This window comes from Mycolicibacterium agri (genome assembly GCF_002553505.1).
GTDB classification, from domain to species: domain Bacteria; phylum Actinomycetota; class Actinomycetes; order Mycobacteriales; family Mycobacteriaceae; genus Mycobacterium; species Mycobacterium agri.
This window is the reverse complement of record NZ_PDCP01000016.1, coordinates 55222-110918: the sequence shown is the minus strand read 5'-3', so window position 1 is coordinate 110918 and position 55697 is coordinate 55222. Positions and strand designations below refer to the sequence as shown.

57 protein-coding genes, 2 tRNA genes, 1 other RNA gene and 1 pseudogene (2 of these 61 only partly in view) are annotated in these 55697 nt (G+C 66.8%); 29 read left to right on the top strand and 32 right to left on the bottom strand.

The window, feature by feature from the left end:
• The 5 genes in view from CQY20_RS11540 to CQY20_RS11520 are tightly spaced (at most 5 nt apart) and all read left to right on the top strand, a layout consistent with a single transcriptional unit that may run on beyond the window.
• On the top strand, positions 1–634 hold the 3' portion of the coding sequence (locus CQY20_RS11540) for an ABC transporter substrate-binding protein (protein WP_097940203.1). It extends 317 nt beyond the left edge of the window; only the last 634 of its 951 coding nucleotides appear in the window; its start codon lies beyond the left edge, outside the window; it ends in the stop codon at positions 632–634.
• Between the two features lie 5 nt (positions 635–639).
• The gene (locus tag CQY20_RS11535; protein WP_097940226.1) at positions 640–1770 is read left to right on the top strand and encodes an ABC transporter ATP-binding protein; all 1131 of its coding nucleotides are present in this window, start codon (positions 640–642) and stop codon (positions 1768–1770) included.
• Positions 1771–1772: 2 nt separating this feature from the next.
• Positions 1773–2462, top strand: coding sequence for an ABC transporter permease (locus CQY20_RS11530; protein ID WP_097940202.1), 690 nt, complete (start codon positions 1773–1775; stop codon positions 2460–2462).
• On the top strand, positions 2459–3250 hold the full coding sequence (locus CQY20_RS11525) for an ABC transporter permease (protein ID WP_097940201.1): 792 nt from the start codon (positions 2459–2461) through the stop codon (positions 3248–3250). The genes CQY20_RS11530 and CQY20_RS11525 overlap by 4 nt, the downstream gene beginning before the upstream one ends.
• A complete protein-coding gene (locus tag CQY20_RS11520) occupies positions 3247–3828 on the top strand; it encodes a putative glycolipid-binding domain-containing protein (protein WP_234816203.1) in 582 nt (193 codons plus the stop codon). Before CQY20_RS11525 ends, CQY20_RS11520 begins: the two co-directional genes overlap by 4 nt.
• Here CQY20_RS11520 and CQY20_RS11515 read toward each other — a convergent pair.
• A complete protein-coding gene (locus CQY20_RS11515; protein WP_097940199.1) occupies positions 3791–4750 on the bottom strand; it encodes a prephenate dehydrogenase in 960 nt (319 codons plus the stop codon). The two genes, CQY20_RS11520 and CQY20_RS11515, sit on opposite strands and share 38 nt — an antisense overlap.
• 93 nt (positions 4751–4843) lie before the next feature.
• Here CQY20_RS11515 and CQY20_RS11510 point away from each other — a divergent pair, with 93 nt between their 5' ends.
• The 4 genes from CQY20_RS11510 to CQY20_RS11495 all read left to right on the top strand — a co-directional run bounded on the left by CQY20_RS11510 (position 4844) and on the right by CQY20_RS11495 (position 6393).
• Positions 4844–5359, top strand: coding sequence for a tRNA adenosine deaminase-associated protein (locus CQY20_RS11510; protein WP_097940225.1), 516 nt, complete (start codon positions 4844–4846; stop codon positions 5357–5359).
• On the top strand, positions 5356–5811 hold the full coding sequence (locus CQY20_RS11505; protein WP_097940198.1) for a nucleoside deaminase: 456 nt from the start codon (positions 5356–5358) through the stop codon (positions 5809–5811). Before CQY20_RS11510 ends, CQY20_RS11505 begins: the two co-directional genes overlap by 4 nt.
• Positions 5812–5840: 29 nt before the next feature.
• Positions 5841–5931, top strand: a tRNA-Ser gene (locus CQY20_RS11500).
• Between the two features lie 240 nt (positions 5932–6171).
• Positions 6172–6393, top strand: a complete 222-nt coding sequence (locus CQY20_RS11495) for a hypothetical protein (protein ID WP_097940197.1) — start codon at positions 6172–6174, stop codon at positions 6391–6393.
• 5 nt (positions 6394–6398) lie between these two features.
• On the opposite strand, the gene CQY20_RS11490 is transcribed toward CQY20_RS11495, so the two are convergent.
• A complete protein-coding gene (locus CQY20_RS11490; protein WP_097940196.1) occupies positions 6399–6593 on the bottom strand; it encodes an excalibur calcium-binding domain-containing protein in 195 nt (64 codons plus the stop codon).
• A 334-nt stretch (positions 6594–6927) separates the two neighbouring features.
• Between CQY20_RS11490 and CQY20_RS11485 the strand changes: the two genes are divergently transcribed.
• Positions 6928–10023, top strand: coding sequence for an ATP-binding protein (locus CQY20_RS11485; protein WP_234816202.1), 3096 nt, complete (start codon positions 6928–6930; stop codon positions 10021–10023).
• An 82-nt stretch (positions 10024–10105) separates the two neighbouring features.
• Here the strand turns inward: CQY20_RS11485 and CQY20_RS11480 are convergent, their stop codons facing one another.
• From CQY20_RS11480 to CQY20_RS11470, 3 genes are all read right to left on the bottom strand, one after another.
• The gene (locus CQY20_RS11480) at positions 10106–11557 is read right to left on the bottom strand and encodes a glycoside hydrolase family 183 protein (RefSeq protein WP_097940195.1); all 1452 of its coding nucleotides are present in this window, start codon (positions 11555–11557) and stop codon (positions 10106–10108) included.
• A 135-nt stretch (positions 11558–11692) separates the two neighbouring features.
• Positions 11693–12316, bottom strand: a complete 624-nt coding sequence (locus CQY20_RS11475) for a cutinase family protein (protein WP_097940194.1) — start codon at positions 12314–12316, stop codon at positions 11693–11695.
• 129 nt (positions 12317–12445) lie between these two features.
• Positions 12446–12907: a lipoprotein LpqH gene (locus CQY20_RS11470; RefSeq protein ID WP_097940193.1), complete on the bottom strand. Its 462-nt coding sequence runs from the start codon at positions 12905–12907 to the stop codon at positions 12446–12448.
• A 132-nt stretch (positions 12908–13039) separates the two neighbouring features.
• Here CQY20_RS11470 and tgt point away from each other — a divergent pair, with 132 nt between their 5' ends.
• Positions 13040–14263 carry a tRNA guanosine(34) transglycosylase Tgt gene (tgt, locus tag CQY20_RS11465; RefSeq protein WP_097940192.1) on the top strand — a complete coding sequence of 408 codons (1224 nt, stop codon included), beginning with the start codon at positions 13040–13042 and terminating at the stop codon, positions 14261–14263.
• A gap of 33 nt (positions 14264–14296) precedes the next feature.
• Positions 14297–14956 carry an O-methyltransferase gene (locus CQY20_RS11460; RefSeq protein ID WP_097940191.1) on the top strand — a complete coding sequence of 220 codons (660 nt, stop codon included), beginning with the start codon at positions 14297–14299 and terminating at the stop codon, positions 14954–14956.
• A 357-nt stretch (positions 14957–15313) separates the two neighbouring features.
• On the opposite strand, the gene CQY20_RS11455 is transcribed toward CQY20_RS11460, so the two are convergent.
• Both CQY20_RS11455 and CQY20_RS11450 read right to left on the bottom strand, forming a co-directional pair.
• On the bottom strand, positions 15314–16087 hold the full coding sequence (locus CQY20_RS11455; protein ID WP_097940190.1) for an amino acid ABC transporter ATP-binding protein: 774 nt from the start codon (positions 16085–16087) through the stop codon (positions 15314–15316).
• On the bottom strand, positions 16084–17520 hold the full coding sequence (locus tag CQY20_RS11450) for an ABC transporter permease subunit (protein WP_097940223.1): 1437 nt from the start codon (positions 17518–17520) through the stop codon (positions 16084–16086). The genes CQY20_RS11455 and CQY20_RS11450 overlap by 4 nt, the downstream gene beginning before the upstream one ends.
• 109 nt (positions 17521–17629) lie before the next feature.
• Between CQY20_RS11450 and CQY20_RS11445 the strand changes: the two are divergent.
• Positions 17630–17851 (top strand): annotated as a pseudogene (locus CQY20_RS11445) (acetyl-CoA hydrolase/transferase family protein); the annotation flags it as partial.
• Positions 17852–17941: 90 nt separating this feature from the next.
• On the opposite strand, the gene CQY20_RS11440 reads toward CQY20_RS11445, so the two are convergent.
• The 12 genes from CQY20_RS11440 to CQY20_RS11385 all read right to left on the bottom strand — a co-directional run bounded on the left by CQY20_RS11440 (position 17942) and on the right by CQY20_RS11385 (position 27839).
• Complete coding sequence (locus CQY20_RS11440; protein WP_234816206.1) at positions 17942–18796, bottom strand: hypothetical protein; 855 nt, start codon at positions 18794–18796, stop codon at positions 17942–17944.
• A 380-nt stretch (positions 18797–19176) separates the two neighbouring features.
• The gene (gluQRS, locus tag CQY20_RS11435; RefSeq protein ID WP_097940188.1) at positions 19177–20058 is read right to left on the bottom strand and encodes a tRNA glutamyl-Q(34) synthetase GluQRS; all 882 of its coding nucleotides are present in this window, start codon (positions 20056–20058) and stop codon (positions 19177–19179) included.
• 6 nt (positions 20059–20064) lie between these two features.
• A complete protein-coding gene (locus CQY20_RS11430; protein ID WP_097940187.1) occupies positions 20065–20847 on the bottom strand; it encodes a GntR family transcriptional regulator in 783 nt (260 codons plus the stop codon).
• Positions 20848–20886: 39 nt separating this feature from the next.
• Complete coding sequence (fabG, locus tag CQY20_RS11425; RefSeq protein ID WP_097940222.1) at positions 20887–21666, bottom strand: 3-oxoacyl-ACP reductase FabG; 780 nt, start codon at positions 21664–21666, stop codon at positions 20887–20889.
• A 15-nt stretch (positions 21667–21681) separates the two neighbouring features.
• Positions 21682–22683 carry a phosphotransferase enzyme family protein gene (locus CQY20_RS11420; RefSeq protein ID WP_097940186.1) on the bottom strand — a complete coding sequence of 334 codons (1002 nt, stop codon included), beginning with the start codon at positions 22681–22683 and terminating at the stop codon, positions 21682–21684.
• Entirely contained in the window at positions 22683–23333 is a 651-nt protein-coding gene (locus CQY20_RS11415) for a microcompartment protein (RefSeq protein ID WP_097940185.1), read from the bottom strand. The genes CQY20_RS11420 and CQY20_RS11415 overlap by 1 nt, the downstream gene beginning before the upstream one ends.
• Positions 23334–23346: 13 nt before the next feature.
• On the bottom strand, positions 23347–23628 hold the full coding sequence (locus CQY20_RS11410; RefSeq protein WP_097940184.1) for a BMC domain-containing protein: 282 nt from the start codon (positions 23626–23628) through the stop codon (positions 23347–23349).
• A 50-nt stretch (positions 23629–23678) separates the two neighbouring features.
• Positions 23679–23930, bottom strand: coding sequence for a EutN/CcmL family microcompartment protein (locus CQY20_RS11405; protein WP_097940183.1), 252 nt, complete (start codon positions 23928–23930; stop codon positions 23679–23681).
• Positions 23927–24406: a hypothetical protein gene (locus CQY20_RS11400; RefSeq protein WP_097940182.1), complete on the bottom strand. Its 480-nt coding sequence runs from the start codon at positions 24404–24406 to the stop codon at positions 23927–23929. Before CQY20_RS11400 ends, CQY20_RS11405 begins: the two co-directional genes overlap by 4 nt.
• Complete coding sequence (locus CQY20_RS11395; RefSeq protein ID WP_097940181.1) at positions 24403–25008, bottom strand: BMC domain-containing protein; 606 nt, start codon at positions 25006–25008, stop codon at positions 24403–24405. Before CQY20_RS11395 ends, CQY20_RS11400 begins: the two co-directional genes overlap by 4 nt.
• A 3-nt stretch (positions 25009–25011) precedes the next feature.
• The gene (locus tag CQY20_RS11390; RefSeq protein WP_097940180.1) at positions 25012–26562 is read right to left on the bottom strand and encodes an aldehyde dehydrogenase family protein; all 1551 of its coding nucleotides are present in this window, start codon (positions 26560–26562) and stop codon (positions 25012–25014) included.
• Positions 26559–27839 (bottom strand): class-III pyridoxal-phosphate-dependent aminotransferase, encoded by a 1281-nt coding sequence (locus CQY20_RS11385; RefSeq protein ID WP_097940179.1) that lies wholly within the window; start codon positions 27837–27839, stop codon positions 26559–26561. Before CQY20_RS11385 ends, CQY20_RS11390 begins: the two co-directional genes overlap by 4 nt.
• 204 nt (positions 27840–28043) lie before the next feature.
• On the opposite strand from CQY20_RS11385, the gene CQY20_RS11380 reads away from it, so the two are divergent.
• The 4 genes from CQY20_RS11380 (at position 28044) to CQY20_RS11365 (ending at position 33907) form a co-directional block, all read left to right on the top strand.
• A complete protein-coding gene (locus CQY20_RS11380; RefSeq protein WP_097940178.1) occupies positions 28044–29582 on the top strand; it encodes an APC family permease in 1539 nt (512 codons plus the stop codon).
• 67 nt (positions 29583–29649) lie between these two features.
• Positions 29650–31869 carry a propanediol/glycerol family dehydratase large subunit gene (locus CQY20_RS11375; protein ID WP_097940177.1) on the top strand — a complete coding sequence of 740 codons (2220 nt, stop codon included), beginning with the start codon at positions 29650–29652 and terminating at the stop codon, positions 31867–31869.
• Positions 31866–32201: a diol dehydratase small subunit gene (locus CQY20_RS11370; RefSeq protein ID WP_097940176.1), complete on the top strand. Its 336-nt coding sequence runs from the start codon at positions 31866–31868 to the stop codon at positions 32199–32201. The genes CQY20_RS11375 and CQY20_RS11370 overlap by 4 nt, the downstream gene beginning before the upstream one ends.
• The gene (locus tag CQY20_RS11365; protein ID WP_097940221.1) at positions 32198–33907 is read left to right on the top strand and encodes a diol dehydratase reactivase ATPase-like domain-containing protein; all 1710 of its coding nucleotides are present in this window, start codon (positions 32198–32200) and stop codon (positions 33905–33907) included. Before CQY20_RS11370 ends, CQY20_RS11365 begins: the two co-directional genes overlap by 4 nt.
• A gap of 18 nt (positions 33908–33925) precedes the next feature.
• Here the strand turns inward: CQY20_RS11365 and CQY20_RS11360 are convergent, their stop codons facing one another.
• Genes CQY20_RS11360 through CQY20_RS11350 form a run of 3 tightly spaced genes read right to left on the bottom strand, consistent with a single transcriptional unit; the run spans position 33926 to position 36086 of the window.
• Positions 33926–34291 (bottom strand): hypothetical protein, encoded by a 366-nt coding sequence (locus tag CQY20_RS11360; protein WP_097940175.1) that lies wholly within the window; start codon positions 34289–34291, stop codon positions 33926–33928.
• 17 nt (positions 34292–34308) lie between these two features.
• Positions 34309–34950 (bottom strand): MBL fold metallo-hydrolase, encoded by a 642-nt coding sequence (locus CQY20_RS11355; protein ID WP_097940174.1) that lies wholly within the window; start codon positions 34948–34950, stop codon positions 34309–34311.
• 47 nt (positions 34951–34997) lie between these two features.
• Complete coding sequence (locus tag CQY20_RS11350) at positions 34998–36086, bottom strand: ATP-dependent DNA ligase (protein ID WP_097940173.1); 1089 nt, start codon at positions 36084–36086, stop codon at positions 34998–35000.
• A 56-nt stretch (positions 36087–36142) separates the two neighbouring features.
• Here CQY20_RS11350 and CQY20_RS11345 point away from each other — a divergent pair, with 56 nt between their 5' ends.
• Positions 36143–37195: an ATP-dependent DNA ligase gene (locus CQY20_RS11345; RefSeq protein ID WP_163701133.1), complete on the top strand. Its 1053-nt coding sequence runs from the start codon at positions 36143–36145 to the stop codon at positions 37193–37195.
• Position 37196: 1 nt separating this feature from the next.
• Positions 37197–38261: a non-homologous end-joining DNA ligase gene (gene ligD, locus CQY20_RS11340; RefSeq protein ID WP_097940172.1), complete on the top strand. Its 1065-nt coding sequence runs from the start codon at positions 37197–37199 to the stop codon at positions 38259–38261.
• Here the strand turns inward: ligD and CQY20_RS11335 are convergent.
• Entirely contained in the window at positions 38256–39272 is a 1017-nt protein-coding gene (locus CQY20_RS11335; protein WP_097940171.1) for a hypothetical protein, read from the bottom strand. The two genes, ligD and CQY20_RS11335, sit on opposite strands and share 6 nt — an antisense overlap.
• 167 nt (positions 39273–39439) lie before the next feature.
• On the opposite strand from CQY20_RS11335, the gene CQY20_RS11330 reads away from it, so the two are divergent.
• Both CQY20_RS11330 and CQY20_RS11325 read left to right on the top strand, forming a co-directional pair.
• Positions 39440–39871, top strand: a complete 432-nt coding sequence (locus tag CQY20_RS11330) for a hypothetical protein (RefSeq protein ID WP_097940170.1) — start codon at positions 39440–39442, stop codon at positions 39869–39871.
• Between the two features lie 278 nt (positions 39872–40149).
• A complete protein-coding gene (locus CQY20_RS11325) occupies positions 40150–40431 on the top strand; it encodes a hypothetical protein (RefSeq protein ID WP_097940169.1) in 282 nt (93 codons plus the stop codon).
• Positions 40432–40449: 18 nt separating this feature from the next.
• Here the strand turns inward: CQY20_RS11325 and CQY20_RS11320 are convergent, their stop codons facing one another.
• Positions 40450–41535: an NAD(P)H-dependent amine dehydrogenase family protein gene (locus CQY20_RS11320; protein ID WP_234816201.1), complete on the bottom strand. Its 1086-nt coding sequence runs from the start codon at positions 41533–41535 to the stop codon at positions 40450–40452.
• Between the two features lie 78 nt (positions 41536–41613).
• Here CQY20_RS11320 and CQY20_RS11315 point away from each other — a divergent pair, with 78 nt between their 5' ends.
• Positions 41614–42489, top strand: coding sequence for a DivIVA domain-containing protein (locus tag CQY20_RS11315; protein ID WP_097940167.1), 876 nt, complete (start codon positions 41614–41616; stop codon positions 42487–42489).
• A gap of 3 nt (positions 42490–42492) precedes the next feature.
• On the opposite strand, the gene CQY20_RS11310 is transcribed toward CQY20_RS11315, so the two are convergent.
• From CQY20_RS11310 to CQY20_RS11300, 3 genes are all read right to left on the bottom strand, one after another.
• The gene (locus tag CQY20_RS11310; RefSeq protein WP_097940166.1) at positions 42493–43512 is read right to left on the bottom strand and encodes a S1C family serine protease; all 1020 of its coding nucleotides are present in this window, start codon (positions 43510–43512) and stop codon (positions 42493–42495) included.
• Between the two features lie 71 nt (positions 43513–43583).
• Positions 43584–44459: a lipid uptake coordinator LucA gene (gene lucA / locus CQY20_RS11305; protein ID WP_097940165.1), complete on the bottom strand. Its 876-nt coding sequence runs from the start codon at positions 44457–44459 to the stop codon at positions 43584–43586.
• A gap of 80 nt (positions 44460–44539) precedes the next feature.
• Positions 44540–44625, bottom strand: a tRNA-Ser gene (locus CQY20_RS11300).
• A gap of 67 nt (positions 44626–44692) precedes the next feature.
• Here CQY20_RS11300 and ffs point away from each other — a divergent pair.
• Both ffs and CQY20_RS11290 read left to right on the top strand, forming a co-directional pair.
• An RNA gene (ffs, locus tag CQY20_RS11295) (signal recognition particle sRNA small type) lies at positions 44693–44789 on the top strand.
• Positions 44790–44841: 52 nt separating this feature from the next.
• Positions 44842–46116, top strand: a complete 1275-nt coding sequence (locus tag CQY20_RS11290; RefSeq protein WP_097940219.1) for an aspartate aminotransferase type Ic — start codon at positions 44842–44844, stop codon at positions 46114–46116.
• An 81-nt stretch (positions 46117–46197) separates the two neighbouring features.
• Here CQY20_RS11290 and CQY20_RS11285 read toward each other — a convergent pair whose 3' ends face one another.
• Complete coding sequence (locus CQY20_RS11285) at positions 46198–47067, bottom strand: hypothetical protein (RefSeq protein WP_097940164.1); 870 nt, start codon at positions 47065–47067, stop codon at positions 46198–46200.
• A 256-nt stretch (positions 47068–47323) separates the two neighbouring features.
• Here CQY20_RS11285 and CQY20_RS11280 point away from each other — a divergent pair, with 256 nt between their 5' ends.
• Entirely contained in the window at positions 47324–49192 is a 1869-nt protein-coding gene (locus tag CQY20_RS11280; protein ID WP_097940218.1) for a DNA polymerase III subunits gamma/tau, read from the top strand.
• An 11-nt stretch (positions 49193–49203) separates the two neighbouring features.
• Here CQY20_RS11280 and CQY20_RS11275 read toward each other — a convergent pair whose 3' ends face one another.
• The gene (locus tag CQY20_RS11275) at positions 49204–50520 is read right to left on the bottom strand and encodes a class I SAM-dependent methyltransferase (RefSeq protein ID WP_097940163.1); all 1317 of its coding nucleotides are present in this window, start codon (positions 50518–50520) and stop codon (positions 49204–49206) included.
• A complete protein-coding gene (locus CQY20_RS11270; protein WP_097940162.1) occupies positions 50517–51905 on the bottom strand; it encodes an FAD-binding oxidoreductase in 1389 nt (462 codons plus the stop codon). The genes CQY20_RS11275 and CQY20_RS11270 overlap by 4 nt, the downstream gene beginning before the upstream one ends.
• Before the next feature lie 73 nt (positions 51906–51978).
• Here CQY20_RS11270 and CQY20_RS11265 point away from each other — a divergent pair, with 73 nt between their 5' ends.
• Positions 51979–52422, top strand: coding sequence for an SRPBCC family protein (locus CQY20_RS11265; RefSeq protein ID WP_097940161.1), 444 nt, complete (start codon positions 51979–51981; stop codon positions 52420–52422).
• On the opposite strand, the gene CQY20_RS11260 is transcribed toward CQY20_RS11265, so the two are convergent.
• Entirely contained in the window at positions 52423–53169 is a 747-nt protein-coding gene (locus CQY20_RS11260; RefSeq protein WP_097940217.1) for an Rv3717 family N-acetylmuramoyl-L-alanine amidase, read from the bottom strand.
• Between the two features lie 115 nt (positions 53170–53284).
• Between CQY20_RS11260 and CQY20_RS11255 the strand changes: the two genes are divergently transcribed.
• From CQY20_RS11255 to CQY20_RS11245, 3 genes are all read left to right on the top strand, one after another.
• Positions 53285–53617: a YbaB/EbfC family nucleoid-associated protein gene (locus tag CQY20_RS11255; RefSeq protein WP_097940160.1), complete on the top strand. Its 333-nt coding sequence runs from the start codon at positions 53285–53287 to the stop codon at positions 53615–53617.
• On the top strand, positions 53618–54229 hold the full coding sequence (recR, locus tag CQY20_RS11250) for a recombination mediator RecR (RefSeq protein WP_097940159.1): 612 nt from the start codon (positions 53618–53620) through the stop codon (positions 54227–54229).
• Positions 54230–54340: 111 nt separating this feature from the next.
• Complete coding sequence (locus CQY20_RS11245) at positions 54341–55264, top strand: putative endonuclease domain-containing protein (protein WP_163701136.1); 924 nt, start codon at positions 54341–54343, stop codon at positions 55262–55264.
• Here the strand turns inward: CQY20_RS11245 and CQY20_RS11240 are convergent.
• A protein-coding gene (locus tag CQY20_RS11240; RefSeq protein WP_097940158.1) for a type 1 glutamine amidotransferase crosses the window boundary here: on the bottom strand, positions 55261–55697 show its 3' portion. It continues 280 nt past the right edge of the window; the window shows 437 of its 717 coding nt (coding positions 281–717); its start codon lies beyond the right edge, outside the window; its stop codon occupies positions 55261–55263. The genes CQY20_RS11245 and CQY20_RS11240 overlap by 4 nt on opposite strands.

The window sequence follows — 55697 nt, the reverse complement described above, 5'->3', positions numbered from 1 at the left end:
CTTCGACAAGAACGCGGACGTGACGACGCCGGATGACGTTCTGCTGGCGCTGTTTCGGACGCTGCCCGGTGATCTGTCCATCCTGAACCCGTCGCCCGCCGAGGACAAGGACACCGTCGCGGTCAGCGAAGAGACGGCGAAGAAGTGGAATCTGAAGACCATCGCTGATCTGGCCGCGCACTCACCCGAGGTGAAATTCGGTGGGCCGTCGGAATTCTTGAACCGCACCGAGGGCTTGCCCGGGCTGAAGGCGAAATACGGCCTCGACATTCCACCCAACAACTTCGTCGCGATCAGCGACGGCGGCGGGCCTGCCACCGTCAAGGCGTTGGTGGACGGCACCGTCACGGCGGCCGACATCTTCAGCACGTCACCGGCGATCAAGGAGAACAACCTGGTGGTGCTGGAAGACCCGAAGAACAACTTCCTCGCCGCGAATGTGATCCCACTGGTCAGTTCGCAGAAGAAGTCCGATGAACTCAAGCAGGTGCTCGACGCGGTGTCGGCGAAGTTGACCACCGACGCCCTTATCGAGCTCAACACCGCGACCTCCGGCAACGCCGGTGTCAACGCCGACGAGGCAGCCCGAAAGTGGGTCGCCGACAACGGCTTCGACAAACCGATCCAGGGATGAGCGGCATGATTCATTTCGACAGCGTGACCAAGCGCTACCCCGACGGCACCGTCGCCGTCGACGATCTCACCCTCGATGTGCCCGAAGGCGCGCTGACTGTGTTCGTCGGACCGTCGGGATGCGGCAAGACGACGTCGATGCGGATGATCAACCGGATGATCGACCCGTCGTCGGGCACGTTGACCGTGGACGGCGACGACGTCACCAAGGTGGACCCGGTCAAGCTGCGGCTTGGCATCGGCTACGTCATCCAGAGCGCCGGCCTGATGCCGCACCAGCGGGTGGTCGACAACGTCGCGACAGTGCCTGTGCTGAAAGGTGAATCGCGGCGAGCGGCGCGCAAGGCGGCGCTCGGGGTGCTGGAGCGCGTCGGTCTCGACCCGCAACTGGCGAACCGTTACCCGGCGCAGCTGTCGGGCGGCCAGCAGCAGCGCGTCGGGGTGGCGCGGGCGTTGGCCGCCGACCCGCCGATCCTGTTGATGGACGAGCCGTTCAGCGCGGTGGACCCGGTGGTACGTGAGGAGCTGCAGACCGAAATCCTGCGGCTGCAAAGCGAACTGCACAAGACGATCGTGTTCGTCACCCACGACATCGACGAGGCCGTCAAGATCGGCGAGCGGGTGGCCGTGTTCGGCAGTGGCGGGATCCTGCAGCAGTACGACGAACCCGCACGGCTGCTGTCCAACCCGGCCAACGACTTCGTGGCGGGCTTCATCGGCGCCGACCGCGGCTACCGCGGTTTGCAATTCCGCCACGCGACAGGCCTTCCGCTGCACGAGATTCGGGCGGTCGCCGAATCCGGGATCGACGGGCTGGTACTCGGGCCGGACGACTGGGTGCTGGTCAACCGTCCCGACGGCACCCCCTTCGCCTGGATCAACGCCGACGGTGTCGACCTGCACCGCAAGGGCAGTTCGCTGTACGACAGCACCTACGGCGGAGGGTCGCTGTTCCGGCCGGAACACTCGCTGCGCCAGGCGCTCGACGCGGCGCTGTCGTCGCCGTCGGGGCTCGGGGCCGCCGTCGACGAAGACGGTGTGCTGATCGGCGGCGTGACGGCCGACGATGTGCTGGCTGCGCTGAATTCGCAACGGCGCGAAGCATTGCCGAAGCTCGGCTCCGATGGGAAGGGTTGAGTGTGCGCTATCTGCTCAACAATCTCGACGACGCGTGGGCGCTGACCGTCATCCACTTGAGGCTCTCGCTCATCCCGATCATCCTCGGCCTGCTGATCGCGGTGCCACTGGGCGCGCTGGTGCAGCGCACCACGACGGTGCGGCGGCTGACCACCGTCACGGCCAGCATCATCTTCACGATCCCGTCGCTGGCGTTGTTCGTGGTGCTGCCGTTGATCATTCCGACCCGCATCCTCGATGAGGCCAACGTGATCGTCGCGCTCACGCTGTACACCACGGCACTGCTGGTGCGGGCCGTCCCCGAAGCGCTGGACGCCGTGCCCGCCGCGGTTCGCGACGCGGCCACCGCCGTCGGCTACCGACCACTCACGAGGATGCTCAAAGTCGAACTGCCCCTGTCGATCCCGGTTCTCGTAGCCAGCCTGCGCGTCGTCGCCGTCACCAACATCTCGATGGTCGCGGTCGGATCGGTGATCGGGATCGGCGGCCTCGGCACCTGGTTCACAGAGGGCTACCAGTCCAACAAGAGCGACCAGATCATCGGCGGCATCATCGCGATCTTTGTGCTGGCCATCGTGATCGACACGTTGATCATGCTCATCGGCCGCATCATCACGCCGTGGACCCGCGCGGGCCGGGCCGGCGGCGGTGTGCGGACGAAGGCCGCCGTGGCAGTGGGGGAGGCGGCGTGAACTTCCTGCACGAGGCGCTGTCGTTCATCTTCACCGCGGCCAACTGGGCAGGCCCTGCGGGACTGGCCGCCCGCATCGGTGAGCATCTGCAGTACACCGTGATCGCGGTGTTCTTCTCGGCGCTGATCGCCATACCGATCGGCATGGTCATCGGGCATACGGGCCGCGGCACCTTCCTGGTCGTCACGGGCGTGAACGCGTTGCGCGCGCTGCCGACGCTGGGTGTGCTGCTGCTCGGCGTGCTGCTGTGGGGCCTTGGCCTCGTCGGGCCCACCGTCGCGCTGATGCTGCTCGGCATTCCGCCGTTGCTGGCGGGCACGTATTCGGGCATCGCCAACGTCGACCCCGCGGTCGTGGACGCGGCCCGGTCGATGGGCATGACGGAGCGCCGGGTGCTGCTGCGGGTGGAGGTGCCCAACGCGATGCCGTTGATCCTCGGCGGACTGCGCACCGCGACACTGCAGATCGTGGCGACAGCGACCGTCGCGGCCTATGCCAGCCTGGGTGGGCTCGGCCGCTACCTGATCGACGGGATCAAGGTGCGCGAGTTCTATCTCGCGTTGGTCGGCGCGCTGATGGTCACCGCACTTGCATTGATCCTCGACGGCATTCTGGCGTTTGCGGTGTGGGCCTCGGTACCCGGCACCGGGCGGTTGCGCCGGATGCCGCAGCCGCTGCTGGACGACGAGGTCGCCATGCAATCTCACATTCGGGGTCGGGAGCGGACGAAAAGCACACCCGAACCGGGCTACGAACGCGGCCGTCTGTCGCCTACGGTAGACGGGTGAGTGCAGATAACGCTCCCTGGCCCGCCGTCCTGACCTGGCGGGCACATGATGTTCCGCGGATGGAATCCGTGCGGGTGCAGTTGTCGAACAATCGGATCAAGGCCCACGGGCGGATCGTGGCCGCGGCAACGTCGACCCATCCGCCGTTCTCGGCGTCCTACGATCTGGTCACCGACGAATCCGGTGCGACGCGCCGGCTGTCGATGACGGTCACGCTGGCCGAGCGCGAACGGCAACTTTCCATCGCGCGCGATGACGAGAACCTGTGGTTGGTCCAGGAGCACTCGGGCCAGTCCAGCCGCGCCCCGTACGACGGCGCCCTGGACGTCGACGTGATTTTCAGCCCGTTCTTCAACGCGTTGCCGATCCGACGCACCGGTCTGTACCAGCGCAGCGACTCGCTGTCGGTGCCGGTGGTTTACGTGTCGCTGCCCGATCTGACGGTCAAGCCCGTGACGATCAGCTACAGCAGCGCAGCCGATGGCATCAAGCTGCATTCGCCCGTCGCCGACACCACCGTCACCGTCGACGAGTACGGATTTATTCTGGATTACCCAGGACTCGCAGAGCGGATCTGATCACGCCGCCGGCGCGCCCCGCGGCCGCGAGTTCGTCGCGCCAACCGTCCTGACCGACGACGACGGTGAGGATTTCGGTGCGGCGGAAGCTGTCGAAGCGGGTGCGTGCGGCGTGCCCCTGCTCGACGAGGTGGGCCACCGATTTGTCGGTGGCGAGTGATTCGCGGGCCTTCTGCAGCATCTCGATCGCTTGGTCGAGCGTCGGCACCAGCTGGTCGGCGTTGGCCTCGCACATCGCGCGGACCAGTTCGGGTGCGGTGGCGGCGACGCGGGTGCCGTCGCGAAATGACCCGGCGCCCAGTGCAAATGCCAACGGCACGTCGGCGGCGGTGGCCGCCAGCGCCTCGGCGAGCAGATGCGGCAGGTGCGAGATCGCGGCCGCGGCCGCATCGTGCTCGTCGGATCGGGCCGGGACGATGACGCCGCCGCAGTCCAACGCGAGATCCATGACCATGCCCCAGATTTGCGGGTCGACGTGGTCGTCGACGCTGAGCACCCAGGGGGCGCCGACGAACAGGCGCGCGTCTCCGGCCGCCCAGCCGGACTGTGCGGTGCCCGCCATCGGATGACCGCCGACGAAATTGGCCAGCAGCCCGACCGACTTCACCTCGTCGAGCACGGCGGCCTTGACGCTCGTGACGTCGGTCAGGGCGCAGTCCGGGGCGATGTCGCGGACCTGCTCCAACACCAACGGCAGCGCGGGCGCCGGCACGGCGAGCACGATCAGCGCGTGCGCCTGCGCGGCGCGCTTGAGGGCCTTGTCGATGTGCTCGGTGGCGTCGAAGCCGTCGCCGCGAGCGGCCAGAACGCCGTCGGCCGAGCGGTTGTATCCGAACACCTCGCGGCCCGCCTCGGTCGCCGCGCGCATGATCGAGCCGCCGATCAGGCCAAGACCGAGTACGCAGACGGGAGGTTTCGTCACGGCTTCAAGAGTGGCACACGGACATGGCCACGTGCGGTCGGGCTGATCTCGATTGCTGGTCAAATGCCCTGGTCGGCACTAGCGTAAGTGATCATGGGACCACAACGGGCACCTGCGCAGGACGCCGACGCACCCGAGGGCTTCGGGGTCGCCGTTGTCCGTGAGGAAGGCAAGTGGCGTTGCTACCCCATGCGTCCTGCCGCACTGACGAGTCTGACGGCGGCAGAGACCGAGTTGCGCGAGCTGCGCAGTGCGGGAGCCGTTTTCGGTTTGCTCGACGTCGACGACGAGTTCTTCGTGATCGTGCGGCCCGCCCCGGCGGGGACGCGGCTGTTGCTGTCCGACGCCACCGCGGCACTGGATTACGACATCGCCGCGGAGGTGCTCGAAAAGCTCGACGCCGACATCGAACCCGACGACCTGGAGGACGCCGAACCGTTCGAGGAGGGCGATCTCGGGCTGCTGTCCGACGTCGGGCTGCCCGAGGCGGTGCTCGGGGTGATCATCTCCGAGTACGACCTCTACGCCGATGAACAGATCGGCCGCATCGCCCGCGAGATGGGCTTCGCGGACGAACTGTCCAAGGTGCTGGACCGCCTCAATCGGTGACCGACGAAGACCTCATCCGTGCCGCCCTGGAAGCCGCGGGCAGTGCGGGTCCTGATGACGTGCCGGTGGGTGCGGTGATCTACGCTCCCGACGGCACCGAGTTGGCACGCGCGGCGAACGCCCGCGAGGCCCTCGGCGACCCGACGGCGCACGCCGAAATCCTGGTCATGCGGGCGGCGGCGCGGATGCTCGGCGACGGCTGGCGGCTGGAGGGCACGACGCTGGCGGTGACCGTCGAGCCCTGCACGATGTGCGCGGGCGCGCTGGTGATGGCCCGGGTGGCACGGTTGGTGTTCGGAGCGTGGGAACCCAAGACCGGCGCGGTCGGCTCGCTGTGGGATGTGGTCCGTGATCGTCGGCTGACGCACCGGCCTGAGGTCGTCGGCGGGGTGCTGGCCGCCCAGTGCGCGGCCCCGCTGGAGGAGTTCTTCGCCCGACAGCGATTGGAATGAGGCAGCGGGTGTTCGGTAGGCTACGGCACGGTGGCGTGTCCGAGCGGCCTAAGGAGCACGCCTCGAAAGCGTGTGTGGGGTAACCCCCCACCGAGGGTTCAAATCCCTCCGCCACCGCCATTCTTTTCTCCGGCCGGACTTTCGTAGCCGGACGGTTCTTCTTTTGTTGCTTCCTGGTGCGTTTGTGCGCCGTGGTCAAAAAGCGGACTACCAACCGCCAGTTTTGGGACACATATCCCGAGAGTGGGGAAAATCCCAAACCGCTCCAAAAAGGCGATGTCTCAAGGGGTTAGACCGCCGAGGTGGATGGGTAGGCGACAAGGGTCAAGTGCGTGCCGGAAAACGAATGGAGGAACGGTTATGGCTGTAACGGTCGATCTCGCCAAGGCTCTGGACAAGGCGTACGAGGACAAATCGCTGAAGGAAATTCTCGACGCGTCTCCGGCCGCCCTCGCCGGTGTCACGGACGCCGACGCCGAGGCGCTGGAGAAGGCGTTCAACATCAAGACCGTGCGGCAGCTCGGCTCGAACAAGTTCTTCCAGGTTGCTTCGGCTCTGACGAAGCTGGACGAAGCGAGCTAATACACCTAGTTCTCGCAACCGATTCCGTCGCCGTCGCGGTCGAGGTGGGGACCATAGCCAGGGTCGCCCTCCATCACCGGTGCGGCTCCGGCCGCGCGGGCGGCGGCGCAGTTCTTGTAGTACACGTCGGCGTTAGCCGCGGATGCAGTTCCCAGGGCGGTTGCCGCGATAGCTGCTGCGACGACGAGCGCACGAATCATTTTCCACCTCAGTTGTGAATACCGTTGATAGACCTGCGAAGGCAGCAAAATATAACGCACACGTTATAAAACATCCAAATCTGCCGGTAAATGGGGTTATATATGCCGATTAGTGACTCTAAGAAACTGTTTTTCCGCAAACCATATTGCAGTGGGTTCATGAAATAGGCGAGCGCCCAGGCGCCGTACTTCGTCGGTTGGGGGACACCTGGGCCGCCTTTTGCTGCGTGGCCACCCATATTGCGCCCGAAACTCCGTCTCGCGACGCAGGTGGACGCTGTCTTCGGTGTCGATATGCCAGACATCGTTGGTCCCCGGTGCGACGATCATTGACGTGGGCGTCAGTCGGGGCGGCGGCGGTGAACTGACCGCGAAGTTGATCTGCGGCTCGTGCGGCGCCCAAGCCCGTCCTTCGGGCAAGTTCTGTAGCGAGTGCGGCGCGGCGCTGCGGCAGGCCACCCGCTCGGCCGAATACAAGCAAGTCACCGTGCTGTTCGCCGACGTGGTGCAGTCGATGGACATCACGGCGACTCTCGATCTGGAGCGGGCCCGCGAAATCATCACCGAGGTGCTGGAGCGCTCAGCCGCGGTGGTGCGCCGCTACGGCGGCACCGTCGAGTACACGGGCGACGGCGTGATGGGCTTATTCGGCGCACCGATTGCGTTGGAGGACCACGCTTTTCGCGCCTGTTTGGCTGCGTTGGCAATCCAGGAGGAGATCGGCCGCGTGGCCGTCGACGTGGCCCGCCGCGACCATGTGGACCTGCGAATGCGGGTAGGCCTCAACTCGGGTCAGGTGATCGCGGGGTCGATGGGGTCGGAATCGGGTTCGTCGCGGTATGCCGCCACCGGTGAGCACGTCGGCATGGCGCAGCGGATGGAGTCGGTCGCGCCGCCCGGCGCCGTGATGCTCTCGGAGTCCACCGCGCGCCTTGTCGAACACGCCGTGAGCCTCGGCGATGCGCAGTGGGTGCGCATCAAGAACTCCGACACACCGGTGTGCGCCTACCAGTTGGCGGCGATCGGGCCGCGGCAGGGGATCGTCGGGCGTGCCGAGGCGGCCTTCGTCGGCAGGCGCTGGGAGATGGCGGCGCTGGAGGCCATGGTCGACCGTGCCGTCGGTGGCCGCGGCGGCGTCGTCGCCGTCGTCGGCCCGGCGGGTATAGGCAAGTCCCGGGTGGCCCGCGAGACCGCGGCCGTTGCGGCCAAGCGCGGAGTCGAGGTGTTCTGGGTCTTCTGCGAGTCGCACACGCGCGATGTCCCCTTCGGGGTGGTGGAGCGGCTGCTGCGCGCGGGCAGCGGTGTCACCGACCTCGACGGGCAGGCCGCTTGCGACCAATTGCGCGCCGCCGTGCCGGCCGACGCCGACCCGCAGGACCTGCTGCTGCTTGACGACCTGCTCGGTATCGCCGACCCCGCGGTGGCGTTGCCGCAGATCGATCCCGAAGCGCGGCGCCGCCGGTTGACCGCACTGGTCAACACCACAGCGCTCAGTCGCACCGAGCCGACGCTGTTCATCATCGAGGATGCACACTGGATCGATGTCGTCAGCGAATCCATGCTGGCCGACTTCCTGGCCGTGATCGCGCGCACCCCGTCGATGGTGCTGATCACCGCCCGCCCCGAATACCACGGAGTGCTGCTGCGGGCGCACGGTGCGCAGACGATAGCCCTTGACGCGCTGGGTGATTCGGATACCGCGGCACTCATCGCGTCGCTACTGGGTTCCGATCCGTCCGTCGCCGGGCTGGCCGAGGTCATCGCTGACAATGCGGCCGGTAACCCCTTCTTCGCCGAGGAGATGGTGCGCGAATTAGCCCAGCGCGGAGTGCTTTCCGGCGATCGCGGCCGATACGTGTGCAGCACCGATGTCGCCGAGGTCAAAGTGCCCGCCACGATACAGGCGTCGATCTCTGCCCGCATCGACCGGCTGAGTTCGACGGCCAGGCAGACGTTGCACGCGGCATCGGTGATCGGCGCCCGCTTCAGCTCGGAACTGTTGGCCGCCTTGGGTATTGACGCCGTGGTCGACGAGCTCATCGACGCCGAGATGATCGACCAGGTGTCATTCACCCCGAGCGCCCAGTATGCCCTTCACCATCCGCTGATCCGCGCGGTGGCCTACGAGTCACAGCTGAAATCCGACCGCGCCGACTGGCACCGACGTTTGGCTGCCTCGATCGAAGAACGCGAGCCGGAATCGGTGGAAGAGAACGCGGCGCTGATCGCCGAACATCTGCAGGCTGCCGGCGAGGTGCATGCCGCATACGGCTGGCACATGCGCGCCGCCGCATGGTCGGTCAACCGCGACGTCGGCGCCGCCAGGGTCAGCTGGGAGCAGGCCCGGCGAATCGCCGACGCCCTGCCCGCCGACGACGCCGCACAATTGTCGATGCGCATCGCCCCACGAACGATGCTGTGCGCCACCGATTACCACGGTCAAGCGCTGCAAGCCAGCAGGCGGTTCGAGGAGCTGGGGCAGCTGTGCTCGCTTGCAGGAGACAAAGTCTCGCTGGCCATCGGGATGACGGGGCTGGGTACCGAACTTCTCTACACCGGGCGTTCCCGGGAAGGTGCGCAGTTGGCCTCCGAACAGATGGCTTTACTCGAATCGATAGGTGATGCCGACCTCACCGTCGGGTTGGCGTTCGTGGCGTTCGTCAACTGGTTCGATGCCGGTCGATTCGATGAGATACTGCACTGGTCGCAGGTCGTCATCGACCTCGCTGCAGGTGATGAAAGCAAAGGCGCCAACTTCGGTTTCGGCTCACCGCTGGCGTTCGCGCTGACATGGCGTGGCACCGCCCGGTGGTGGCTGGGCCGTCCCGGATGGCGACAGGATTACGACGACGCCATCGTCATGGCGCGCAACAGCGACCCGGCCACCCTCGCGGTGTGCGTCACCTGGACCTACGGACACGCGATGCCCTATGGGGTGCTGCGGGTAGACGACGCCTCGGTGCGTGTGAGCGAAGCGGCGCTGCGGGCGGCGGAATCCAGCCACGACATCGCGCTCTACTTGGCCAAATACACACTGGCGTACGCGCTGCTGAACCGCGACTCGGCGGCCGACCGTCGTCGCGGTCTCGAGCTGATGACGCGGTTTCGTGACTTCACGCGCGAGCGGGGTCCGTTCCTGGTACCGGTCGCCGAGCTGTGGATCGCGCGGGACCGGGCGCGCCGCGGTGAGCGTGACGCCGCCATTGCGGCGATGCGGGAAGCGGTGGAGGAACTGCATCACGCGGGTCGGTTCTTCTACGCCATCGTGGGCACCGCCGTATTCGTCGAGACGCTGCTGGAGCGCGACGCCGAGGGCGACCACGCTGAAGCCCAACGGCAAGTCGACCGTTTGACGAACCTGCGCGCCGGTTACGAGTCCGCGATGCTGGACACCATCCTGCTGCGGCTGCGTGCGCTGCTGGCGCGTTGACCTTCCGCGAAACGGCATTCCCGCAGGCCCTCACTCGCACTTTCGCTGCGTAGATTCCGTTTCGCGAAGGGGGCCAGGGGTCCTACGGCAGCACGGTCTTCATCAACATCACGTTGTAGTCCGACCACAGCGAGAGGTTGTAGTAGATCTCCTTGCCGGTCGACCACGGATGCAGATACGGCGCATAGATACCGCCGGGGAAATCATTGGACGACACCAGCATCTGCTCGGGTCCCCACGGGCCCTGCGGCGCAGGCGCTGTGCGGGCCACGACGTCGTCGTTGCCGTTGCAATACAGCGCCAGGAACTGCTTGAGGTAGGTGTTGTACTGCACCGACATCTCGCCGACGGGCGCGGGAATGACCGGTACCGCGACACCGGGGTCGCGCGGCACCCACTTGCCGCCGTCCCAGTACTCGTAGCGGGACAGTTCCGGCACCATGTTCTGTGGCACGCGCGACAAGAACGCGGGCCCGCCGCGTCCCGACGGTGTGCCGTACGAATACAGGTAGCCGTCACCGGGTTTCAGGAAAGCGCCTACCTGAAACTTCTCCCCACCGGGCACGAACGGCACCCGCGGAACAGCGTCCGGAGACGCGGGACGAATGCTCTGCGGGTACACCCCCCAGTGCTCGCCGTTATCCGGTGACACCGCGATGGCGGAGAAGTTCGTCGTCCACGTGCCTGGGCTGTCCCAGCTCCTGATGGACATGAAGCTCAGGTATTGCGTTGTGCCGACCGCGATTCCCGAAGTTGGGATGATCCCGGTCTCCGACCGCGCGAACTTGATGCTGTTGATGATCTGCTTCGAAAGCGCGGGCGCCCACAGCGGCGAACCCGAATAGCGATTGTTCACAACGCCGTTCGGGATGGCGATCGTCTTCCCCAGCGAACGGTCCGAGGTCCGAAAGAGCGTGTTGTATCGCCACTGTCGACCGCGCACGCTGCAGTAGCCGATGGTGTCACCGAAGGCCATCAGCACCTGGTTGTTCACCGGATCGCCGTTGTCCCACATGATTCCGAGGTCCGTGCCGGTGATCGCGAAGCGCTTGATGGTGTCGTTCGGGCTGTGCGGGCCGGTCACCCACCCGACCAGCGACGTCCCCGGCGGTGGACCGGGTGGCGGCGCGGGAGCGGGCGCCGGCCCGGGAGCGGGTGCAGGTGGCGCCGGCTGTGCGATCGGTGCCGCATCGGGAACCGGCGGTGGAGCAGGCGGCGGAGCCACGCCCGCCTGCTGCTGTACCCGGCCTTGTTGCGGCAGGAACGAGTTGAGGATCGACCGCGACAGCCGACCCAGGTTCGGCAGCGGTGCTTCGTCCTTGGCCTTGCGGGGCCGGTGGCCGATCGGCGGGCCGCTCACGCCGGGCAGCGCGGGCGTCGCGGTCGCGTTCGGTGCGCTCGGCGGTTGTGCCTCGGCGGCGGCGCCGGTGCAGGGTTCGGCGGTGGCAGGCGGTGCGACGACGACGGAGATGACAAGCCCGAGTGCGGTCGCCGATGCCACTGGTATCGACGCGATTCGAGCAAACGGCGACATGTCACACCTTTCGAGGGACCGGACGCCGGATCGACGTTCCGCACTTAGCCGGATGTGACGATAGTGATCAATGGGGCCTTTGTGATCACTGATGTACGGAAAGGTACCGTTCCGTGACCGTGTCGCAACCGTTCCTCAGAGGCGGTCGACCACGAATTTCGCTGCCCGATCGGTCATTCCGTTGCGGTTGTACAACGCGTGATTGGCGCCGTCGCCCTCGTTTGCGCACACCGGGTCGTCGGCGATGCAGAGGTCGATGGTCTTGGCGCGGTAGAGCGGCCCGATCTCGACCGGCGGGGTGTCGATCTGCTCCATGAACCGCGGCGACGGCTTGCCGAACAGTGCCACCGCGGCCACGTGGTCGGCGACCTCGGCAGGCAGCGGATCAGGCACGTCATCTGCCGCCGCGCCGGCGGGGACCGCTTCGGATGTGACGAAACCCGCCACGGCCGCGCCCTGGGAGAAGCCGCCGAGCACGATCCTGGTTTCGGGGCAGTTGGCCGCCGTGGCCCTGATCCGGTTGGCGGTGTCGGTGATGCCGACGACGGCCGTCGGGAAGTCGGTGCTGGCCGGGTAATTGACGGCGTAGACGTCGACGGATCGTCCGGCGGCCTGCTTGCGTACTGCGTCGACGAAGGACTGGCCGATTCCCCCGACGCCCGGTGGCTCGAACGTCCCGCGCGCGAAGACCACTTCCACGTCGGGGCATGGCTGCGCCGACGCCTTCGGCAGCGGCGTGGCCACCGCTGTCGCCGTCATAGCGACAGCGGCGAGCAAACGAAATATCAGGGCCGCGCTCACCCTTTCCACTCTTACACGAGAGCGACACAACAACGGCGGCGCCCCAGCAAGGGACGCCGCCGCCGTGTCAAGTTCGCAGGGGCATTCTCAGGGGCAGGACACCTCGATCTCGAAGGGTTTGGTCACCGGCTGCATCGGGTTGGCCATGTCGACGCCCACCGCGGTGCCGGAGATCTTGTAGGTGCTGCCGTCCTTCTCGGCCTTGGCCTCGCCCTGGCCGGCGTTCTCCTGGAAGCCCAGGGTGACGCCGTTGACGTTGCCTAGGCCAACCGAATGCACCACAGGCTCGTCGCCGGTGCCGACGACCGCGCCGATGCCCGTGGTGGCGTCGCCGATCGCGATGTTGACGTTCTCGCCCATCGTGTTGCAGACGACCGTGCCCTGGACGGCCTGGTCCTCGCCGTCGATCGTGACCGTGCTCTTGCCTTCCGCGGCAGCTGCCGTCGATGTCTCACCGCTGGTTTCGGATTTCTTATCCGATGAACAGCCGGAAAGACCGGCGATGACAATCGCCGCGCCCCCTAGGGCGACCACGAACACACGCTTCACCACTGTTCTCCTTTTGTCGTTGCGGACCGCTTCGTCGGCGGACCCTCCCCCAGAGTATGGAGTGTGCCCTAGCAAAGGTCCTGCAAATCGACCAAATTTGCCTGAGCGCGCACTGCTGATTGAATACAGGGCGTGGTCGAGCCGTCTTTCAGCATCGAAGCGCAGCTTCCTGGACGGGCCGGACGCGCCGGTGTCATCCGAACCCCCCACGGCGACATCCATACTCCGGCGTTCATCGCCGTCGGCACGCAGGCCACGGTGAAGGCCGTCCTTCCGGAAACCATGAAAGAGCTTGGCGCACAGGCCATCCTCGCGAACGCCTACCATCTGTACCTGCAGCCTGGGCCCGAGGTCATCGCCGAGGCCGGCGGGCTGGGCGCCTTCATGAATTGGCCGGGCCCCACTTTCACCGATAGCGGCGGGTTTCAGGTGTTGTCGCTGGGGGCCGGCTTCCGCAAGGTGCTGGCGATGGACACCGAACGCGTACAGGCCGACGACGTCATCGCCAAGGGCAAGGAGCGACTGGCGCGCGTCGACGACGACGGCGTGACGTTCACGTCGCATCTGGACGGGTCGACGCACCGCTTCACACCTGAGGTGTCCATCCAGATCCAGCACCAGATCGGCGCGGACATCATCTTTGCCTTCGACGAGTTGACCACGCTGGTGAATACCCGCGGCTATCAAGAGGATTCGGTGCAGCGCACGCATCGGTGGGCGGAGCGGTGCCTGGCTGAGCACCGCAGGCTCGCCGCGCAGCATCCGGATCGACCGCCGCAGGCGCTGTTTGGTGTCGTGCAGGGCGCGCAGTACGAAGACCTGCGCCGGGAGGCCGCGCGGGGTCTGACCGCCATCGTCGACGACGAGGGCCGCGGGTTCGACGGCTACGGCATCGGCGGCGCAATCGAGAAGCAGAATCTGGCCGCCATCGTCGGCTGGGTCAGCGATGAACTGCCCGACGACAAACCGCGGCACATGCTCGGCATCAGCGAACCCGACGACCTCTTCGACGCGGTCGCCGCAGGCGCCGACACCTTCGACTGCGTATCCCCGTCCCGCGTCGCGCGCAATGCGGCGGTGTACTCGACGAAAGGGCGCTACAACATCACCAACGCCCGGTACCGCCTCGATTTCACGCCCATCGACGACGAATGCGACTGTTACACATGCGGCCACTACACCCGCGCCTACATTGGCCACCTGTTCAAGGCGAAGGAGATTCTGGCCGCCACGCTGTGCACCATTCACAACGAGCGGTTCGTCATCAGGCTCGTCGACCAGATCCGCGAGGCCATCAAGAACGACGAGTTCGACGAACTGCGCGCGCACGTGTTGGGTCGCTACTACGGGACGTGACCGCTGTCGCCGCGGCAGCGGTACCGTCGTGGTATGACGTGCACCCTGCTTGATCCGCGTGTCGCGGCCACCCTCGACCGGATGTTCACCGAGGCCGACAGGCAACTGCCCCTTCTTGGCGAGATGATGAGCCGCGACGCAGTACCCGCGGAGGCCGATGCCCAGGCCCGCGCCGATGCCTTGAGCGAGTTCTACCTACCCGTCACACCGGAGGCCGGCCGTCTGCTCTACTCGTTGGTGCGATCGTCGCGCCCCGACACCGTCGTGGAATTCGGTATGTCGCTTGGCATTTCGGCGATACATCTGGCTTCGGCGGTCCGCGACAACGGCGTCGGCCGGGTGATCACCACCGAGTTGAACGCCGACAAGGTCGCAGCCGCCACCCGCAACTTCGCCGATGCCGGACTCGACGACGTGATCACCGTGCTGCATGGCGACGCGCTGCAGACCCTCGCGGAGGTGGACGGGCCGATAGGGTTCGTGTTGCTCGACGGCTGGAAGGACCTCTACCGCAAGGTGCTGGAGCTTCTCGAGCCGCGGCTCGCGCCCGGCGCGTTGGTCGTCGCCGACAACACGAGCATGCCTGGGCTGCAGGATTATCTGGACTACGTGCGTGACCCGTCGAATGGCTATGTCAGCGTGAGCTTTCCGGCCAGGGAATCCGACACGATGGAGATCTCCTGCCGGACCTGACTATCCCTCTTTGCCGCGAGCGTGCGTGTCTGCAGGCGACACGCCGAGAAACTACCGACGTTTGCGCACGCTCGCGGCTGGGAGAGTTATGGCCCCGCAAGGCAATCGACGGCTTCTGTCCATGTTCGACGGCCCTGCCCCCATCCGACGATCCTGCCCGCATCGCCGGACGCTGAGTCAACGGCCCTGCCCGCATTCGCCGAACCCTGAGTCGACGGCGCGGTCGAACTCACCGCCCCCTGAGTCGACGGCGCGGCCGCACTCGCTGACCCATCGCGAGCGTGCGTAAACTCCTGATTTCTATCGGCGTGTTGCCTGCAGACACGCACGCTCGCCAAGAAGAAAGTGGGGAATGAGCTACAGCGGGTTGAGGATTCGCTGCAGGAATTGCCGCGTACGCTCCTCCTTCGGATCGCCGATCACCTCGTCCGGCGGACCCTTCTCCAGAATGACGCCGTGATCGGTGAACAGCACCTGATCGGAAACCTGCCTGGCGAACTGGATTTCGTGCGTGACGATGACCATCGTCCACCCCTCGACGGCCAGGTCGCGGATAACCGACAGGACCTCGCCGACGAGTTCGGGGTCCAGCGCTGAGGTGGGCTCATCGAACAACACCACCTTCGGCTTGAGCGCGAGCGCCCGCGCGATGCCGACCCGCTGCTGCTGGCCGCCGGAGAGTTGATACGGGTACTGGTCGCGTTTGTCGGCGAGACCGACCTTGCTCAGCAACTCCACTGCCTCGGCCTCGACCTCGTCCTTCGGCCGCTTCTGCACGACCAGCGGCCCCTCGGTGACGTTCTCCAGCGCCGTCTTGTGCGGGAACAGATTGTGCGCCTGAAACACCATGCCGCTCTGGGCGCGGTAGCGCCGCAGCTGGTCTTTGCCGACGGGTTTGGAGAAGTCGATCCGCTCGTCGCCGATCTGGATGACGCCGGAGTCGGGCACGTCGAGCGCGTTGAGCGCGCGCAGCAGCGTCGTCTTGCCCGAGCCCGACGGCCCGATCACCGTCGTCGCGGATCCCTGCGCCACCTCGAAGGAGATGCCGCGCAGAACTTCGTTGTCGCCGAACGACTTATGGACATCCTCGACCGTGATGCGGTTCTCAGCCCGCGAGGCCTGTTCTGTCATCGCGCCACGTACCTTTCCAGTCGGTGTTCGATCCGCGCCTGCCCGAACGACAGCGCAAGGCAGATCACCCAGTAATAGACCGCCGCAGTGCCGTACAGCGCGAAGAACTCGAAGGTGGGCGCCGCGATCCGCTGCGCCTCCCGCAGCAGTTCGGTCACCAGGATCGTCGACGCCAGCGAGGTGTCCTTCACCAGAGAGATCAGCGTGTTCGACAACGGCGGCACGGCAACGCGCGCCGCCTGCGGCAACACGATGCGCTGCAGTGTCTTCGTGTAATTCATGCCGATCGTCTCGGCCGCCTCCCATTGACCCTTCGGGATGCTCAGGATTGCCGAGCGGATCACCTCGGCGGCATAACCGCCCACGTTGAGCGAGAACGCAATCACGGCCGCCGGGAACGGGTCGATCCTCACCCCCAGCTCCGGCATCGCATAGAACACGATGAAAAGCTGTACCAGCAGCGGAGTTCCGCGTATCACCGAGACGTAGAAGCGGGCGATGTTGCTGATCACCGGGTTCGACGCCAGCCTGGCGAGCGCCACGATCAGCGCGATCACCAGGCCGATCGCGAAGCTGATGATCGTCAACGGGATGGTCATCGTGATGGCCGCCTTGGCCAGCGGCCACAGACTGTCCAACACCAACTGCAAGGTCGACCGCGGCTGCTGCGGGGTCTCGGCCGCCTCCGGCGCGCCGGAGGCGTTGGCCTTCAGATACTTCTGCGAGATCGCCGCCAGCGTCCCGTCGGCCCGCAGTTCGTCGAGCGCCTTGTTGAGGTCGGGCAGCAGACCGCTGTTCTTGCGCGCCGCGAAGCCCTGCTCGCTCTTCTGGCCGACGGTTCCTGCGATCTTCACCGACTTGTCGTTGGTTTCGGCGAGATAGGCGTAGACCGCGATGCTGTCGTTGACGACCACGTCGACGCGGCCCTGGTTCAGCAGCTTGATCGCCTGGGTGAACCCCTCGACCGCCTCCACCCGTGCGCCGGCCTGACGAGCCACCTCCGACCAGTTGCTCGTCGCATTCTCGGCGGCGACCTTGCCCTTCAGATCCGCCAGTGACGTGATGGAGTTGTCGTCGGCGCGGGTGACGATCACGCCTTCCCCGACGGAGTACGGCTCGGACAGGTCGTATTTGGCTTTGCGCTCGTCGGTGATGGTCACCTGGTTGGCGACCACGTCGAAGCGGTTTGCCTCCAGCGCCGCGAATATCGAATCCCAGGGCGTTTCAACGAATTCCACGCGCACGCCGAGCTTGTCGGCGACCGCCTTGGCGACATCGATGTCGTAGCCGACAAGTTCGCCCGTCGTGGCGTCGTGGTAGCTGAACGGGGCATACACGCCTTCGGTGCCGACCCGCAGCACACCGCTTGACTTCACCGGGTTTTCGTCGCCACCGCCGCCGCAACCGGTGAGCGCCAGGGCAAGCAGCGCCATGACGGCCAGCACGGCTTTTCGAAGATAGGTCACTTTCGGACGCTAGCAAGGTAGCCGTCGAGTGCCCAAGGGTTCTGCTCACCGGCGCGGGTATATACGATCGCCCGCCATGCCAGAGCAAATGACCGCCGGGCAGGCCGTCGCGTTGCTCAACCCGAAAGACACCCTCGGAATACCGCTCGCCTCCGGCGTTCCTGCGCGCACGCCCGGCAAACGCGACGACTGGACGGACCTGCGCGTACGGCGCGCTGCTCGCGGTCGGCACGAGCTGTTCTCCCGGCCGGGCGTGCACTATCCGTCCGCCTTCTTCGGCCCGCTCGAGCGGGCCGTTGGTGTTCGGCTGAACCGACGAACTACTGCCGCCGAACGCGACGCCGACGGCCGCTCGCCCGTCGCCTAACCGGATGCCCAGCCAGATCGACTACGGCGAGTCCACATCCGTTTCCGGCGCATCCTGGCCGTCGCTGTCGTCGTCGGTCCCGCCATCGTCGTCGGTTCCGTCATCGTCGGCGGGCGGGGCATCGGCCGGCGGCGCCTCCTCGGCAGGTGGGGCAGGAGGCGCGACGCTGACGCCGCCGCCGGAGGGGCCGTTCGGATCGGGGCCTGCGCCGTGGTTCGGGTTGGTGCAGATGGTGCCCTCGCAGGGGACATAGGTGTTACTGCCGTCGGGGCTTCGCATCGCGTTGGGCCCGACGTAGGTGCCTGCCGGGCACGCCGGGTCCTGGTTGCGCGCACAGTACTCGTGAGTGAGGTTGTTTCCGGTCGACCCGTCTGCGCCCATCGGTCCGCCGTTGATCGGCTGGCCGTCAGGCCCCCACGTTCCGGGCGGGTCGCCTGCGCCGTGGTTGGGATTGGTGCAGATCGTGCCCTCGCACACGACATAGGTGTTGCTGCCGTCAGGATTTCGGATGGCGTCGGGTCCGACGTAGCTACCTGCCGGGCACGCCGGATCCTGGTTGCGGGCGCAATACTCCTGGGTGAGGTTGTTTCCGGTCGACCCGTCGGCCCCGACCGGTCCGCCGTTGACCGGCTTACCCGAGGCGTCCCAGTGCCCGCCGCCGCGCTGCACGGACACGAACGGCCCCACGTAGCTGCCCTTCGGGCAGGCCGGATCCGAATTGTGTGCGCAATACTGCTGATTCGCCGTCTTGACGATCGACGCCGACGTCGACGGCGGCGAGGACGGCGACGAAGCCGTTGTTTCGCTATCAGATCCGCAGCCCGCGACCAACAGCATCGCGGCGAAACCTGCCAGCACAATGAGTATTCGGCGCATCATCAACACAAATCCCCCGTCCCTACGTGCGCGCAGTTGCGCAGCCATTTCGTAGCGCCCGGCACAACGCAACGCAGCCGCCGCGTTGGCTAACCTGCGGAGATCGCTGCCGCTATCAAGCTTTCGAAATTTTCACGAACAGTTCGCATCTCGGCAAACATCACCGGTAGCAAGCTCCGCGTCAATGTACGAAAGCGCAAAGCACAGTCAGGCGAACGACTTTCGTTGCGTGCACCGTCGGCTGCCACTTTCACTATTGTCAGAGGGCCTAGAGAATGTCAACAGCAAACGGCCGTGTGTTGCTGCGTAATTCAGGCGGCCGGCTGGCGCACGACGGCCAATCCGATCGAAATTTGCGCTACCGCAGAGAAATTCCGCTGTCACGAATCGGGGCGATACACCCAGGGATGGCGCGGCAGTCTGTCCGCGTCGAATTCGTCGAGCATTCCCTCCAGCGTGGTGGCGCGGAAGCCGAGCGATTCGGCGATCTGCTCGAGGGCGCGCGGCATGCCGATCTCGGCCAGCGTCACCGCACCGTCACGCTTGGCCAGCCGGGCACCGTCCTCGTTGAGCACCAACGCGACATGCGCGTAAACCGGCTCGGGGTGTCCCAGCAGCCGGGCCAGGTAGGCCTGCCGGGGCGAAGACGCCAGCAGGTCGTCGCCGCGGACCACTTGGTCGATGCCCTGGGCCGCGTCGTCCACGACGACCGCGAGGTTGTAGGCGGCCACCCCGTCGCCGCGCCGCACGACGAAGTCGTCGACGATGCCGGTGTATTCGCCGTGCAGCACGTCGTGCACGGTGTAGGTGATGACGTCGGTGCGCAGCCGTAGCGCCGGCGGCCTGCCGGTCTCCTCGCCACGCGCGGCGCGCGCGGCGTCGGTGAGGTCGCGGCAGGTGCCCGGATAAGCCCCCTGCGGGGCGTGCGGAGCGCGCGGTGCCTGTTGAATATCCCTTCTGCTGCAATAGCATTCGTAGAGTAACCCGCGGTCGGCAAGTTCGGCGACCACGTCGTGGTAGCGCTGCGGATGGGCGGTCTGCCACTGCGCGGGCTCATCCCAGGTCAGCCCGATCGCGGCGAGGTCGTCGAGCTGGCGGGCGGCGATGTCGGCGTGTGTGCGGTCGTCGAGATCGTCGACGCGCATCAAGAACCGCCTGCCGGTGGAGCGGGCGAACAGCCACGCCAGCACGGCCGTTCGCAGGTTTCCGATATGCAGGTCGGCCGACGGACTCGGCGCGAACCTGCCTGCGCCGGTTGCCATCAACGGTCAGCTCGCCTTGGTCTCGACTTCTTGCTTCTGCAGCGAGACCGAAGCGGTGTCGGCCGACTGGATGCCCACGCCGTGGCCTTCCACGCTGACCGCGAGGCGGGTGCGGTCGCCGCGGAACAGGTCGCGGGAGAACTCGCACGGCTGCCCGTGCTGGTCGTAGGTGATCCGAGTGATCAGCAGCAGGGCGGCCTTGGGTTTGATCCCGAGCAGCGACGCCTCGGCCGGGGTGGCGTTCACCGCCTCGATGCGCTCTTCGGCGCGAGCAGGCACGAGACCGTACTGCTTCTCCAGCATTTCGTAGAGCGATCCGCCGAGTTGTTGTTCGAGCAGTCCGGGAAACGCCTCGGCGGGAAACTGCGCAAGCTCCAACGAGATGGGCGACCCGTCGGCCAGCCGGACGCGCTGTACCTCGACGACGTAGTCGTTCGCCCCGATCTGAAGCGCCTTCTGCGTGACGCGCTCAGGCGCGGTGATCCTTGTCGAGATCACCCGCGTCCCCGCGACGTAACCCTGGTTGGCCAGGAACGCGGGCACGCCGACGACCGCGTCGGACACGCTGCGCTGCACTTGAGCGTGGCTGATGAAAATGCCGCCCGCCCGGCCGATCACACGATGGACGAGGCCGGCTTCCTCCAGCGCCGCCAGCACCTGGCGCAGGCTGGATCGGCTGGTGCCGTACCGCTCGGCGAGATCACGCTCGCTGCCGAGCTTGGCGCCAGGAACGCCCGCGTTGATATCCGCGACGATCCGACGCCGTAGTTCCTCAGCTGGCGTGGCCACCGGACCTCCCCGTTGAATTGGTACGGCCAATTCTAGGGGTCAGGCCTCGGCCAACGCCTCGATCGACTCGGGCAGAATTTGTCCGCCGTCGACGATGAGGGTCTGACCAGTGATGTAGCCGGCCTCGTCGGTTGCGAAGAAGAGGGCAGCGTTGCCGATGTCGGCGACGCTGCCCAGCCGGCCCGCGGGGATCGCCGCGGCCATTTGGTCCATGTATTCCTGGCCCATTTCGACCAGGCCCTCGGTGACGATGTTGCCGGGCAGCACGGCGTTGATGGTGATCTGCTTGGGCGCCAACTCCATCGCCGCGGTCCGGATAAAGCCCAGCTGGGCGGCCTTACTCGCGCCGTAGTGCGACCAACCAGGATAGCCGGTGACGGGGCCGGTGATCGACGACGTGACGATCACGCGGCCGTGGCCGCTGTCGGTCAGCGCCTGCAGCGCGGCCTGAATGATGAAGACCGTCCCCTTGAAGTTCACCCCGAGCACCTGCTCGATGTCCTCGGGCGTCAGATCGCCAAGCTTGCCGGAGGGGAAGATGCCGGCGTTGGCGCAGACGATGTCGAGTCCGCCGTGGCGTTCGATGGCCGCCTCGACGGCACTACGGCAGTCCTCGGGCTTGGTCACGTCGGCGGTGACGCTGCTGACCTTGCCCGGCTTGTCGGCAAGCGCCTTGACGGTGGCGTCGAGGTCGGCCTCATTGCGCGCAACCACGACGACGTTGATGCCTGCACCGGCGAACGTCTCGGCGATTCCACGACCGATGCCCTTGCTGCCCCCGGTCACGATCGCGGTGCGACCCTCAAGCGAATTGAACATGCGCATGCCCTTCGGTCAGGCCAGACGGTGGCCGTTTGAACTGAGATAGCGCTCTGCGAGCGCACAGCTGCCCTCGGCGTACGTGATCGCCTTGGAACGGGATTCCTTGGAATGGCTGTGGGTGCCCATCCAGGCCAGCAGCATCAGCCGGCGCAGCAGCACGAACGACGCGAGCATGTCCTCGTCGGCATCGGTCATCGTGCCGCGCGTGCGGTAGCCTGCGATCCACGAGTCCTGCCATTCGGGTAGCGCGGGATCATCTTCGATGAACGACACCGCGGTGCCGAAATCGTAGAAGAACCAACCGAATCCGCAGTCGTCGAAGTCGATGACCGTGATCGTGGGGCCGTCGACGAGCAGGTTGGCCAGTCGCAAGTCGGCGTGGATCAGCCCGAACCGCTCGGGTCCCGATCCGTACTCCGCCAGCCGGTCGTGCAGCAGCTGCTGCGCGCGGCTGAGAATCTTGTGCTCCTCGGGACCCACGCCGTCGGCGTCCTCCCACCGCCCCCAGCGGGCGCTGGCGCCGAGGCTGTGCTCCCAGTCCCACGCGAAGCGGCTGAACGTCTTGGGGCGGTCCCAGCCGTGCGAGTGTTCGTGAAGCGCCGCGGTGATCTGGCCGAGTGTGTGAAAGTCCTGGACGGTCACCGTCTCCTCGTTCGGCTCTGCGCCCGGCACCATCTCGAAATGGACGACATACCTTGCTGTCCCGTCGTCGTCGACCGTCACCACGCGCTGACCGTCGGTGGCAGGCAACACCGTCGGCACGTTCAGGTCGCTGTCGCGACGCAGCGCGTCCAACCAGTCCAACTCGGACTCGATCTGGTGCGGCTCGTGATAGTTCTGCCGGTGAACCCGCAATATGGTCTTCGACCCGGTGGCGGGATCCTCGACCGCGTAGGTCGCGTTCTCGGACAGGTTGAGCAGCTGCAGCGTCGAACCTTCCGGAAGTCCATAGGCGGCCAGCGCTCGCCGGGCTACGTCGATGTCGTCGGAGATTATGCTGTTGGAGTCCGCCATCAGTGGTCGCGTCCCTCGATTCCGGCCAGCACGGCCGTGATTCGGTCTCGTGCGGCAGTCACGTCGGAAACGCTGCCGCCGATGTAGAGGCGGCCTGCCGCGCCGATCATCTGCACGTCGACGATGGTAATTCCGGGAGCCGCGCGTTCGGCCTCGTTCGCGGCGACCGCCGCGAACAGGGCGGGTGTCATCTCGTAGACCAACAGCGCCTGACCCGGAAGGATCATCGAGGCCTGCCGGTTGCGGTTGAGGATGACCGCGTGCTGATCGGTGATCCCGTCGATGATGTCGTGGTAGAGCACCCGCGGCCGGAGCTGGTCCTCGGCGCGGCTGCCGGTCCCGGCCAATATCGCCTCACCGGCGCGTTGGACGTCGGCCAGCTCTGCCGAGTGCACCTCGAGCACCCCGAACTGCCGCTCGACGTAGAGGATTCCCGGCGCCACCGCCGGCACCTCGCGTAACGCCAGGTCGATGACCCGTTCGATGGCCAGTGCCGGCGAGACCTCGACGATCAGCGCGTGCTCGCCCGCGTACGGCGGATAGCCGCGTGCCCGCGTCGGTGTTGCCAGATAGGCGGCGAACTGCTGCTGCAGGTCCTCCACCAAGAGGTAGACGCGGATGTCGGTGCGCGTCTCGGTTTTCGCTGCCATTCTGCGATGCCGGCTACTGCGCGGAAACGGCGAAGTGCGCACCCAGCTCGCTGTGCGGGCGCGGGATCACGTGCACGCTGATCAGCTCGCCGACCTGCGATGCGGTCTCTGCGCCTGCCTCCGTGGCAGCCTTCACCGCACCGACCTCGCCCGTGACGACCACGGCGACCAGCCCGTCGCCCACCTGCTGGCGGTCGGTGATGGTGACGTTGGCCGCCTTGACCATCGCGTCGGCAGCCGCGAGCGCTGCGACGTATCCCTTGGTTTCGATCATTCCAATCGCGTTGCTGGCCATGAGGTGTTCCTGCTTTCTCTCGTATTGACTTCTTCGCTCGCGGGTCGGGACTACCCGCTTGAATCGGCGTCGATGGACCCGATGATCAGGGCATCCACCGGCGGCGGTGTGCCGGTGAACCAGTTGGCCGCGACCGAGCCCTGCGCGATCAGCACGCGCTCACCCACGCCGCTGCCGAGGACGTCGAAGGCGATCATCTTCGAGCCCGTCCCGTCGGTTTCGACCTCGAGGAAGGCGCCGGGCGGTAACCCGTCGACGCGGCGGGTGGACCAGACTTGTCCGGTTACAGTCGCCGAAATCATCTGCGCTCCTTGTTGATTGTGATGCCGAGGGCGCGAGCCTTCTCTCGCGCGAGGGGGGTGAGCACCGCTCGACGTCCCAGCGTCAACGATCCGCCGGATGCGGCGATGTCGACGATGTGGCGTTCGGTGACGGCGCCGCTTTCGATGCGGTGCGCGGCCGGTTGTGACGTGGTCTGGGCACCCGCGAGCCGGAACTTGAGCCGACCGTTGCGGAGGTCGGCGCGGGTCTTCGGATTCTCGAACAGTCGCAGCAGCTGACGCACGAATGCGTCGAGGTCGTTGTCGGTGGCGATGCGGACCGTCTCCACCCGCGACTTTTCGTCTGCCTGCAACGGTCCCGTCGGCGTGAAACCGTTGAGGCTGCTGGCTTTTGGGGGTGGCGGCGTGGGAGGGGCCGCAGCGGGCGCCAACTCCGCGACCGCGTCGCGGACCACCTCGCGCACAAGCGCACGCAGTTCTGCTCCGTTGATCGTCACGTCGTGCCCCGCGCCAGAGCTTCGGCAGCGGCGGCGGCGGCCTGCCGCACATCCGCCTCGGTTCCGGACAGATACACGCGGCCGGTCGCACCGATCATCCGGTAGTCGACGACCTTGATGTCGGCGGCCTTCTCGGCCTCGTTGGTGGCAAGGATCGCATACGACGCAGGCTGCATCTCCAGCACGAACAGCGTCTCGCCCGCCAACACCATCGACCCGATCTTGTTGCGGTTGATCAGGAACGCGTGCTGCTGGTCGATGCTGGAGATGATGCGGTCGGCGAGGATCTTCGGGCGCATCGCCGAGTCGGCATCGGCACCGAGGTCCTGCAGACACGCGTCGGCGGCTGCCTTGACCGCGCCTGTCTCGCCGTGAAACTCGAGGTAGCCGAATTGCCGCTCCACGACCAGAATTCCGGCCTTCACCTCGGCGTGTTTGAGCGCGACGTCGGTGATGCCCTCGATGTCGAGGCCCGGCGCCACCTCGATGATCTGTGCGGCCACCCCGTCCCGCGGAAGCGCGCCGCGAATCCACGTGCCGAGGTAGCTCATCGTCTGCGGTTGCAGCCGATCGATGAAGATGAAGGAACGCAGTTCAGCCACGGCTCACCTCTTGATGAGTTGTGCGAGTTCTTCGGCGACGAGGCGACGCAGCTCGGCGCGCAGCGCATCGATGCTCGGCTCGGATGTGCGGGACGGAGTCGGGGCGCGTCCGTTGTGGCGCGGCAGCGGCGGGGTGTCCCACTCGTTGGACGGGCGCGGATACTCCGGCACCGGGCCCGTCGGTGACCGCCACGGCGAGACGCCTGCGAAATTCGGCATCCGCACGTCGGCGTCGCTGTTGTAGGCCACCCGGATCCAGTTCAACAAGTTGTGCGGCTGCAGGTTTTCGCCGAGCGAGCTCCTGCCGACGAAGCCGGTGCCCAGCGTCATCGACGGGGCCAGGTTCGTCTCCAGCCCGGCGCTGCCCGTGCTGTTGCCGACGTTGACCGAGACCCGCAACACCGGCACGGCGGCAGCGAAATCAGCGATGACAGAGGGGTTTTCACTGTGGATCGCCGCGGAGTGCCCCGCGCCGCCGATCCGGACGACGGCTTGCGCGGCGCGGATACCGCGTGCGGTGTCGGCGACCGTTGTCATGCCGAGCACGGGCGACAGTTTTTCGTGCGCCAGCGACTCCTCCGAGACGACCAGTCCGAACGGGGCGATCAGCACGCGCGTCTTCGGCGTGACCCGCAAGCCCGCTTGGCTCGCGATCCACGCCGCATCCCGGCCGACCACGTCGGTGTTGAGGCGCCCGAACGGAAACATGTACTCGCGCAACAGCGCAGCCTCGTCGCGGTCGAGGACATAGGCGCCGTTTCGGGTGAGTGCGGCGCGCAACTTCTCAGCGACGGACTCCTCGACGATCAGCACCGACTCGTTGGTGCACAGCACCGAGTTGTCGAACGCCTTGCTGTCGACGATGCGCTGCGCCGCGGCGTTGATGTCGGCGGTGGCGTCGACGAAGACGGGTACGTTGCCCGGCCCCACCCCGAGCGCCGGGTTCCCCGACGAGTACGCCGCCCGCACCACACCGGTCCCGCCGGTCGCCACGATGACGTCGGTGCGTTCGTCGGCCATCATCGCCTCCACCAGGGGGATGGAGGGCTCGTCGATCACCTGGATGATGCCGTCCGGCGCACCCGCGTTCACGGCGGCCTCGGCGAGCACCCGCGCCGCGTCGGCCGAACACCGCTTGGCGCGCGGATGCGGCGCCACCACCACCGCGTTGCGGGTCATCAACGACAACATCACCTTGAAGTACACGGTGGCAACCGGATTGGTGGTCGGCGTGATGGCCAGAACGACGCCCGCGGGCCGCGGGATCTCGACGATCTTGCGTGCAGCGTCGATTCGCGGAGAGACGAAATCCTCGTCGCGGTAGTACTCGACGATGCCCCGTGAGCACGCGCGGTTCTTGATGATCTTGTGCTCGACGACGCCCATCTCCGTCTCGGCGACGGCGGCTTCGGCGAACCGCTGCGCCGCCGCATAACCGGCGTCGGCCGCCGCGGTGACGATCGCCGCGACGGCGGCCTTGTCGTAGTCGGAGTACGCGCGGGCGGCCCACCTGGCGCGTTCGAGCAGGGTGCGCGCCTGCGCGGCGCTGGTCATGATGGCCTCCGTTCCCGTGCGGCCTTTTCGGCGCTGCGCACGGCGACGTCGAGTCTGTCCAGCACGTCTTCGCAGATCTCGTGGCTCAATAGAATTCCGGGTTTGAATTGCAGCACACGGGGATCCAGGGTCGAGAAGATTGCCCAGACCCCGTTTTCGTACAGTTCGCGCATCACGAACTTGGCGCCTTCTGGGTGGTCGAACTCCAGGCCGATGACGACGCCGTTCTGCCGGATCCCGACGAACCAGTCGGGGTTGTCGCTCTGGATGCGGCGCAGACCGTGTGCGAACAAGTCGGAGATGTAGTGCACCGTCGAGCGGACCTCGGGACGGCTTGAGATCTCCAGCGTCTTGATTCCGGCCACGCAACCGAGTTCGGCGCCGCCGAACGTCGAGATGTGTGCGAAGCCGTCCTCGTCGAGCCACTGGCCGGCGCGGTCGCTGAGCATCGCGGCGGTGATGGGATACATGCCGCCGGACAGTCCTTTGCCCGTCACGATGATGTCCGGTTCGATGCCGTGTTTGGTGATCGCCCACATCTCGCCGGTGCGCATCAGCCCGGTCTGCACTTCGTCGGCGATATAGAGCGAGCCGTACTTCTCCGTGAGCGCCTTGGTCGCCTCGAGATATCCCGGTGGCGGCAAGGGGAACCCGTACGTCGCCGGGATCGTCTCCATCAGCACCGCGGCCACATCGCTCGCCGACAGCACCCGCTCCATGGCGTCGATGTCGCCGAACGGCACCTGAACGAATTCGTCGGGCCGGTCGGAGAGGAAGATCTTGGCGAATCGGTCGTCGCCCGAGGCCACCGCGAGGCCGGTATGGCCGTGGTAGGCCTTCACGATCGAGACGATCTTGCGGCTTTTGGTGGCGTGGCGTGCACTCTTGATCGCGATGTCGATCGCCTCGCCGCCGCCGGTTCCGTAGGCCACCTTGGTGATCGAGGCGGGCGCCGACTCGACGAGCCGCTGCGCCAGTGCAGTGCGCGCCACCGACGGGAAGTGGTGGTTTCCGATGTCGAAGTACTCGGTGGCCTCGTTGACCGCTTGCACGACTTCGGGATTGCGGTGGCCGAGGCTGTACGTGCCGCCATTGAGATGCATGTCGATCAGGCGTCTGCCGGACATGTCCCACAGGTAGTAGTCCTGGCGGCGGTCGATGACAAGGTCGACACCTTCGTCGATCCAGAACTGGGTCTTGCCCGGGTTCCAGAACGTCTTCGACTGCTCCAGCACCTCGGCCTTGGAGTCAAACGAGAACGTGCCGTAGTCGTACATGCGGCTCCTCCGCGGAGTTGAGGGCAGTCCTCACCATAAAAAGGGTGGACCATTTGTGTCAATGGCCCTCAATGGTCCACATATGTAGCGACGAGTTCGCTGGAATCTCTTGCGGGGAGTCATTTGGTAGTGCCAAACTCCTAGGGGCCACGCAGTGGTGTACGCCACACTCGATTTCCTTCGACCGCTCGGAGGCACCCGGCAATGACCGAAAAAGTCATCAAACGCGACGATAACAAGCCCAAGAACGACGTCGATCGACTGAAACCGAACGCCGTCGGCATCGTCGGCGTGATGTTCATGGCGGTGGCTACCGCCGCCCCCATCACCGCAATGGTCGGCAATGTTCCGATCGCGGTCGGCTTCGGAAATGGTTCATTTGCGCCGGCCGGCTACGCCGTCGCGACCATCGTCCTGACGCTGTTCGCCATCGGCTACGCCACGATGGCCAAGCACCTCACCGCGACCGGCGCGTTCTACGGGTACATCGCCCACGGCCTCGGCCGCATCATGGGAATGGCCAGTGGCGCGATCATCACGATGGCTTACGTGGTCTTCGAGGCCTCGCTGCTCGGCATCTTCGCGTTCTTCTCCCAAACCCTGCTTGAGACGTTCTTCGGCTTCCACGTGCACTGGGTCGTGCCCGCACTGGCCATGTTGATCGTGAACTCGGTGCTGGCGTACTACGACGTCAACATCGCCGCCAAGGTTCTCGGCGTTTTCCTGATCACCGAGGTCGTGATGTTGTCGCTCGGCGCGTTCGCCGTCCTGATCCACGGCGGCGGGCCCAACGGCTTCGAGGTCAGCAAGACGCTGAACTTGGCGGGCGCGTTCTCACCGGCGGCCGGAATCGTCGGCGCCAGCGCCGGACTCGGCCTGTTCTTCGCGTTCTGGTCGTGGGTCGGGTTCGAGTCGACCGCCATGTACGGCGAGGAGTCGCGCAACCCGAAGAAGATCATTCCCATTGCGACCATCGCGAGCGTCCTCGGCATCGGCCTGTTCTACGTGTTCATCTCCTGGATGGCGATCGCGGGCACCGGCACCGAGAACGCCATCCAACTCGCGCAAGACGCCGACACCGCAGGCGACATCTTCTTCGGCCCGGTTCGCCAGTACTACGGCGAATGGGCGGTGTCGATGTTCAACATCCTGCTGTGCACGGGCTCCTTCGCCTGCGGCATGGCTTTCCACAACTGTGCATCGCGCTACATCTATGCCCTTGGCCGCGAGGGTCTTTCGAGGACACTGCAGCGCACCATCGGCCGGACCCACCCGACGCACGGCTCGCCGCACATCGCCTCGATGGTGCAGAGCGGCATCGCGCTGGTGCTGGTGCTGTCTTTCCTCGCCGCGGGAATGGATCCGTACCTGCACATGTACACGCTGCTGGCGATCCTCGGCACCATGGCGATCTTGATCGTGCAGTCGCTGTGTGCGTTCGCGGTCGTCAGCTACTTCCACATCCGGGGCCACAACGAGGAAAGCAGGCACTGGTTCAAGACGCTGGTCGCACCGCTGCTCGGCGGCCTCGGCATGCTCTACGTCGTCAGCCTGCTGTTCCAACACAGGGAGGAAGCCGCGGGTGCGGCGGCGGGCACCATACTGTTCAAGGCCACGCCGTGGATCGTCGTCGGATTGTTCGTCCTGGGTGGCGCGATTGCTCTCTACTTCAAGTACCGTGACCCGGTGCGTTACGAGTTGATCGGCCGCATCGTCTACGACGAGACCGAAGAACGAACCTAGGAGTGCCGTCAGTTCAGTGAGCGAAGGAGATCGCGACTCCACAGCCGATGCGGGGGCGCTTGGACGGATGCGCGTGCTCGACGGAAAACCCGTCAACCTGGACGGGTTTTCCGTTCCGAACCCCCAGCTCGGGCTGGTCGCAATGGCCAGCCCGCACGACCCGGAACCGTCGCTGGCGGTGCGCGACGGCGTGGTAGTGGAGTTGGACGGCAAGCCCGTCAAGGACTTCGACGTCATTGACGAGTTCATCGCCCGCTACGGCCTGGATCTCGACGCCGCACAGGAGGCCATGGCGCTCGACGACGCGACATTGGCCCGGATGACGGTCGACCTCAACGTGCCGCGCGCCGAGGTCGTGCGGCTGATCGGCGGCACCACGCCGGCCAAGCTGGCACGCGTCGTCGCGATGCTCAGCCCTGTCGAGATGCAGATGGCGATGAGCAAGATGCGCGCCAGGAGGACACCGAGCAATCAGGCGCACGTCACCAACCAACTCGACGATCCCCTGCTGATCGCCGCAGACGCCGCCAGCGCGGTCGCATACGGGTTCCGGGAGGTCGAGACCACGGTGCCGGTGCTCGGCGACGCGCCGTCCAACGCAGTCGCGCTGCTGATCGGCAGCCAGGTCGGAGTTCACGGCGCGATGGCGCAGTGCTCGATCGAGGAGGCGCTGGAACTGCGGCTCGGCCTGCGCGGCCTGACCAGCTACGCCGAGACGATCTCGCTGTACGGCACCGAACAGGTCTTCGTCGACGGTGACGACACCCCGTTCTCGAAGGCCATCTTGACGTCCGCCTACGCGTCTCGCGGGCTGAAGATGAGGGTGACCAGCGGCGGCGGGGCCGAGGTGCTGATGGGCGAGGCCGAGAAGTGCTCGATCCTCTACCTCGAATCGCGGTGTGTGTCGCTGGCCCGCGCGCTGGGCGCACAGGGTGTGCAGAACGGCGGCATCGACGGCGTCGGCGTTGTTTCCTCGGTTCCCGAGGGCATGAAGGAACTGCTCGCCGAGAACTTGATGGTGATGTTGCGCGATCTCGAATCGTGCGCAGGCAACGACAATCTGATCTCGGAGTCCGACATCCGGCGCAGCGCCCACACGCTGCCTGTGCTGCTGGCGGGCGCGGACTTCATCTTCTCCGGCTTCGGGTCGATTCCGCGCTACGACAACGCCTTCGCCCTGTCCAACTTCAACTCCGACGACATGGACGATTACCTTGTGCTGCAACGGGACTGGGCGGCCGACGGAGGACTGCGCACGGTTTCGGCCGAGCACCTGGCGCAGGTGCGCAGGCGTGCGGCGACCGCGGTGCAGGCCGTCTACCGCGATCTCGGCCTTGCCGACTACGACGACGACCGCGTCGACGAGGTGGTGCGGGCCAACGGGTCCCGCGACCTGTCGCCGGGGCATCCGCGGATGGTCGCCGAAGCGGCGGCGGCGATCGAGGCGCGGCAACTCACAGTGTTCGACGTGATCGCGTCACTCAAGCGGACCGGATACGACGACGAAGCCGAGGCGATCATGCGGTTGACCCGCGAGCGCCTCAAGGGCGACCAGCTTCAGACGGCTGCGATCTTCGACGACCAGTTCCGGGTGCTGTCGAAAATCACCGACCCGAACGACTATTCGGGGCCGGGCACCGGATATGTGCTCAGCGATGAGCGGCGCGCCGAGATCGAGGGCATCCGCCAGCAGCGCACCGTGGCGGAACTGACCGCCGACCAGGATCAGCATCGGGGCCACCTCGAGGTCACCGAGATCGAGCAGGCGCAGCAGGGCAGCGATCCGCGCGAAGTCTGCATCGGACTATCGCCGGCGTTCGCGCGCTCCGTCTGGCTCACCCTGAGCGGCCTGACGGTCGGCGAGGCGCTGCGCCAGATCCAGGCTGGGCTCGAGGAAGAGGGCTGCGTCTCGCGACTCGTCAGGGTGCGGTCGACCATCGACGTCGGGCTGATCGGGCTGACCGCCGCTCGGCTGTCGGGATCCGGAATCGGAATAGGCCTGCAGGGCAAGGGAACTGCGGTGATCCACCGGCGTGACCTCACCCCGCTGGCCAACCTGGAGCTGTTCAGCGTGGCGCCGCAGCTGACCGCCCAGATGTACCGCGAACTCGGCAAGAACGCGGGCCGCCACGCCAAGGGTATGACGCCGGTCCCGATCCTCACCGGCGGGACCGATGAATCGATCTCGGCGCGCTACCAGGCCCGCACGGTGGCGCTCGTCGCGCTCGAACGCGAGCTCTGCGAGCCGGGCCAGCCGCCGGTGACGGTGAAGGTGACGAGGACATGACCGACGACAAGTTCACCGTGCAGGCCGCCGTGGACGGCAAGCTTTCGCTTTCCGATTTGCGGATGGACCCCGCCACATTGGCGCACCAGGCCGCGGTCGCCCAGGCGCACGGCAACCGGCAACTCGCCGAGAACTTCTTGCGCGCAGCGGAATTGACCAGCCTCGACGGCGATGAAGTCATGGCGCTGTACGAGGCGTTGCGACCACATCGGTCGACGTCGGAGGAGCTCGAGGCGCTGCGGGCATCGCTCGAGGCGCGTGGCGCCGAGCGGTGTGCGGAGTTGGTGAGGCAGGCAGCGGTCGTGTATGCCCGTCGCGGCCTGCTGCGCTGACGCCCGTGACCGTAGTCGCCGGCATCGACGTCGGGAACCACACCACCGAGATCGTCCTGGCCCGCATCGGCGGTGGCTCAGCCGAACCGCTGACACACGGCCACGCGCCCACTCGCGGACGCAAGGGATCCCGCGAATCGCTGGAGGGCGCGGCGGCGCTGCTGCACAAATTGGAGGTCGAGGCCGGCGTCACCGTCGACGAACTGCTGTTGGCGACCCTGCGCCCCGTCGACACGTCCACGGCACCGTTGCCGCCGCCAACCTCGCCGCGCTCGCCGGTGCGCAGCCTGCGTCGACCGGACGCGCGAACACCGGCAGGCGCCGGGTCCGCCGTCGGCAGGCACGTGCCGCTTAAAGACCTTGAGGGCGCTGTATCGGCCGATCCCGCAATCATTTCCGTCAACGCCGCCACCGACTTCGAAGTCGCGGCCGAAGCGCTGAAGCGCGCGATCGAACGCGGATGGAATGTGGCGGGGGTCATCGCCGAACAAGACGACGCCGTGTTGATCGCAAACCGCATCCCGATCGACATTCCCGTCGTCGACGAGGTCGACCTCGACGGCCTACAGCCGGGAGCCCTGGTCGCCATCGAAGTGGTGGCGGAAGGATCGGCCTACCGCGCGATGGCCGACCCCATCGCGCTGTCGGCGGCCCTGCAACTGGGCCACGATCGGATACGTGACGTCGCGGAGTTCACGCGCGAACTGGCCGACTCGCAGGCAATCGCGGTGACCGTGCGAACCGAACCGCCGGAAACGCCTGCGCCGGACGACGATTACGTCGACTGCCTGATCGACGGCGAGAAAGTCCGCTACACCCCGGCGCAGGCGCAGAGCGTGTTGCGGTCGCAACCACCTGGCAGCGCGCGTCGCATCCGCATCCAGGCGATCCCCGCCGCCGAAAGCGAGATCGCGGTCAACGACCTGTATTTCACCGATCTGGCATCGATCGACGACGGCACATGGCTGCGGCGAGGCATCGCCGACACCCGAGGCACCGTCGTCGCGATACTCGCCGCCGATCCCGCCGCGGACGCCGCGGCCACCCTCACCGAGTTGACCGGTCGCCCGGCGCACACCCTGACGACCGAACCCCAGGCCGCCGCCTACGGCGCGCGCAGCACGCCGGGTCTACCACCGGGTTCCGTCGTGTGCGACATCGGCGGCGGCACAATTGATTTGGTTGACGCCGAACGCACCGTCGTCGCCGCAGGCGCAGGCGAGACCATCACCGTGGCCGTTGCGAAGGTGCTCGGTATCCCGCGCGCCCTCGCCGAGCAGGTGAAGCGCTCGCCCGCGGTGCGGGTGGAAAGCCCGCACCTCGCACACGAAGAAGACGGGCGGCGCGTGTTTTTGGACCATCCGGCGCAAGCGGACGCCATCGGGCGGCTGTGCACCCGCGGATCCGCAGGCCTTGTACCGTTTTCCGGCAGGTTGGCCGCCGAGGAGTGGCGCAGCCTGCGGCTTGCGATCAAGCGCGAAACCGTCGCGGCGAACATCGCACGATGCCTGCCGGTGTTTGATCGGCCGTCGACGGCACTGCTGCTTGCGGGCGGCGGCGCGCTCGACGACGAGCTGCTGCGCACCGTGGCAGAGACGCTGCGCGGCAGCGACATGGTCGTCGGGCGGGCCAACGTCGACGGCGTGCACGGCCCACGCTTCGCCGTGGCGTCCGGTCTGGTTCACTTGTACGCCGAAGCGAACTAACGCTGCGCCCGAAGCGGACTAACGCTCCCAGGGCGCGGTGTCGCCCATCTTCTTGTAGTACTTGGCCAGGTGGTTCTTCACCCGATCGATGTCGTCTTCGGGCAGATCGATGCCGCCGCGAGCGCCGTCCATGATGGCGCCCGCCGCCATCACACCGCGGGGGACGGCTTTCAGTTTGCCGTCGACGACGTCGGCGATCAGCAGCTTGTACGCGGTGAAGTTGTCCTTCTTGTCGCTGTCGTACCAGACGTGCGCGTCGCGGTATTTCTGGTTGGGCTCGTCTTCGGCGCCTGCCCAGTCGCGGACCCGCTTCTCGGCGGCGTCGCCCTCCCACTCGCGGTCACGATCCGCCAGCGGGAGATCTTGAAATGCGGTTACAGACATGCATTCGGGGTGCCCGATCAGCGCTTCGCCAAACCGGCGGGCAGGCCCTCCAACGCCTCGTCGACGTGCTCGGCCCAACGTTCGCGCTGGATACGGTGCACGGCGGAGTCACCTTGGAATGCGCTGGAAATCACCACGTCGGGTTCGAGCGTGCGCAGCAGTCGCAGGCTGGACGCCAACGCGGCGGCGTCGCTGTGGCCGGGCAGGTAGCCCGCCCACCACGCGCCGGACTCGTTTCGGATGAGGGTGTCGCCGGTGAACAGGTAGCGTCCCTCGGCGCCGTTGACGAGATAGCACGTGCTGCCGGGGGAGTGGCCCGGCGTCGGAATGATCTCGATGCCGTTGACGTCGACATGACGGCTGCCCAGCGCCACGTCGATGTGGGAGTGCTTGCCGATCTCGGCGAGTTCGGCGGCGGGAGCGTGCAACGAGGAGTGGAAGTGGGCCGCGATTTTCGCCAGCATCGGTCCGGCTTCGTCGCGGTGCGACAGGTATTGGGCCGCGACGCCGCCGAGGCGGTCGAGTTCTGCGAAGTCGGAATCGGTTGCCACCGAATAGAACAGCGCATTGGCGCCGGTCCACAGGTAGGCGTGGGTCGTCAGCCCGGGGAAGGGTGAGTCGGTGCGGGTCTGCCAGAGGTCGGTGAGTATTTGTTCCATGCGTCGAGCCTGCAACCTCAACTGAACTTGAGGTCAAGTCCCTGTCGTCACAGTCCAGGGACTATGTCGCCGAGCTTGTATGTCACCGGCTGCTCGAGCTGCTCGTAGGTGCACGACCGTGGGTCGCGGTCGGGGCGCCACCGGTTGAATTGCGCGGTGTGGCGGAAGCGTTCGCCCTCCATGTGGTCGTAGTGCACCTCGACCACCCGTTCCGGGCGTAGCGGGACGAACGACAGGTCCTTGCCGGCGTTCCATCGCGAGCCTTCGTTGCGACGCGGCGTGCGCTCGCCTGCGAAGTGCGCGGCCCAGTTCCACGGGTGCTCGTCGAACGTGGTCACCAGCGGCTGCAGTTCGGTCAGCAGTTGCCTGCGGGTGGCCATCGGGAAGGCGCCGATGACGCCCACCGAGGCCAGCGTCCCGTCCTCCTTGTAGAGCCCGAGCAGCAGCGAGCCCACCGCATCGGCGCCGGACTTGTGCAACCGGTATCCAGCGACGACGCAGTCGGCGGTGCGTTCGTGCTTGACCTTGAACATGACCCGCTTGTCGGGCTGATAGGTGAGTGTCAGCGGTTTGGCGACGATGCCGTCGAGCCCGGCACCCTCGAACTGGTCGAACCACTGCTGCGCGGTCGCCAGATCGGTGGTGGCTGGCGTGACGTGGAACGCCGGACCCGCGTCCGCTTCTGTCTTTCTGCTCCTCGCGTCCGCTAGCGCCGCCACGAGCGCGGCCCGGCGCTCGCTGAAGGGGCGGCCGGTGTAGTCCTCGTCGCCGAGCGCGAGCAGGTCGAAGGCAATGAAGTGGGCCGGCGTCTGCTCGGCGAGCATCTGCACCCGCGAAGCGGCCGGGTGCAGCCGCAACTGCAGCGCCTCGAAGTCCAGTCGGCCCGCCGTGGCGATGACGATCTCGCCGTCGATCACGCAGCGCTGCGGCAGCTCGGCTTGCGCCGCCGCGACCAGTTCGGGGAAGTACCGCGTCATCGGGCGCTCGTTGCGGCTGCCGAGCTCCACCTCGTCGCCGTCGCGGAAACAGATCGACCGGAAACCGTCCCACTTCGGCTCGTAGAAGGCGTCGGGCGGAATGGTCGGCACCGACCGGGACAACATCGGCGACACCGGCGGCATGACGGGCAGCTGCATCGCACCATTGTCGCCGCCTTCGATGACATTGCCGGGCGTCGGAGGTCTAGTCGAGTATGGACCGTGTGAATCTCCCCGTGCAGCCGCCGCTCGAGCCGATGCTGGCCAAGGCCCAGGCCAAAGTGCCCGACGACGCGGGAGTGTGGTCGTATGAGCCGAAGTGGGACGGGTTCCGTGCATTGGTGTTCCGCGACGGCGACAAGCTGGTGCTGCACTCACGCAACGGCAAAGACCTCGGCCGCTACTTCCCGGAGTTGCTCGACGCGCTGCGCGAGGAGGTGGCGCCGCGTTGTGTGCTCGACGGAGAAGTCGTCGTGCCGCGAGAGATCGGCGGCCGGATCAGGCTGGACTGGGAGTCGCTCAGCCAGCGCATCCACCCCGCCGCAAGCCGTATCAAGCTGCTCGCCGAGCAGACGCCCGCCCATTTCATCGGTTTCGACGCCCTGGCCGTCGACGACAAGTCCCTTTTGAAGGAGCCGTTCCGCGTTCGTCGCGAGGCACTGCGGGAGGCCGTGACCGAGAAGCAGTGGTGTCACGTCACCCGCACCACCGAGGATCCGGCGCTCGGCGCGCAGTGGCTCGAGGAATTCGAGGGCGCGGGGCTCGACGGCGTGATCGCCAAGCGGCTCGACGGGCCGTATCTGCCGGGCAAGCGGGAGATGGTGAAGGTCAAGCACGCCCGTGACGCCGACTGTGTGGCGATGGGGTATCGCATCCACAAGAGCGGCGAAGGCATCGGCTCGATTCTGCTGGGGCTCTACCGCGACGACGGCGAGCTGCAAATGGTCGGCGGCGCAGCGTCTTTCACCGCCAAGGATCGGCTCAAGCTGCTCGCCGAGCTCGAGCCGCTACGCGAAGGCGACGAAATGCGCGAGGGCGACCTCAGCCGGTGGAATTCGGCGGCCGACAAGCGCTGGATCCCGGTGCGCCCGGAGAAGGTCTGCGAGGTGGCCTACGATCAGATGGAGGGCAACTCCGAATACGGCCGCCGATTCCGGCACGCCGTCAAATTCATCCGCTGGCGCCCCGACCGGGACCCGCGAAGCTGCACCTTCGACCAACTCGACGTGCCGCTGAACTACGACCTCTACGACGTGCTGGAGTCCTGAGATGGCAACGCCTGCAGAAGAACTCGACGTCGACGGTATCAAGGTTCGGCTGACCAATCCGGACAAGATCTACTTTCCGAAGCTGGGCAGCGGCGGCACGAAACGCAAACTGGTCGAGTACTACATGGCCGTGGGAAAGGGGCCGCTGCTGAACGCTCTGCGCGACCGGCCCACCCATCTGCAGCGGTTCCCCGACGGCATCGAGGGCGAGGAGATCTACCAGAAGCGGGTGCCGCAGAAGCGTCCCGACTATCTGGAGACCTGTGTGGTGACGTTCCCGTCGGGTCGAACGGCCGACGCGCTGCGGGTCACGCATCCGTCGGCGATCGTCTGGGCGGCGCAGATGGGCACCGTGACGCTGCACCCCTGGCAGGTGCGCTGCGCCGACACCGAACACCCCGACGAACTGCGCATCGACCTGGATCCGCAGCCCGGCACCGGATTCGCCGAAGCCAGCGCGATCGCCGTCGAGGTGCTCAAACCCCTGCTCGACGAATTAGGCCTGATCGGCTTTCCGAAGACGTCCGGCGGTCGCGGGGTGCATGTCTACCTGCGCATCAAGCCAGAATGGGACTTCATCGCGGTTCGCCGCGCAGGCATCGCGCTGGCCCGCGAAGTCGAACGGCGCGCGCCCGACGCGGTCACCACGTCGTGGTGGAAGGAGGAGCGCGGCGAGCGGCTGTTCATCGACTACAACCAGAATGCCCGCGACCGCACGTTCGCATCGGCGTACTCGGCGCGCAAAACACCGATTGCGACCGTGTCAATGCCGTTGTCCTGGAACGACTTACGCGACGCCGATCCCGACGACTTCACCATCGCCACCGTCCCGGACATCGTCAAGGAGCGTGGTGATGCCATGGCCGACCTCGACGCCGTCGCGCAGTCCATCGAACCCCTGCTGGAGATGGTGAAGGCCGACGAGGAGCGCGGCCTCGGTGATCTGCCCTACCCGCCCAATTACCCGAAGATGCCGGGCGAGCCCCCGCGCGTGCAGCCCAGCAAGAAGGTAGCGGCGCACTGGGACGAGAAGGGCAACAGGATTGACCCCCGGCCGACTTCATGACTGGGGCCCGAAGGCGCGGTTCGGCGCGGGGAAGCGGAATCGCGCCAGGCCCTGGTCGCGGGCCGTGCCCACCCAGATCTCACGGCCGACCTGCAGCGCCGTGGTGGCCGCGCCGAAGGTATCGGGCCCGTAGTCGACGAGCGTCTCGGTGGCCAGCGTGTCGGGATCGACGCGAAGCACGCGCGACGGGAACCCCAGCCGCGGGCTCGGGCCGAAGTGGCTGGCCAGGAACTCCTGCATGCTGGTGCCATAGGTGCCCGCGGCGAGGAGATGGCCCGACGCCGCCCACGTCAGGTTGTCCACCATCATGCCGACCTCCACCGTCGTGCTGATCGGGTCGGGGGTCCCCCGTTGAACCTTCCTGATACACCGGGAGTTCCAGCCGCCGATGTAGATCCAGTCACCGTCGGATGAGATGGCCACACCGGTGGCCGTGTTCATCGAAGTGCCCGGCAGTGTCGTCCAGCCGGCCCCCGGCGACCACTCCAGCACGCCTCCGGTGTCGCGTCCGGCCATCGCGTCCTCGACGCTGATGGAGCGGAGGCCGTCGGGGTCTCCCGTCGTGCTGACGATGAAGCCGTCGCCGACCGCGGCGACGTCATTGCCGACTGCGGTGCCCGGAAGCGCCACCCCGCCAAGCCATCTCAGTGTCGGGCGCGGCTCGTCGAGGTCGACCTCGAACACCTCGACCGACTCGGCGGCTCCGTGACTGACGACGTAGAGCTCGGTGCGGCCGTCGCGCTGAACCGTTACGTCGATGCCCTGCGGGCGGAACCGGAACGGGTCGAGATCCGGTTGCGCGGCGAATCTTTCGGTGTCCAGCGCGTAGGAGGCGCCGTACGGGAAGATCTCGCTGGACGCCCCGTCCTCGACCCTCACCGCGTACAGGTGGCCCAGGGGCGCCGTCGGCCCCGTCATGCCCGATGTCAGCACCCACTGCCCGCCCGGAGCGACGGCGAGGTCTTCGGCGTTGACCGGTCCGGAGATGTAGCCCGCGAGCTGTTCGTGCATGACGCGACTCACTGACAGTTTGCGACGGCCGCGGTGGTCCGTCGGCTCCCGCGTGTAGCCATGCATTAAACAATGAACCTCAATTTTCCGCGTGCGTGCGTAATTGACTACTTCATTCGGCCGACGCGACAGCCGATCCTGGTGCAATCTGGGCACATGGAGCCCCGATGAACGCTCGTCGCGTCGTTGCTGTGCTGGCGATCTTCGCTGTGGTCGCCACGGGCTTCGGTGTCACCATTGCGGTGCTGACCGCCGACAGGACACCACCGGCCCCGCCGACGGCGCGGGTGCCCGCGGCGCAGCAGCAACCGAAGGTGCCGACGCCGGCGGAGTTCCAGATCGGTGTCGTGGTGACCGACCAGAACTGCTCGGCGCCGAACGGATGCCTGTACCGCTATCGCATCGAGCCCAAATACCTTGGACTGCACCCGCTGCCCGACAAAGAGATCAAGGTCGTCTACGAGGTCAAGGGCGGGCATCAGCCGCAGGTCGGCGATTTCACGGTCCGCGCCGGGCAGGCCCGCGTGCTTCAGGACGTGCCGCTGGAGGGGCCGCCGAACGCACACCTTGAGGCGTCGGTCACACAGATCGTCGGCTGACGCATCGGTCACACAGATCGTCTTCTTACCCGTCGTCGAACCGGGTCCGGCGACGGCCGCAGCGACGCACGCGAGAAGCGGTTATCAGGCAGGCGCGCAGCCGGAGCAAACCCACTCACAGGCGGGTCCGGGGTGAGCGTCGCAGACCTTAGCGGCGAGGTATAGTGACGTATCGGACGCCGGAATGATGTGAATTTGCAACCTCTTTGGCCGACGGGGCGCGCCAAACGGTATATCCGGCGCCTTGTACCGTACGCACATTTGCCGAGGGGATAAGCATGATCGATCTCAAAGCCGTAGCAGCAGGAACTCTCCTGTCCGCGGGCCTGGCCTTCGGCGCCGTCGGGATCGGCGCGGGGGTTGCCAACGCGGCGCCCGTCGCACCGGTACCCGAGGGACCGCTGGTGATCGCTGAGCACCCGCCGGGCCACGGTCACGGCCACGGCCCCGGCCATGATCGGTGGTGGAGGGGCCCTGGCCCACGCCACTGGGATCCCGTCGATGCGTGCATCGGCATCCAGGGTCCGTTGGGCTACGCGCAGGCCAGCGCCTGCATCTAGGAGAGCCCTAGCGTTTGGTCAGCCGCCCGCAGGCACCGTGCCGCGTGCCTGCGGGAGCGGCAGATCGTTGTAGGTTGCGATACCCGGCGCGGCTGCGACAACGGCCGGAATCGCATGTATCGGCGGCACTGCCGTCATGATGTGGCCGATGACGAAGAGGTCTTCGATCGACTTCATGTTCTCGATCATGTCGGGCGGCGGCAGGAAGCCGACCTGCATGTTGACGGTCGGCCGTCCTTCGATGGTGATCTTCCAGCCGTCGCCGTCGAGCTTCCAGTCTGGGTCGAGCGTCTGACCCTTGCGCCACCGCACGTTGAGGTCGACGACGGTCTTGCCGCCGACGCGGCCCTGCCAACTGGCGAACACGCCGGCCACGCAGCCGGCCTTGATCACCCACGAGCCGAGGTCGAGATCCTCTGTGGTGTGGGCGTATTCAGCCTCGCAGACCACCTCGTCCAGCTCGACGCCGAGCGAGTCGGCGACCAGCCGCACGGCCTCGGCGAACACCGCGGTGCCGTTCTCTGCCATCGGCGGCAGGTTCGGATCGTCGATCGGCATGCCGAAGCCGGCCGGGCGCTCGGTGTCGGGTGAGTCGTAGAGCGTGGTGTCGGCGGACTCGGCGATGATCACCTTGTCGACGCGGTCGCACGCGGTGGCGGCCACGATGGCCAGCACGTCGGCGAAGCCGGGGCTGACGCCCGAGCCGAAGATCGTCGAGCCGCCCTGCCTGCACGCCTCCTCGATGCGGTCGCGGCCGTCGCCGAGGTTGTGACCGGTGATGAACGACGCGGACGTCACGACGTTGACGCCCGCCGACAAGATGCGCACCAGCTCATCGACGTTGATCCACATCGGGTTGTAGACGACGCAGTCGGGCTTCAGCGCCAGCAGCGCGTCGACGTCGTTGGTGGCCGTGACGCCGAGAGGCTCGATACCGGCCAGCTCGCCGACATCGACGCCGACCTTGTCGGCCGACCACGCGTAGCAGCCGACAAGCTCGTAGTTCGGGTTCTTCGCAATCGCCTCGACGGCGCTCTTTCCGACATTTCCCGTCGTCCACTGGACGACCCGGTGGGGGGTGGTGTTTTGCGTGGTGTTTGGCACTCGCTCAGCATAGGAAATCAGTGCGGCTGAGTTGGTCGTTTCCGACAGCCCGAGGCGGGGCGGTGAGACCATTCGCCGATGGAGCAGGACCCGGCGCAGGCGACTCCCCGGCTCACCGCCGAGGACGTGCACAACGTCGCCTTCTCACCGCCGCCGGCGGGCAAGCGCGGCTACCGGGAGGGCGAAGTCGACGTGTTTCTCGACCGGATCGAGGCCGCGTTGCGGGATCCGAGTCGGCGTTCGCTTACCGCGGAACAGATCCGCAGCGTGGCCTTCCCCGAGGCGTCCAGCGGTTCGCGGAGCTACAACGCAGACGAGGTGAACGCCTTCCTTGAACTGGCGGCCGGCCAACTGGCAATGCAGCAGCGTGACGCGGGATCGCCCGTCGGGTCGGCGAAATCTGTTCGCGCCCTGCTCTATCGGGTCCGTCATTGGAACTCCCAGGAGCCTGCTCTGGCGCTCGAGGTCACCGGTGACGCCGTCCGCTTATTCGAGGGCGACAGCAACGCTCTCATCGCGACGGCGCCGCTTACCGAGGTGACGGTCACGCCTGCGAACGCCCTCGGCATCCCCGTGCTGATCATCGAGGGGCCCGGCATGGAAACCATGGTCGTCCAGCCGCATCCGCCGCCCGGCGAATGGCGCATGAAAACCAAGGGCAGGAAGTCCGATTACTCTGCCGTGGAAAAGGATTGGCTGATGTTGGCCGAGCGGTTCGGGTTGGCCTCCGAACTCGTCGACGAGAAGCTACCGCAGACGTTTCTCGAACACGTCATGGCATTCCGCAGCGAGTTGCGGTTCAACAACTACACGTGGCGGACACCAGCCGTGGCCGCGGTGATCGCATTTGTCTTGGCCGCGTTGGGAATTGGCAATCCGCTGGTGGTGCTGGCGATCGGCGTCGGACTCGCGGTGCTGGCCGCCGTCTTCTGGCGGTACAACCTGCGTTTGTGAGCTCTACGGACCTGCGACGAGCGTGGCCTTGCCGGTGCGCTGCTGGCCGGTCCGGTCGATCCACGTCAGGTCGACGACATCGCCGGGGTAGTAGCGGTCGAGGATCCGGGTCAGCTCGGTCGCGGAGTTCAGCCGCTGACCGTTGATGCTCGTGAGGATGTCGCCGTCGACGAGACCTGCCTGATCGGCGGGGCCGCCACGCAGCGCCTCGCGGATGACGACGCCGGGCGCGTCGGGATCCTGGTCGCCGGCGGCCACACCGACGCCGAGCAGCGTGGGCGGACCGATGTGCACCGTGTCCGAGGGCACCCGCGACCGGATCTGATCGGCGATCGCGAGCGCCTGGTTGATCGGAATCGCTAAACCCTTGCCGCCGGGTGCGAACCGGTAGTTCACTGTCGCCGCCGTCGTCACGCCGATGACCTGGCCCGCTTCGTTGACCAGCGGACCGCCGGAGTCGCCTGCGCGGACGTTGGCCGCGACCTCGATCAGGCCGTTGAGTTCGTCGGAGCTGCCGGTCAGCGAATCCTTGGCTTCGATGGTGCGGTTGAGCTGGGTGATCGTGCCCGCTTCCCGCGTCGGCGGCCCACCCGGGTTCGCATTGCCGATCGCGACCGCCAGGTCACCGACGGACACTGTGTCGGAATTGCCCAGCGGCGCGACGGGCAGACCGGAGGCGCCGCGCAGCTGGACGAGGGCGATGTCGTGGGTGCGGTCGTAGCCGAGCAGGTCCATCGGGAAGCTCTGCCCGGTGCCGACGTTGTGGCCCGTCATCACGTCGGCGCCCTGGACGACGTGGAAGTTGGTCAGGACCTCGCCGTTGGGGTTCAGCACGATGCCGGTGCCTGCGCCGACGGCGTGCTGGTAGTCGATGGTGGTGTCGATCTGGACGACGGCCGGTTCCACAGTCGAGATCGCGGTGTCCAACGGCGCCGCCCCAGCGATCGCCGGGCGGATCGGCGCCACGAGTGCCATCACCGCGGCAAACGCGATCAGCAAGCGATACCAGTGCAAGCGGGCCATATAGACACTTTCGGCTAGGAACGGTTTCTCATTACATCGTGGCAATGAGTGGTTTCCCTGTCGACGTGACGCTAATCGTCGACAGCAACGCCGCCGCGTGAGCGCTTGCGCCGACGCAAGGTAATTCTCCCGGATGTGCGCCGGTTGCGCAGGGTGCCGTTGCCGGCCTCGGCGCCGTTGACCTGCTCCTCGGCCGTCTCGTCGGTCTTCTCGTCGGCCTTTGCTTTTTCGGTCTTGGCGGCTTCGTCGGCCTTGTCGTCGGCCTTCTGGTCCTCGTCAGGCTCGTCGGCCTTCTCGGCCTCTTCGACCTTGTCCTCGGCCTTGACCTCGGTGGGCTGCTCATCAGGCTGCTCGTGAGCCTCGGTGTCTTCAGCCCCGGTGTCCTCGGCGTCGTCGGCCTCGGCGTCGGTGGCCTCAGCGTCCCCGGTGGCCTTTTCTGCCTCGGCGGTCTCCTCGGCCTTCTTGCGGCCGCGGCGCCGCTGCTTCTTCTGCGACTTCGGCTTCACCGGTTTCGGCGGAGGCGGCGGCAGCTCGGCCACATAGGCGAGGTAGAAGGCGAACATGCCGAGCAGGGCGATCGCGGCGGCCCCGCCGTAGATGCCGAACAGCCAGCGACCTGCGGTGTCGAGGTCAAGCCAGATCTCGCTGATCGCGGTCCCCACGATGAGCACGCCGGCGAAGACATGCAGCGCGATCGACGACGTCCGCAGGGTCAGTGCCAGCTGCGGGGTGCCCAGTTCGGGCTTGCGGGTGCGCAGCAGCGTGAACACCACCGGCAGGGCCGCCAGCCCGATCAACGCGCCCGCGACGATGCGCAGCACCGTTCCCAGCGTGAAGGACGTGGTTCCGCGCAGCTCAGGCCAGCGCGGAAGGATGAAGAAGAAGTACAAGACGCCGGCCGCGATCGAGAACGACGCGTGCCAAGCCACCGCAACCTTGCGGCTCATACTCCTCCTCCGGGGATTTCTGTTGGCCGAGGAGCGACCAGGTGGTGGTCTTGTCCACTGGTCGCTCCTCGGACCAAGTGCGGAGGATGCGGGATTTGAACCCGCGAGGGCTATTAACCCAACCCGCGTTCCAGGCGAGCGCCATAGGCCACTAGGCGAATCCTCCGCGGGCCATGGTAACCGACTTGCCAACCTTGCCGATCGAGTCGCCCATCGTCGGCGTACTACACTCCTGGTGGACCCCGCGCGGCGTCTATCCTGTGAACTCCCCCAGGGCCGGAAGGCAGCAAGGGTCAACGGGCTCTAGCGGGTGCGCGGGGTCCCCTTCCTCCTCAAATTGAGACTTCCAGCTTCACGGCTTGCCGACGGCGAAAGGTGCATGGTGTCGTTTCACTCCCTGGGCCGGCAGGAACTGCAGGCCCAGCACGAACAGCAGAAAGCCGCTTACGCCGAGCTGCAGGCCAAGAAACTGCGACTTGACCTGACCCGCGGCAAGCCGTCTCCCGAGCAGCTGGACCTGTCGAACGGGCTGCTGACGCTGCCCGGTGAGAACTACCGCGACGGGGAGGGCACCGACACCCGCAACTACGGCGGTGTGCACGGCCTGCCCGAACTGCGGGCGATCTTCGGCGAGCTGCTGGGCATCCCGGTGCAGAACCTGATCGCGGGCAACAACGCCAGCCTCGAGCTGATGCACGACGTGGTGGTGTTCTCGCTGCTGCACGGCGGGGTCGACTCGCCGCGGCCGTGGAGTAAAGACCCGGTCGTCAAGTTCTTGTGCCCGGTGCCCGGCTACGACCGCCACTTCGCGATCACCGAGAGCTTCGGCATCGAGATGATCAACGTCCCGATGCGCGAGGACGGCCCCGACGTCGACCTCATCGAGGAGCTCGTCGCCGCCGACCCGGCCATCAAGGGCATGTGGTGCGTTCCGGTGTTCTCCAACCCGACCGGCGTCACGTTCTCGTGGGAAGTCGTCCGCCGTCTCGTCCAAATGCGCACGGCCGCACCCGATTTCCGGTTGTTCTGGGATAACGCCTACGCCGTGCACACGCTCACCCACGAGTCGGTGCGGCAGATCGACGTGCTGGGGCTGGCCGCCGCGGCAGGCCACCAGAATCGGCCCTACGTGTTCGCGTCGACGTCGAAGATCACCTTCGCCGGTGCCGGGGTCAGCTTCTTCGGCGGCTCGCTGGCCAACATCGCCTGGTATCTGCAGCACGCGGGCAAGAAGTCGATCGGCCCGGACAAGGTGAACCAACTGCGGCATCTGCGGTTCTTCGGCGACGCCGACGGGGTGCGCCTGCAGATGCAGCGCCACCAGCAGCTGCTGGCGCCCAAGTTCGCGCTGGTGCAGGAGATCCTCGAGGACCGTCTGGGCGAGTCGAAGATCGCGTCGTGGACCGAGCCGAAGGGCGGCTACTTCGTCAACCTCGACGTGCTTCCGGGCACCGCGCGGCGCACCGTGTCGTTGGCCAAGGACGCGGGCATCGCCGTCACCGAGGCGGGCGCGTCGTTCCCGTATCGAAAAGATCCGGAAGACAAGAACATTCGGATCGCTCCGACGTTCCCGTCACTGCCCGACCTGCGCGAGGCCATCGATGGCCTGGCGACCTGCGCGCTGCTGTCGGCGACCGAGGCGTTGCTCAAGCGCTAGCCCTCTTCTGCTAGCCCGCTGCACCCCCACCGCTCGTTTGTGCATCCCGCGACGCAAATCGGGCCTCCACCGTCGCCAGATTCACAAACGAAAGCCGCGCGCACGCAGCGCGCCCTCGACACGGGCGACATAAGTGCGGCGGCGATAGCGCAGTAGGTCGCGGCTCGCCCGGATGACGATCCAACCGAGCTGGGCCAACGCGTACTGCTTGTCGATATCGCGCTGCCGCACCTCCGGATCGGTCCAATGCTGCGGGCCGTCGTATTCGATGCCGACCTGCACCTCGTCGTAGGCCATGTCGAGACGCGCGACGAACTGCCCGTACTCGTCGAACACTTCGAACTGCGTGCGCGGCGCGGGCAGGTCCGCATCGATCAGGATCAGCCGCGCCAGGGTTTCCTGCGGCGACTCGGCGCCGCCGTCCACCAGCGGAAGCACTCGCCGCAGCCGCGGCAGGCCGCGCGCACCGGGGTGGGCAGCGATTACCTCTTCGATGTCGATGCGCTTGATGTCGCAGGCATTCGCCAGCGCGTCGAGTCGCTGCACCGCCTGAAGTCGAGACGTTATATGACGGCCGAGGTCGAATGCCGTGCGCGCGGGCGTCGTCACCGGCATGTCGGTGCACTCGACGATCTCGTTCTCCAACAGTCGTTCGGACCACACCACGAGGTTCGGCGGCGGCCTGCGGTTGTCGTGGATCAGTTCGGCGGGCTCGCACCCGTCGATCCACTTGCTGCCCAACATCGCAGCCGCCGACAGCCCCGCGCCGACGCCGCGGCGCTTCGACCACAGCCACGCCGCCCGCGCCCGCATCTGCGCCGACACCGCGGCACCGCGCGGCACGTAGATGCCCGGGTACAGCGGCTCGTACTGGCGACGCATGGCCCGCTCGGCGATGATCCCGCTCGACAATGCTTCCGCGCCGACAAACGGCGACTGCAACTTGGTCATGGCCCGTACGGTGCGCGCGGCGACCGACGAATTGGGTGCCGCGATCGCGCGCCATCCACAGTGGGAACGTCGTCCACAGGCCCCGCTGCGCGCCAATTGTGCGAGCAGCGACGCAAATCGGGCGCAAACCGTCGCCAGATTCACAAACGGGAAGTTGGGGAGGTCACGCACGGGCTCGCGGTAGATCCCGGCGGTGTCCTGGCGGTAGGCGGTGCTGGCACGCGGCCCGTCGGTGCGGATCGGTAGCCTGCTGAGCGTGGCGCTCTACCGCAAGTACCGACCGGCAACCTTCGCGGACGTGGTTGGTCAGGAGCACGTCACCGAGCCGCTGTGCACCGCGCTTGCGGCCGGTCGCATCAACCACGCGTACCTGTTCTCCGGGCCGCGCGGCTGCGGGAAAACGTCGTCGGCGCGGATCCTGGCGCGCTCGCTGAATTGCGTGCAGGGCCCGACGCCGACGCCGTGCGGCGTGTGCGACTCGTGTGTGGCGCTGGCGCCGAACGGGCCCGGCAGCGTCGACGTCGTCGAACTCGACGCGGCCAGCCACGGCGGCGTCGACGACACCCGCGAGCTTCGCGACCGCGCGTTCTATGCGCCCGCGCAGTCGCGGTATCGCATCTTCATCGTCGACGAGGCGCACATGGTCACGACGGCCGGCTTCAACGCGCTGCTGAAGATCGTCGAGGAGCCGCCGGAGCACCTGATCTTCGTGTTCGCGACCACCGAGCCGGAGAAGGTGCTGCCGACCATCCGCTCGCGCACGCACCACTACCCGTTCCGACTGCTGGCCCCGCGCACCATGCGCGCACTGCTGGAACGCATCTGCGAGCAGGAGGGCGTCGAGGTCGACGAGACGGTCTACCCGCTGGTCATCCGCGCCGGCGGCGGCTCGCCGCGCGACACGCTCTCGGTGCTCGACCAACTGCTGGCAGGCGCCGAAGGCAATCACGTCGCCTACCCGCGGGCGCTGGCGCTGCTGGGCGCTACCGACGTCGCACTGATCGACGACGCCGTCGACGCGCTGGCCGCAGGCGACGCCGCGGCGCTGTTCGCATCGGTCGAAGCGGTCATCGACGTCGGGCACGACCCGCGCCGGTTCGCCACCGATCTGCTCGAACGCTTCCGCGACCTGATCGTTCTGCAGGCCGTGCCCGACGCCGCCGCCCGCGGTGTCGTCGACGCGCCCGGCGATGTTCTGGAACGTATGCGCGACCAGGCCGCCCGCATCGGCGCGGGCACACTGACCCGCTACGCCGAGGTGGTGCACGCCGGCCTCGGCGAGATGCGCGGCGCCACCGCGCCCCGGCTGCTGCTCGAGGTGGTGTGCGCGCGGCTGCTGCTGCCGTCAGCCAGCGACACGGAATCGGCTCTGCTGCAACGAATTGAGCGCATCGAGGCCCGACTGGACATGGCGATCCCCGGTGACGCCGCCGCGGCGGGCACAGCTGCACCGCCACCGGCCAAGCAGTTCACCCGCAAAAGCAAGGCGACCCCGCAGCAGACGTCGCAGCAACCGCCGGCACCGCAGCAACCGTCGGCGCCGACGCAACCGCCGCCCACACAACCGTCGCCGCCAAGGCCCGCCGCCCGCGCGCCGGAGCCGGAACCCCCGTCATCGCCACCTCCGGTGCGGCCGCCGTCGGACCCCGTCGTCGAGGCGCCCCCGAGCGCGACCGTCGCTCCGCAAGCCGGTGCACCCGACGCCGCGGCGATCCGCAGGCAGTGGTCCACGGTGCTGGACAAGGTGCGCGAGCGCAGCCGGTCGCTGGCAGTGATGCTGGCCGGTGCGGTGGTGCGCACGGTCGACGGCGGAACACTGATGTTCAACCACGAGTCGGCGCCATTGGCCAAGCGGCTCAACGAGGCCCGCAACGCCGAGGTCGTCGAGGAAGCGCTCAAAGACGCGCTCGGCGTCGGCTTGAAGGTGCGCTTCGAGGTGGGCTCGGCGACGGAGGCGACGGCCCCCGCGTCGGCGCCGGGTCCCGAGATAGCCCCCGACGAGGAAGCCGACATGCTGGCCGAGGCAGGCAACGACACCGGCGAGACCTCGCGGCGCGACCCCGAAGAGGCCGCGCTGGAGCTACTGCAGAACGAACTCGGCGCGCGCCGCATCGACGGCGGCTGAGGCCGACGGGCTTACGGCGTCCACCACGGCCGCAGCGGCAGGTCGCCGTCGTCGCCGCTCTTACCGAGCTTGACCGCCAGCACCTGGTGCAGCTGAACCACATTGGTTTCGAAGCCCAGCCGCGAGCCGGCCATGTAGAGACCCCACACCTTGGCGGTAGGCAGGCCGACCTCCTCGACGGCCTCGTCCCAGTGTTCGACGAGGTTGCGGCACCAGTCGCGCAGCGTCATCGCGTAGTGGTGGCGCAGGTTCTCCTCGTGCACCACCTCCAGCCCGACGTCCTGCGCCTCGGTGATGATGCGGCCGGATCCGGTCAGTTCGCCGTCCGGGAAGACGTAGCGGTCGATGAAACCGCCCGCGGTGGCGTGGTGCTTGTTGTCCGGGCGGGTGATGCAGTGGTTCAGCAGCAGGCCGCCCGTGCGCAACTTCGACTGCAAAAAGTTGAAGTACGACGGGTAGTTGTGCACGCCGACGTGCTCGGTCAACCCGATCGACGACACGGCGTCAAAGCCGGTCTCGATGACGTCGCGGTAGTCGCCGTGCCGGACCTCGGCGAGGTCGGTCAGGCCTTCCTGGGCGATGGCCTTCTGCGCCCAGATCGCCTGCTCCCGCGACAGCGTCACGCCGATCGCCTTGACGCCATGGCGGGCCGCATACCGCACCATGCCGCCCCAGCCGCAGCCCACGTCGAGCAGCCGATCGCCCGGCTTGAGGCGCAACTTCTCGAACACCAGCCGGTACTTGTTGTCCTGCGCCTCCTCGAGCGTGGCATCGGGGTGTGGATAGCACGCGCAGGTGTAGGTCATCGACGGGCCCAGCACCCACTCGTAGAAGGTGTTGGAAACGTCGTAGTGGTGGTGGATGGCCTCGGCGTCGCGAGTCTTGCTGTGCCGCAGGCCTTCTGCAATACGACGCCAGCGGGGGAGCGCTTCCTGCGGAGGCGGCGCGATCGGCTTGAGATGCTCGAAGCCGATCGAGCGGATGATGTTGGCCAGCACCCGCGCCGGCGGACGCTTGAACTCCATCTTGTCTGACAGCGACTTGAGCAACTCGTACGGGTCGCCGGGATGCACGCCGTAGGGCTCCAAATCACCTGCGACGTACGCCCGCGCCAAGCCGAGATCGCCAGGCGCGGTGGCCAGATACGTGGTGCCTCGCGGCGTGCGCAGGTCCAGACCCATCGTGGCGTCCTCGGGGCCGGCCGAACTCCCGTCGTAGGCAGTGAACTTCAGCGGCAGTTGACCCGCGGCGAAGATCTCGAGGATCTCGGCCAGCGTCAGCTTTTTGGCCGTGGACGCATGCGTCGCGTGTTCCCGGAATGTCGTCATCGTCGTTGCACCGCCTTCGCATACAGGTCGAGGAGACGTGAATCTGGGTCGTAGGTCTTCTTTACGGTTTTATAGGCTTCCCCGCCATAGAGTTGATCGAACTCCTCCGGTGAATAAAACGAGTCCGAATACAGCGATTTGTGACCATCTAGTTCGCTGACCTTGCGTTCGATCAGCTTGTTGGTGTGACCTTCCTCCGGCCCGACCGGCACCGAGGACCAGAAACCCACGTTGACGTAGGTGTGGTCGGACCGCAGCGGATACAGCGGCCACCCGGCGTGGTCACGAAGCCGTAGCGGGCACAGCCAGATCGGCTCGATCGGCACATTCGCCAGGAACCAGTCGACAAACTCGGCGCAGCGCTCGATCGGCACCTCGATGTCCTGCACGACGCGCTCGCGCGGGGGCCGACCGTTGCGCTTCTCGATCCGGTCGGCGATGTTGAAGCGCTGGTCGAGCGCGATCATCTTCCAGTAGATGCTGCTGCGCCGGTAGCGGCGCGGCCACAGCCGCCTGATCTTCGGGTTCTGCGCGCCGAACGCCCGCGAGCACCAGAACCAGTCGGTGTCCCACCGCCACAGGTAGTCGTGGATGGTGAGCCGGTCATGCTTCTCGGCCCCGTCGGCGCCGTCGTGCTGAATCGAGCGGTAGTAGATCTGCTGGCCGGTGTAGTCGCTGACCGGGCCGGGGGTGGCCGTCTGCACGCCCACGCACAGATAGCTCTCGTCGGCGCTGAACACCACGCCGTCCAGGTAGTCGACGGTTGCGCCGTCGAGGCCGCCGGTTTCGATGATCCGGTCCATCGCCGCGATCAGCGCAGGCACCGAATTGAACCGCAGATGCCGCAGCGCGACGAACGGCTTCACGGTTTCCAGCTCGATCTTCAGCCGGACCGAATAGCCCAGCGTGCCATAGGAATTCGGAAACGCCCTGTACAGGTCGGAGTGCTTGTCCGGTGACGCGGTGACGACATCGCCGGTGCCGGTGAGGATGTCCATCTCCAGCACCGACTCGTGCGGCAGGCCGTTGCGGAACGACGCCGACTCGATGCCGAGACCGGTGACCGCACCGCCGAGCGTGATGGTCTTAAGCTGCGGAACCACCAGCGGCGAAAGCCCGTAGGGCAACGTCGCGGCCACCAGATTCTCATAGGTGCACATGCCAGCGACGTCGGCGGTGCGGGCGTCGGGGTCGACTTCGATGACGCCGGTCAGACCCGAGACGTCGAGGCCCTTGACGTTGCTCTTGGCGCGGGCGCGGAACAGATTTGAGGTCGGTTTGGCCAGGCGAACGGTGGCCGACGGCGGGATGGCACGGTAGCTGGCGAGGAGCCGCCGCACCCCGGCGGAATGCGCGGCCCATGCGTCAGTTGCAGGAACAGACACGCATATACGCTAGTCCGCGGGTGCAACCGATGCGACCGCACTACGCGCACTACACGACGGGAAGGTTTTCCTAATGGGACAGGTCAGTGCGTCAAGCAGTGTCTTGATCGACGCCGCACCGGACAAGGTGCTGGCGGCTGTGGCGGATTACACAACGGTGCGTCCGAAGATCCTGTCGGAGCACTACCGCGACTACCAGGTGCTCGAGGGCGGGCAAGGCGCTGGCACGGTCGCCGCGTGGAAGTTGCAGGCCACCAAGACGCGGGTGCGCGATGTGAAGGCCAACGTCGACGTTGCCGGGCACACCGTCATCGAAAAGGACGCCAACAGTTCGATGGTCACCAACTGGACCGTCGCCCCGGCGGGTTCGGGCTCGTCGGTCACCGTGAAGACGTCGTGGCAGGGCGCAGGTGGCATCGGCGGCTTCTTCGAGAAGACGTTCGCACCGTTGGGGCTGAAGAAGATTCAGGGCGAGGTGCTGGCCAACCTGAAGAAGGCCGTCGAAAGCAGCAGCTGATCAGCGGCGCTGCACGCCGAGGAAGCCCGCGATTCCGCGGACGACGGCGTCGGCGTACTTCTGCCTGCCCTCAGGGGTGGTGATCAGGGCGGCGTCGGCGGGGTTTTTCATGTTGCCCAGCTCGACGAGGACCGACGGGTACTGCGCCAGGTTCAGGCCCGCGATGTCGGAGCGCGGGTTGAGGCCGTCGGTGCCGACGTAGGTCGAGGGCACCAGCCCGGATGCCCGCAACTGGTCACGCATGATCTGCGCGAACTGCACCGACGGGCCTGCCTGGACCTGGTTGAGCGGCGGCGAGGAGTACAGCACGTGGAATCCGCGGCCGGTCGGCGGCCCGCCGTCGGCGTGGATGCTGACGATCGCGTTGGGCTTGAGCGCGTTGGCCATCGCGGCGCGTTCGTCGACGCAGGGGCCCAGGCCGGTGTCGTTGCCGCGCGACATCGCGGTGCGCACGCCGAGGCCCGTCAATGCCTGGCGGATCCGCAGCGTGGTTTCCCAGGTGAAGGAGTGCTCGGGATAGCCGTCGTTGGTCGAGGTGCCGCTTTCCTGGCAGTTCTTGGTGCCGCCGCGGCCGGTGGGCACCTGGCGGCTGATGGAGCTGTCGTTGGCGCCGTTGTGCCCGGGGTCGAGGAAGACGATCATGCCCGCGATGTTGGCGGGGGCGGCGGACGCCGGGCTGGCAAGCGTCGACGCCGCGATCAGCAGGCAGGCAGCCGCGGTCGCGCCGACACGCAGGGTGGCTGGCACGTGCACCGCGTCAACGTAGCCCGTGGGCGTCTAGGCTTGGAAGACCAAACCGCCGCGTGCCAGCGAGCGAAACCAAGTCGAGACCAGGTAGTAACCGAGACGCAAGGGGACCGCCATGCAACCCGGAGGCCAGCCCGACATGTCGGCGCTGCTCGCACAGGCGCAACAGGTGCAACAGAAGTTGATGGAGGCCCAGGAGCAACTGGCCAACACCGAAGTGCACGGCCAGGCCGGCGGAGGTCTGGTGCAGGTCACGATGAAGGGCAGCGGCGAGGTCGTGGGCGTGTCGATCGACCGCAAGGTCGTCGACCCCGACGACGTGGAAACTTTGCAGGATCTGATCGTCGGTGCGCACGCCGATGCGGCGCGCCAGGTCACGCTGCTGGCCCAGGAGCGGCTGGGGCCGCTGGCCGGTGGCATGGGTGAGTTGGGCATTCCGGGGCTGTAATTGTTCGAGGGACCGGTTCAGGATCTGATCGACGAGCTGGGCAAGCTGCCGGGCATCGGCCCGAAGAGCGCGCAGCGCATCGCGTTTCACCTGTTGTCCGTCGAGCCGCCCGACATCGACCGGCTGGTGGCGGTGCTGAACAAGGTCCGCGACGGGGTGAAGTTCTGCGCGGTGTGCGGCAACGTCTCCGACGAGGACCGCTGTCGCATCTGCAGCGACCCGCGCCGCGACGCGTCGCTGGTGTGCGTGGTCGAGGAGCCCAAGGATGTGCAGGCCGTCGAACGCACCCGTGAGTTCCGCGGTCGCTATCACGTGCTGGGCGGAGCGCTGGATCCGCTCTCCGGTGTGGGGCCGGAGCAACTGCGTATTCGCGAGCTGCTCAACAGAATTGGCGAACGCGTCGACGGCGTCGACGTCACCGAGGTGATCATCGCGACCGACCCGAACACCGAGGGGGAGGCGACGGCCACCTATCTGGTGCGGATGCTGCGCGACATTCCCGGCCTGACGGTGACCCGTATCGCGTCGGGCCTGCCGATGGGCGGGGATCTGGAATTCGCCGACGAGCTGACGCTGGGGCGCGCGCTGTCGGGCCGCCGCGCGCTCACCTGAGCCGGCCCCTCCTTTTACGCCGAAACCAACGTTTGGGCGGAAAAGTCCGAGTAAAAAGCGCCATTTCGTCGGTCTCGGCGCCGTGTCGGCCCCTAGGACGACGATGCGGCCATGACTGCAGTATTCCTGGGCAGAGAAGCGTTAGGTGACGGACTGCCCCGTCACGAACTGAGACGGTGGTACCGCCCGATCTTCCGCGGCGTGTACGTGCCGAAGACAGCGGTCCCGACGTTGCACGACAGAGCCGTCGGGGCGTGGTTGACGTCGAACCGCACCGGCGTGATCACCGGTACGGCCGCGTCGGCTCTTCACGGCGCGAAGTGGGTGGACGACACGGAACCCATCGAGCTCCTGGTCAACGAACGGCGGCGTCAAGCCGGTCTCGTTGTCCGCACCGACCGCGTCGGCGTTGACGAAGTGACGAATGTCGGCGAGTTGACGGTGGCGATCTCGGCGCGCACGGCATACGACCTGGCCCGCTACCAGCGGCGGTATCTCGCGATCGGGCGACTGGATGCACTGATGCGAGCCGCGCCGTTCTCCGACGACGAGGTGTTGACGTTGATGCATCGATACGGCCCGGTCCGTGGCGTGCGCCAGCTTCGGGAACTGTTGCCGCTGGTCGACCCGGGCGCCGAATCGCTCAAGGAGAGCTGGTTGCGACTTTTCCTGATAGACAACGGGTTTGACATTCCCGAGACGCAGATTCCGGTGTTGGACGACGCTGGCGAACCCTTCGCGTATCTCGACATGGGCTGGCGTCATCTGCAACTCGCGGTGGAATACGACGGCGATCAACATCGAAGCGATCGCTCAAGCTATGTGAAGGACACGCGGCGTCTGCCCAAGATCGAGCGGCGCGGGTGGGAGGTCGTCCGGGTGATCAACGAGGACGATCCGCGGGACATTCTGCGGCGGGTGTACGAGTCGTGGCTTTATCGCGGTGGCCCCGAGATCGACAAAATGGCGTGGGCTACTCCCACTTTTGCGCCCAAACGTTGGTTTGGGCGCAAGGGACGAAGCGACGCGGCCTAGGGGCGGCGGGGAGCGGCCAGCCGTTCGCGGCGCAAGCGATCCACCTCCGGCAACTCCAGCGGCGGCAGGTCGCCGACGACGCGCGACAGCAGATGGTCGGCCAACTGCGGATTGCGGGCCAAACACGGGCCGTGCAGATAGGTCGCGACAACGCTGCCCTGCACGGCGCCGTCGATGCCGTCGCCGTCGCGATTGCCAGCGCCCTTCACCACCCGCGCCAGCGGTCGTGCGTCGGGGCCGAGAACCGTTCCGCCGCGGTGATTTTCGAAGCCGGTGAGCCGTTCGGTGAGACCCCCCAACAACGGCTCGCTGACGACCTCGCCGATCGTTCGCCGAGGCTGCGGCGACGTCGTCAGGTCCAACAGTCCCACGCCGTCGACCCGCTCGCCCGCCGACGTCTCATACCAATGCCCGAGCACCTGGATGGCGGCGC

Bases quoted from the DNA above. Each gene is read 5' to 3' on its own strand.
- CQY20_RS11370 (WP_097940176.1), top strand. From the start codon at position 31,866: ATGACCGACGACAAGTTCACCGTGCAGGCCGCCGTGGACGGCAAGCTT.
- CQY20_RS11350 (WP_097940173.1), bottom strand. From the start codon at position 36,086: ATGCAGCTGCCCGTCATGCCGCCGGTGTCGCCGATGTTGTCCCGGTCG.
- CQY20_RS11405 (WP_097940183.1), bottom strand. From the start codon at position 23,930: ATGATTTCGGCGACTGTAACCGGACAAGTCTGGTCCACCCGCCGCGTC.
- CQY20_RS11390 (WP_097940180.1), bottom strand. From the start codon at position 26,562: ATGACCAGCGCCGCGCAGGCGCGCACCCTGCTCGAACGCGCCAGGTGG.
- CQY20_RS11325 (WP_097940169.1), top strand. From the start codon at position 40,150: ATGATCGATCTCAAAGCCGTAGCAGCAGGAACTCTCCTGTCCGCGGGC.
- CQY20_RS11475 (WP_097940194.1), bottom strand. From the start codon at position 12,316: ATGACGGCGACAGCGGTGGCCACGCCGCTGCCGAAGGCGTCGGCGCAG.
- CQY20_RS11245 (WP_163701136.1), top strand. From the start codon at position 54,341: ATGACTGCAGTATTCCTGGGCAGAGAAGCGTTAGGTGACGGACTGCCC.
- CQY20_RS11420 (WP_097940186.1), bottom strand. From the start codon at position 22,683: ATGGCGGACTCCAACAGCATAATCTCCGACGACATCGACGTAGCCCGG.
- CQY20_RS11310 (WP_097940166.1), bottom strand. From the start codon at position 43,512: ATGGCCCGCTTGCACTGGTATCGCTTGCTGATCGCGTTTGCCGCGGTG.
- CQY20_RS11255 (WP_097940160.1), top strand. From the start codon at position 53,285: ATGCAACCCGGAGGCCAGCCCGACATGTCGGCGCTGCTCGCACAGGCG.
- CQY20_RS11330 (WP_097940170.1), top strand. From the start codon at position 39,440: ATGAACGCTCGTCGCGTCGTTGCTGTGCTGGCGATCTTCGCTGTGGTC.
- CQY20_RS11265 (WP_097940161.1), top strand. From the start codon at position 51,979: ATGGGACAGGTCAGTGCGTCAAGCAGTGTCTTGATCGACGCCGCACCG.
- CQY20_RS11415 (WP_097940185.1), bottom strand. From the start codon at position 23,333: ATGGCAGCGAAAACCGAGACGCGCACCGACATCCGCGTCTACCTCTTG.
- CQY20_RS11335 (WP_097940171.1), bottom strand. From the start codon at position 39,272: ATGCACGAACAGCTCGCGGGCTACATCTCCGGACCGGTCAACGCCGAA.
- CQY20_RS11480 (WP_097940195.1), bottom strand. From the start codon at position 11,557: ATGTCGCCGTTTGCTCGAATCGCGTCGATACCAGTGGCATCGGCGACC.
- gluQRS (WP_097940188.1), bottom strand. From the start codon at position 20,058: ATGGCAACCGGCGCAGGCAGGTTCGCGCCGAGTCCGTCGGCCGACCTG.
- ligD (WP_097940172.1), top strand. From the start codon at position 37,197: ATGGCAACGCCTGCAGAAGAACTCGACGTCGACGGTATCAAGGTTCGG.
- CQY20_RS11455 (WP_097940190.1), bottom strand. From the start codon at position 16,087: ATGACAGAACAGGCCTCGCGGGCTGAGAACCGCATCACGGTCGAGGAT.
- CQY20_RS11410 (WP_097940184.1), bottom strand. From the start codon at position 23,628: ATGGCCAGCAACGCGATTGGAATGATCGAAACCAAGGGATACGTCGCA.
- CQY20_RS11355 (WP_097940174.1), bottom strand. From the start codon at position 34,950: ATGGAACAAATACTCACCGACCTCTGGCAGACCCGCACCGACTCACCC.
- fabG (WP_097940222.1), bottom strand. From the start codon at position 21,666: ATGTTCAATTCGCTTGAGGGTCGCACCGCGATCGTGACCGGGGGCAGC.
- CQY20_RS11380 (WP_097940178.1), top strand. From the start codon at position 28,044: ATGACCGAAAAAGTCATCAAACGCGACGATAACAAGCCCAAGAACGAC.
- lucA (WP_097940165.1), bottom strand. From the start codon at position 44,459: ATGAGCCGCAAGGTTGCGGTGGCTTGGCACGCGTCGTTCTCGATCGCG.
- CQY20_RS11490 (WP_097940196.1), bottom strand. From the start codon at position 6,593: ATGATTCGTGCGCTCGTCGTCGCAGCAGCTATCGCGGCAACCGCCCTG.
- CQY20_RS11375 (WP_097940177.1), top strand. From the start codon at position 29,650: ATGCGCGTGCTCGACGGAAAACCCGTCAACCTGGACGGGTTTTCCGTT.
- CQY20_RS11360 (WP_097940175.1), bottom strand. From the start codon at position 34,291: ATGTCTGTAACCGCATTTCAAGATCTCCCGCTGGCGGATCGTGACCGC.
- CQY20_RS11385 (WP_097940179.1), bottom strand. From the start codon at position 27,839: ATGTACGACTACGGCACGTTCTCGTTTGACTCCAAGGCCGAGGTGCTG.
- CQY20_RS11275 (WP_097940163.1), bottom strand. From the start codon at position 50,520: ATGACGACATTCCGGGAACACGCGACGCATGCGTCCACGGCCAAAAAG.
- CQY20_RS11460 (WP_097940191.1), top strand. From the start codon at position 14,297: ATGACGTGCACCCTGCTTGATCCGCGTGTCGCGGCCACCCTCGACCGG.
- CQY20_RS11315 (WP_097940167.1), top strand. From the start codon at position 41,614: ATGGAGCAGGACCCGGCGCAGGCGACTCCCCGGCTCACCGCCGAGGAC.
- CQY20_RS11450 (WP_097940223.1), bottom strand. From the start codon at position 17,520: ATGGCGCTGCTTGCCCTGGCGCTCACCGGTTGCGGCGGCGGTGGCGAC.
- CQY20_RS11510 (WP_097940225.1), top strand. From the start codon at position 4,844: ATGGGACCACAACGGGCACCTGCGCAGGACGCCGACGCACCCGAGGGC.
- CQY20_RS11285 (WP_097940164.1), bottom strand. From the start codon at position 47,067: ATGACCAAGTTGCAGTCGCCGTTTGTCGGCGCGGAAGCATTGTCGAGC.
- CQY20_RS11495 (WP_097940197.1), top strand. From the start codon at position 6,172: ATGGCTGTAACGGTCGATCTCGCCAAGGCTCTGGACAAGGCGTACGAG.
- CQY20_RS11535 (WP_097940226.1), top strand. From the start codon at position 640: ATGATTCATTTCGACAGCGTGACCAAGCGCTACCCCGACGGCACCGTC.
- CQY20_RS11345 (WP_163701133.1), top strand. From the start codon at position 36,143: ATGGACCGTGTGAATCTCCCCGTGCAGCCGCCGCTCGAGCCGATGCTG.
- CQY20_RS11440 (WP_234816206.1), bottom strand. From the start codon at position 18,796: ATGCGCCGAATACTCATTGTGCTGGCAGGTTTCGCCGCGATGCTGTTG.